The sequence below is a fragment of the Azospirillum ramasamyi genome (assembly GCF_003233655.1).
GTDB lineage: Bacteria > Pseudomonadota > Alphaproteobacteria > Azospirillales > Azospirillaceae > Azospirillum > Azospirillum ramasamyi.
In genome coordinates this window covers 1006042-1060458 of the sequence record NZ_CP029829.1, presented here as the reverse complement: position 1 = coordinate 1060458, position 54417 = coordinate 1006042, and the positions used below count along the sequence as shown (strand labels likewise).

General features: G+C 67.4%; 59 protein-coding genes (2 of these 59 cut by a window edge). 40 read left to right on the top strand and 19 right to left on the bottom strand.

Going from position 1 to position 54417, the window contains the following annotated elements:
• Positions 1 to 241, bottom strand: partial view of a hypothetical protein gene (locus DM194_RS04880; RefSeq protein WP_111066188.1) — the 5' portion only. It extends 197 nt beyond the left edge of the window; the window shows 241 of its 438 coding nt (coding positions 1-241); it begins with the start codon at positions 239 to 241; the stop codon falls past the left edge of the window.
• 39 nt (positions 242 to 280) lie between these two features.
• Positions 281 to 1096: a hypothetical protein gene (locus DM194_RS04875; RefSeq protein ID WP_111066187.1), complete on the bottom strand. Its 816-nt coding sequence runs from the start codon at positions 1094 to 1096 to the stop codon at positions 281 to 283.
• A gap of 55 nt (positions 1097 to 1151) precedes the next feature.
• On the opposite strand from DM194_RS04875, the gene DM194_RS04870 reads away from it, so the two are divergent.
• From DM194_RS04870 to moaE, 8 genes are all read left to right on the top strand, one after another.
• Positions 1152 to 1922 (top strand): SDR family oxidoreductase, encoded by a 771-nt coding sequence (locus DM194_RS04870; RefSeq protein WP_111066186.1) that lies wholly within the window; start codon positions 1152 to 1154, stop codon positions 1920 to 1922.
• A 496-nt stretch (positions 1923 to 2418) separates the two neighbouring features.
• Complete coding sequence (gene uvrC, locus DM194_RS04865) at positions 2419 to 4329, top strand: excinuclease ABC subunit UvrC (protein WP_342792449.1); 1911 nt, start codon at positions 2419 to 2421, stop codon at positions 4327 to 4329.
• 78 nt (positions 4330 to 4407) lie between these two features.
• Positions 4408 to 5010: a CDP-diacylglycerol--glycerol-3-phosphate 3-phosphatidyltransferase gene (gene pgsA, locus DM194_RS04860; RefSeq protein WP_111066184.1), complete on the top strand. Its 603-nt coding sequence runs from the start codon at positions 4408 to 4410 to the stop codon at positions 5008 to 5010.
• 11 nt (positions 5011 to 5021) lie between these two features.
• The gene (gene mobB / locus DM194_RS04855) at positions 5022 to 5522 is read left to right on the top strand and encodes a molybdopterin-guanine dinucleotide biosynthesis protein B (RefSeq protein ID WP_111066183.1); all 501 of its coding nucleotides are present in this window, start codon (positions 5022 to 5024) and stop codon (positions 5520 to 5522) included.
• Positions 5523 to 5563: 41 nt separating this feature from the next.
• The gene (locus tag DM194_RS04850) at positions 5564 to 6235 is read left to right on the top strand and encodes an HAD hydrolase-like protein (RefSeq protein WP_111067762.1); all 672 of its coding nucleotides are present in this window, start codon (positions 5564 to 5566) and stop codon (positions 6233 to 6235) included.
• A 70-nt stretch (positions 6236 to 6305) separates the two neighbouring features.
• Positions 6306 to 7571 (top strand): molybdopterin molybdotransferase MoeA, encoded by a 1266-nt coding sequence (moeA, locus tag DM194_RS04845; protein WP_111066182.1) that lies wholly within the window; start codon positions 6306 to 6308, stop codon positions 7569 to 7571.
• Positions 7572 to 7581: 10 nt separating this feature from the next.
• Positions 7582 to 7833, top strand: coding sequence for a molybdopterin converting factor subunit 1 (gene moaD, locus DM194_RS04840; RefSeq protein ID WP_111066181.1), 252 nt, complete (start codon positions 7582 to 7584; stop codon positions 7831 to 7833).
• Between the two features lie 4 nt (positions 7834 to 7837).
• Positions 7838 to 8290, top strand: a complete 453-nt coding sequence (moaE, locus tag DM194_RS04835) for a molybdopterin synthase catalytic subunit MoaE (protein ID WP_111066180.1) — start codon at positions 7838 to 7840, stop codon at positions 8288 to 8290.
• Positions 8291 to 8323: 33 nt separating this feature from the next.
• Here the strand turns inward: moaE and DM194_RS04830 are convergent, their stop codons facing one another.
• On the bottom strand, positions 8324 to 8914 hold the full coding sequence (locus DM194_RS04830; RefSeq protein ID WP_111066179.1) for a YqgE/AlgH family protein: 591 nt from the start codon (positions 8912 to 8914) through the stop codon (positions 8324 to 8326).
• 194 nt (positions 8915 to 9108) lie between these two features.
• On the opposite strand from DM194_RS04830, the gene DM194_RS04825 reads away from it, so the two are divergent.
• The 3 genes from DM194_RS04825 to DM194_RS04815 all read left to right on the top strand — a co-directional run bounded on the left by DM194_RS04825 (position 9109) and on the right by DM194_RS04815 (position 12279).
• A complete protein-coding gene (locus DM194_RS04825) occupies positions 9109 to 11193 on the top strand; it encodes a protein-disulfide reductase DsbD family protein (protein WP_111066178.1) in 2085 nt (694 codons plus the stop codon).
• Between the two features lie 93 nt (positions 11194 to 11286).
• On the top strand, positions 11287 to 11640 hold the full coding sequence (locus tag DM194_RS04820) for a zinc ribbon domain-containing protein YjdM (RefSeq protein ID WP_111066177.1): 354 nt from the start codon (positions 11287 to 11289) through the stop codon (positions 11638 to 11640).
• Positions 11641 to 11796: 156 nt separating this feature from the next.
• On the top strand, positions 11797 to 12279 hold the full coding sequence (locus DM194_RS04815) for a peroxiredoxin (protein WP_111066176.1): 483 nt from the start codon (positions 11797 to 11799) through the stop codon (positions 12277 to 12279).
• 40 nt (positions 12280 to 12319) lie between these two features.
• On the opposite strand, the gene rnhA is transcribed toward DM194_RS04815, so the two are convergent.
• Genes rnhA through cysQ form a run of 4 tightly spaced genes read right to left on the bottom strand, consistent with a single transcriptional unit; the run spans position 12320 to position 15404 of the window.
• Positions 12320 to 12796: a ribonuclease HI gene (gene rnhA / locus DM194_RS04810; RefSeq protein ID WP_111066175.1), complete on the bottom strand. Its 477-nt coding sequence runs from the start codon at positions 12794 to 12796 to the stop codon at positions 12320 to 12322.
• 4 nt (positions 12797 to 12800) lie between these two features.
• Complete coding sequence (locus tag DM194_RS04805) at positions 12801 to 13784, bottom strand: homoserine kinase (protein WP_111066174.1); 984 nt, start codon at positions 13782 to 13784, stop codon at positions 12801 to 12803.
• 13 nt (positions 13785 to 13797) lie between these two features.
• On the bottom strand, positions 13798 to 14631 hold the full coding sequence (locus DM194_RS04800) for a ferritin-like domain-containing protein (protein WP_111066173.1): 834 nt from the start codon (positions 14629 to 14631) through the stop codon (positions 13798 to 13800).
• Positions 14628 to 15404, bottom strand: coding sequence for a 3'(2'),5'-bisphosphate nucleotidase CysQ (cysQ, locus tag DM194_RS04795; RefSeq protein ID WP_111066172.1), 777 nt, complete (start codon positions 15402 to 15404; stop codon positions 14628 to 14630). Before cysQ ends, DM194_RS04800 begins: the two co-directional genes overlap by 4 nt.
• A gap of 159 nt (positions 15405 to 15563) precedes the next feature.
• Between cysQ and DM194_RS04790 the strand changes: the two genes are divergently transcribed.
• Positions 15564 to 16049, top strand: a complete 486-nt coding sequence (locus DM194_RS04790) for a GNAT family N-acetyltransferase (RefSeq protein WP_246024292.1) — start codon at positions 15564 to 15566, stop codon at positions 16047 to 16049.
• Here DM194_RS04790 and DM194_RS04785 read toward each other — a convergent pair whose 3' ends face one another.
• Entirely contained in the window at positions 16050 to 16748 is a 699-nt protein-coding gene (locus DM194_RS04785; protein WP_211110607.1) for an EAL domain-containing protein, read from the bottom strand.
• 204 nt (positions 16749 to 16952) lie between these two features.
• On the bottom strand, positions 16953 to 19289 hold the full coding sequence (locus DM194_RS04780; RefSeq protein WP_111066169.1) for a xanthine dehydrogenase family protein molybdopterin-binding subunit: 2337 nt from the start codon (positions 19287 to 19289) through the stop codon (positions 16953 to 16955).
• Between the two features lie 160 nt (positions 19290 to 19449).
• On the opposite strand from DM194_RS04780, the gene DM194_RS04775 reads away from it, so the two are divergent.
• The 3 genes from DM194_RS04775 to DM194_RS04765 all read left to right on the top strand — a co-directional run bounded on the left by DM194_RS04775 (position 19450) and on the right by DM194_RS04765 (position 21836).
• The gene (locus DM194_RS04775; RefSeq protein WP_111066168.1) at positions 19450 to 20208 is read left to right on the top strand and encodes an SOS response-associated peptidase; all 759 of its coding nucleotides are present in this window, start codon (positions 19450 to 19452) and stop codon (positions 20206 to 20208) included.
• A gap of 4 nt (positions 20209 to 20212) precedes the next feature.
• Positions 20213 to 20773 (top strand): thermonuclease family protein, encoded by a 561-nt coding sequence (locus DM194_RS04770; protein WP_246024291.1) that lies wholly within the window; start codon positions 20213 to 20215, stop codon positions 20771 to 20773.
• 259 nt (positions 20774 to 21032) lie between these two features.
• Complete coding sequence (locus DM194_RS04765; protein WP_111066166.1) at positions 21033 to 21836, top strand: PhyR family response regulator anti-anti-sigma factor; 804 nt, start codon at positions 21033 to 21035, stop codon at positions 21834 to 21836.
• Positions 21837 to 21943: 107 nt separating this feature from the next.
• Here the strand turns inward: DM194_RS04765 and DM194_RS04760 are convergent, their stop codons facing one another.
• The gene (locus tag DM194_RS04760) at positions 21944 to 22201 is read right to left on the bottom strand and encodes a GlsB/YeaQ/YmgE family stress response membrane protein (protein WP_111066165.1); all 258 of its coding nucleotides are present in this window, start codon (positions 22199 to 22201) and stop codon (positions 21944 to 21946) included.
• A 213-nt stretch (positions 22202 to 22414) separates the two neighbouring features.
• Here DM194_RS04760 and DM194_RS04755 point away from each other — a divergent pair, with 213 nt between their 5' ends.
• Positions 22415 to 22822, top strand: a complete 408-nt coding sequence (locus tag DM194_RS04755) for a hypothetical protein (protein ID WP_111066164.1) — start codon at positions 22415 to 22417, stop codon at positions 22820 to 22822.
• Between the two features lie 130 nt (positions 22823 to 22952).
• On the opposite strand, the gene rpe is transcribed toward DM194_RS04755, so the two are convergent.
• Positions 22953 to 23606 carry a ribulose-phosphate 3-epimerase gene (gene rpe / locus DM194_RS04750; protein WP_111066163.1) on the bottom strand — a complete coding sequence of 218 codons (654 nt, stop codon included), beginning with the start codon at positions 23604 to 23606 and terminating at the stop codon, positions 22953 to 22955.
• Between the two features lie 245 nt (positions 23607 to 23851).
• Here rpe and modA point away from each other — a divergent pair, with 245 nt between their 5' ends.
• The 3 genes from modA to modC are packed head-to-tail and all read left to right on the top strand — an operon-like array spanning position 23852 to position 26492.
• On the top strand, positions 23852 to 24661 hold the full coding sequence (modA, locus tag DM194_RS04745) for a molybdate ABC transporter substrate-binding protein (RefSeq protein ID WP_111066162.1): 810 nt from the start codon (positions 23852 to 23854) through the stop codon (positions 24659 to 24661).
• 10 nt (positions 24662 to 24671) lie between these two features.
• Positions 24672 to 25367, top strand: coding sequence for a molybdate ABC transporter permease subunit (modB, locus tag DM194_RS04740; protein ID WP_111066161.1), 696 nt, complete (start codon positions 24672 to 24674; stop codon positions 25365 to 25367).
• A 6-nt stretch (positions 25368 to 25373) separates the two neighbouring features.
• On the top strand, positions 25374 to 26492 hold the full coding sequence (modC, locus tag DM194_RS04735) for a molybdenum ABC transporter ATP-binding protein (RefSeq protein ID WP_111066160.1): 1119 nt from the start codon (positions 25374 to 25376) through the stop codon (positions 26490 to 26492).
• Positions 26493 to 26629: 137 nt separating this feature from the next.
• Here the strand turns inward: modC and DM194_RS28005 are convergent, their stop codons facing one another.
• Positions 26630 to 26941 (bottom strand): hypothetical protein, encoded by a 312-nt coding sequence (locus DM194_RS28005; protein ID WP_162629962.1) that lies wholly within the window; start codon positions 26939 to 26941, stop codon positions 26630 to 26632.
• Between the two features lie 395 nt (positions 26942 to 27336).
• Between DM194_RS28005 and DM194_RS04725 the strand changes: the two genes are divergently transcribed.
• The 9 genes from DM194_RS04725 to DM194_RS04685 all read left to right on the top strand — a co-directional run bounded on the left by DM194_RS04725 (position 27337) and on the right by DM194_RS04685 (position 35605).
• Entirely contained in the window at positions 27337 to 27708 is a 372-nt protein-coding gene (locus DM194_RS04725) for an FtsB family cell division protein (RefSeq protein ID WP_176581368.1), read from the top strand.
• A gap of 192 nt (positions 27709 to 27900) precedes the next feature.
• Positions 27901 to 28920, top strand: a complete 1020-nt coding sequence (gene pdhA / locus DM194_RS04720) for a pyruvate dehydrogenase (acetyl-transferring) E1 component subunit alpha (protein WP_111066159.1) — start codon at positions 27901 to 27903, stop codon at positions 28918 to 28920.
• A 120-nt stretch (positions 28921 to 29040) separates the two neighbouring features.
• Positions 29041 to 30456, top strand: a complete 1416-nt coding sequence (locus tag DM194_RS04715; protein WP_111066158.1) for a pyruvate dehydrogenase complex E1 component subunit beta — start codon at positions 29041 to 29043, stop codon at positions 30454 to 30456.
• A 16-nt stretch (positions 30457 to 30472) separates the two neighbouring features.
• Positions 30473 to 31828 carry a pyruvate dehydrogenase complex dihydrolipoamide acetyltransferase gene (locus DM194_RS04710; protein WP_111066157.1) on the top strand — a complete coding sequence of 452 codons (1356 nt, stop codon included), beginning with the start codon at positions 30473 to 30475 and terminating at the stop codon, positions 31826 to 31828.
• 20 nt (positions 31829 to 31848) lie between these two features.
• Complete coding sequence (locus DM194_RS04705) at positions 31849 to 32151, top strand: chorismate mutase (protein WP_111066156.1); 303 nt, start codon at positions 31849 to 31851, stop codon at positions 32149 to 32151.
• A 15-nt stretch (positions 32152 to 32166) separates the two neighbouring features.
• Positions 32167 to 33564: a dihydrolipoyl dehydrogenase gene (gene lpdA / locus DM194_RS04700; RefSeq protein ID WP_111066155.1), complete on the top strand. Its 1398-nt coding sequence runs from the start codon at positions 32167 to 32169 to the stop codon at positions 33562 to 33564.
• Between the two features lie 43 nt (positions 33565 to 33607).
• Positions 33608 to 34093 (top strand): DUF29 domain-containing protein, encoded by a 486-nt coding sequence (locus DM194_RS04695; protein WP_111066154.1) that lies wholly within the window; start codon positions 33608 to 33610, stop codon positions 34091 to 34093.
• A gap of 63 nt (positions 34094 to 34156) precedes the next feature.
• The gene (gene lipA, locus DM194_RS04690) at positions 34157 to 35113 is read left to right on the top strand and encodes a lipoyl synthase (RefSeq protein ID WP_111066153.1); all 957 of its coding nucleotides are present in this window, start codon (positions 34157 to 34159) and stop codon (positions 35111 to 35113) included.
• 36 nt (positions 35114 to 35149) lie between these two features.
• Positions 35150 to 35605 (top strand): type II toxin-antitoxin system RatA family toxin, encoded by a 456-nt coding sequence (locus DM194_RS04685; protein ID WP_111066152.1) that lies wholly within the window; start codon positions 35150 to 35152, stop codon positions 35603 to 35605.
• Between the two features lie 30 nt (positions 35606 to 35635).
• On the opposite strand, the gene DM194_RS04680 is transcribed toward DM194_RS04685, so the two are convergent.
• The 3 genes from DM194_RS04680 to DM194_RS04670 are packed head-to-tail and all read right to left on the bottom strand — an operon-like array spanning position 35636 to position 37582.
• A complete protein-coding gene (locus tag DM194_RS04680) occupies positions 35636 to 35824 on the bottom strand; it encodes a 4-oxalocrotonate tautomerase (protein ID WP_111066151.1) in 189 nt (62 codons plus the stop codon).
• 41 nt (positions 35825 to 35865) lie between these two features.
• Complete coding sequence (locus tag DM194_RS04675) at positions 35866 to 36369, bottom strand: CinA family protein (protein WP_111066150.1); 504 nt, start codon at positions 36367 to 36369, stop codon at positions 35866 to 35868.
• 40 nt (positions 36370 to 36409) lie between these two features.
• Positions 36410 to 37582 (bottom strand): bifunctional 2-C-methyl-D-erythritol 4-phosphate cytidylyltransferase/2-C-methyl-D-erythritol 2,4-cyclodiphosphate synthase, encoded by a 1173-nt coding sequence (locus DM194_RS04670; protein ID WP_111066149.1) that lies wholly within the window; start codon positions 37580 to 37582, stop codon positions 36410 to 36412.
• A gap of 192 nt (positions 37583 to 37774) precedes the next feature.
• On the opposite strand from DM194_RS04670, the gene DM194_RS04665 reads away from it, so the two are divergent.
• The 6 genes from DM194_RS04665 (at position 37775) to ntrX (ending at position 46275) form a co-directional block, all read left to right on the top strand.
• Complete coding sequence (locus DM194_RS04665; protein WP_111066148.1) at positions 37775 to 38602, top strand: cytochrome C assembly family protein; 828 nt, start codon at positions 37775 to 37777, stop codon at positions 38600 to 38602.
• 113 nt (positions 38603 to 38715) lie between these two features.
• Positions 38716 to 39702: a tRNA dihydrouridine synthase DusB gene (gene dusB, locus DM194_RS04660; protein ID WP_111066147.1), complete on the top strand. Its 987-nt coding sequence runs from the start codon at positions 38716 to 38718 to the stop codon at positions 39700 to 39702.
• A 14-nt stretch (positions 39703 to 39716) separates the two neighbouring features.
• A complete protein-coding gene (locus tag DM194_RS04655) occupies positions 39717 to 40916 on the top strand; it encodes a two-component system sensor histidine kinase NtrB (protein WP_111066146.1) in 1200 nt (399 codons plus the stop codon).
• Entirely contained in the window at positions 40916 to 42361 is a 1446-nt protein-coding gene (gene ntrC / locus DM194_RS04650) for a nitrogen regulation protein NR(I) (protein WP_111066145.1), read from the top strand. Before DM194_RS04655 ends, ntrC begins: the two co-directional genes overlap by 1 nt.
• Before the next feature lie 205 nt (positions 42362 to 42566).
• Positions 42567 to 44885 (top strand): sensor histidine kinase NtrY-like, encoded by a 2319-nt coding sequence (locus tag DM194_RS04645; protein WP_111066144.1) that lies wholly within the window; start codon positions 42567 to 42569, stop codon positions 44883 to 44885.
• The gene (ntrX, locus tag DM194_RS04640) at positions 44875 to 46275 is read left to right on the top strand and encodes a nitrogen assimilation response regulator NtrX (protein ID WP_111066143.1); all 1401 of its coding nucleotides are present in this window, start codon (positions 44875 to 44877) and stop codon (positions 46273 to 46275) included. The genes DM194_RS04645 and ntrX overlap by 11 nt, the downstream gene beginning before the upstream one ends.
• Before the next feature lie 89 nt (positions 46276 to 46364).
• Here ntrX and DM194_RS28000 read toward each other — a convergent pair whose 3' ends face one another.
• Positions 46365 to 47042 carry a hypothetical protein gene (locus tag DM194_RS28000; protein WP_162629961.1) on the bottom strand — a complete coding sequence of 226 codons (678 nt, stop codon included), beginning with the start codon at positions 47040 to 47042 and terminating at the stop codon, positions 46365 to 46367.
• A 205-nt stretch (positions 47043 to 47247) separates the two neighbouring features.
• Between DM194_RS28000 and DM194_RS04635 the strand changes: the two genes are divergently transcribed.
• The 6 genes from DM194_RS04635 to DM194_RS04610 all read left to right on the top strand — a co-directional run bounded on the left by DM194_RS04635 (position 47248) and on the right by DM194_RS04610 (position 51721).
• Positions 47248 to 47979 (top strand): HAD family hydrolase, encoded by a 732-nt coding sequence (locus tag DM194_RS04635; protein ID WP_342792446.1) that lies wholly within the window; start codon positions 47248 to 47250, stop codon positions 47977 to 47979.
• 63 nt (positions 47980 to 48042) lie between these two features.
• Complete coding sequence (hfq, locus tag DM194_RS04630; protein WP_012974114.1) at positions 48043 to 48291, top strand: RNA chaperone Hfq; 249 nt, start codon at positions 48043 to 48045, stop codon at positions 48289 to 48291.
• Positions 48292 to 48295: 4 nt separating this feature from the next.
• On the top strand, positions 48296 to 49612 hold the full coding sequence (hflX, locus tag DM194_RS04625; RefSeq protein WP_483960772.1) for a GTPase HflX: 1317 nt from the start codon (positions 48296 to 48298) through the stop codon (positions 49610 to 49612).
• A 211-nt stretch (positions 49613 to 49823) separates the two neighbouring features.
• On the top strand, positions 49824 to 50129 hold the full coding sequence (locus tag DM194_RS04620; protein WP_111066141.1) for a hypothetical protein: 306 nt from the start codon (positions 49824 to 49826) through the stop codon (positions 50127 to 50129).
• A gap of 84 nt (positions 50130 to 50213) precedes the next feature.
• Positions 50214 to 50816: a hypothetical protein gene (locus DM194_RS04615; protein WP_111066140.1), complete on the top strand. Its 603-nt coding sequence runs from the start codon at positions 50214 to 50216 to the stop codon at positions 50814 to 50816.
• A gap of 92 nt (positions 50817 to 50908) precedes the next feature.
• Positions 50909 to 51721: an inositol monophosphatase family protein gene (locus tag DM194_RS04610; RefSeq protein ID WP_111066139.1), complete on the top strand. Its 813-nt coding sequence runs from the start codon at positions 50909 to 50911 to the stop codon at positions 51719 to 51721.
• Positions 51722 to 51773: 52 nt separating this feature from the next.
• On the opposite strand, the gene DM194_RS04605 is transcribed toward DM194_RS04610, so the two are convergent.
• The 3 genes from DM194_RS04605 to DM194_RS04595 form a co-directional block, all read right to left on the bottom strand.
• Positions 51774 to 52601 (bottom strand): universal stress protein, encoded by an 828-nt coding sequence (locus DM194_RS04605; protein ID WP_111066138.1) that lies wholly within the window; start codon positions 52599 to 52601, stop codon positions 51774 to 51776.
• A gap of 108 nt (positions 52602 to 52709) precedes the next feature.
• Positions 52710 to 53651 (bottom strand): ABC transporter substrate-binding protein, encoded by a 942-nt coding sequence (locus tag DM194_RS04600; protein ID WP_111066137.1) that lies wholly within the window; start codon positions 53649 to 53651, stop codon positions 52710 to 52712.
• A gap of 16 nt (positions 53652 to 53667) precedes the next feature.
• Positions 53668 to 54417: the 3' portion of an ABC transporter permease gene (locus DM194_RS04595; protein ID WP_111066136.1), read on the bottom strand. The gene runs 18 nt beyond the window's last position; the window shows 750 of its 768 coding nt (coding positions 19-768); its start codon lies beyond the right edge, outside the window; the stop codon is at positions 53668 to 53670.

Sequence of the window (54417 nt, the reverse complement as noted above, 5' to 3'; positions counted from 1 at the left end):
GGTCGAGGGGGCCGCCAGCGCCGGGGCCGATGATGTGCTGGAAGCCCTCGATCTCCTCGTCCACGCCCAGATGGTCGCGCGTTTCGCGGATGTCGAGCGGAATGGGACGTTCGTCGATGCCGCCGTTGTCGCTGGGTCCGGTGGCGTTGCCGGCGTCACGCGGCTGGCCCGTACCGGTGCGGTTGGCGCCGATGTGGCTGGCGGCGTTGCGGCTGTCGATGTCGCGGTCGTTGGAGGCCATAAGCGCTCTCCCGTCTGCTGTGTGGGGTCTCGGTCTTCCTCAACAGGGCGGAAGCGCGCTCGTCACCTCTTGCAAGTCGAACCAGCCGCCGACGCTGTGGCGCAGGTCATGCCGACGGTGCTGTTCCGGCGCCGGGGCGATGTCCCACAGCCAGGACACGTCGGGCGCGGGCAGGGGAAGGCCCCAGGTCGAATCCTCCACCTCCGTGACGGTGCCGCGGTGCAGCCAGGAACTGTCGATGTCGGTGAACAGTGCCGCCCGCTCGGCGATATCGGACAACCAGCGGAGATGCCCCTGCACCATGCACAGGGCGAAGGACAGTCGTTCGGCATCCGGCGTGTGCGGGGCGCGGCGCTCAACCGCCTCCAGCGGCAGAAGCGGCAATTGAGACAACAGGTTGCAGGACAGGGCGAAGCGGAAGGGCTCGCCGTCGATCGGCGGCGGCTCGAAGCCGGTGGGCAGGGGGGCGCCGTTGTCGAGCGCGGCGGCGAGCGGGGCGAGGGCGCCGCTGACATCGAGTTCGAGCAGCCGGACATTCGGCAGGCCGGCGGCGCGGCGGCGGACCGCCCGGCTGTGCAGCATGTCCGCCAGCACCACCTCATCGAAACGCGCGGTCAGTGTTTCCAGGGGGACTTCTATCAGCAGCCCCGATCCGGCGACCAGGATCCGGCCGCCCGGCTCCACCCGCTGGATCGCCTGCTCGACGAAGCGGTGGCAGGCGGCGACATGCGGCGCCCAGCCCCGCTTCTGGCGCCGATAACGGGCGCCGAGCGCCACCATCTCCCCCAGATAGCCGAAGCGGCGGGCCAGCGGCGGGCAGGGCGTGGTCAGGTATTCGATCGCTTCGCGCAGCATGGCCGGTCGCTTCTCCCCCCTTGACCCGCGGCGGTGGCAAGGTACCTATGGCGGCATGGTCGAGATCAAGAGGAAAGCGGCCCTCGTCACCGGGGCCGGCAAGCGCATCGGACGGGCCATCGCGCTCGATCTGGCGGGGCAGGGATGGGACGTCGCCGTCCATTACCGAAGCTCCCGCGAGGAGGCCGACGCCGTCGTCGCGGAGATCGGACGGGCGGGCGGGCGGGCCATGGCCTTCGCCGCCGACCTCGACCGCGAGGCGGAGGTGAAGGCGCTGGTGCCGGCAGTCACCGAGCAGCTCGGTCCGCTGACCCTGCTGGTCAACAACGCCTCCCGGTTCGAGCGCGACGAGGTCGCCGACGTGACCCGCGAATCGTGGGATGCCCACATGGAGGCGAACCTGCGGGCGCCCTTCGTGCTGTCGCAGGATTTCGCGTCACGGTTGCCGGAGGACGAACGGGGGTTGATCGTCAACGTGATCGACCAGCGGGTGTGGAATCCCACTCCGCATTTCGTTTCCTACACCCTGTCCAAGATGGGATTGTGGGCGCTGACCCGCACGATGGCGCTGGCGCTCGCCCCGCGCATCCGCGTCAACGGCATCGGTCCCGGCCCGACCCTGCGCAACGACCGGCAGACCGAGGACGAGTTTGCCGCCCAGTGGGACTCCACCCCGCTGAACCGCGGCACCACGCCGGAGGAAATCTGCGCCGCCATCCGCTTCCTGATCGCCGCCCCGGCGGTGACCGGCCAGATGATCGCGCTGGACGGTGGGGAGCATCTGGGATGGGCGCAGCCGGCGCATGGCTTCGTCCCCACCGAATAGAGGCCCGTTACAGGTCGGAAACAGCGCCGGGTCAAATCGAGCGGGGGGCGGGCTGGGCCGGATCATGGACCCCGGCCTCCCTGCCGCCTGGGTGCCGCCGGGAAAATGACCGCGCGTTTTACACAGGTGCCCAACCCCGCGCAAGAGGCGCCTGCGCCCCCGCGACAATTTTACGGCTGCGTGCCAATTCCCTGCCTTGACTTGGGGCAGACCTAAGGAAATCAATGGGTTGGCAAAAATGCCCAAAAAATAGGCGGATGCATGAGACCCCTTGCGGCGCCTAGCTTCGGACGTGCTACCCCCTCCGTTATCGACAAACTTATCCACAGGTTCGGTGGATATTCTTTCGGAGCAGTGAGTCGCTCCATCTGTTCCCGCCTTGTGCCCAACGGTTGACCGGCGACGGCCGCTCGACGACATTCTCGTCATGTCCGAAACGCATTCCTCCGACCCCCTGGCTCCTGTCGCCACAGAGCCGGCAGACGCCGCCGACGCCATGCCCTCCGCCGATGCGGCGGCCGGCGAAAGCGCTGCCGCAAGGCCGAAGCGGCGCCCGGCCGACATCACCCGGGGCGTCGAGATCATTCGTGAGCATCTGAAGACGCTGCCGCAGACGCCGGGCGTCTACCGCATGCTGGCGGGCGACGGGGCGGTCCTGTATGTGGGCAAGGCGCGCAACCTGAAGCGCCGGGTGACCAACTACACCCAGGTGGCAAAGCTGCCGGTCAGGCTCCAGCGCATGGTCGCGGAGACCGAGACGATGGAGTTCGTCAACACCCACACCGAGGTGGAGGCGCTGCTTCTCGAATCGAACCTGATCAAGAAGCTGATGCCCCGGTACAACGTGCTGTTGCGGGACGACAAGACGTTTCCGCACATCATGATAACCAGGGACCACGACTATCCGCAGCTGACCAAGCATCGCGGCGCCCGCGGGCGCGACGCCGACTATTTCGGTCCCTTCGCCTCGGCAGGGGCGGTGAACCGGACGATCACGGCGCTGCAGCGCGCCTTCCTGCTGCGCAACTGCGCCGACACCGTGTTCGCCAGCCGCACGCGGCCCTGCCTGCAATACCAGATCAAGCGCTGCACGGCGCCCTGCGTCGGCCGGGTCACGCCGGCGGAATACCAGGCGCAGGTGAATCAGGCGCGCGCCTTCCTGTCGGGCAAGAGCCGCGACATCCAGACGGAATTCGCCGACCGGATGATGGCCGCCTCCGACGCCATGGATTTCGAGACGGCGGCGCGCTACCGCGACCGTATCCGCGCGCTGACCGCCATCCAGGCCCACCAGGACATCAATGTCGAGGGGGTGGTGGAGGATGCCGACGTCATCGCGGCCTATGCCGAAGGCGGCGTGACCTGCATCCAGGTGTTCTTCTTCCGCGGCGGGCGCAACTACGGCAACCGCGCCTATTTCCCCAGCCACGACAAGGCCGCGGAGACCGAAGAGGTGCTGGCCGCCTTCATCGCCCAGTTCTACGAGAACAAAGCCGCGCCGCCGCTGGTACTGGTCAGCCACGCCCTGCCGGAACTGGACCTGCTGAGCGAGGCGATGGCGGTGCGCGCCGGCCACAAGGTCGAACTGGCGGAGCCCAAGCGCGGCGAGAAGCGCCGGATCGTCGAGCACGCCCTGACCAACGCGCGCGAGGCGCATGGGCGGCGTCTGGCCGAAAGCTCCAGCCAGGCGCGTCTGCTGGAAGGGGTGGCCGCCGCCTTCGGCATGGATGCGCCGCCGGAGCGGGTCGAGGTCTACGACAACTCCCACATCCAGGGGGCGCACGCCATCGGCGCGATGATCGTCGCCGGACCGGACGGATTCATCAAGAACGCCTACCGCAAGTTCAACATCCGGGAGCAGGGCGCGGCCGGCGACGACTTCGCCATGATGCGCGAGGTGCTGACCCGCCGATTCGGCCGGGCGGTGAAGGAAGACCCGGAGCGCAGCCAGGGAAGCTGGCCCGATCTGGTGCTGATCGACGGCGGGCTGGGCCAGCTGAACGTGGCGCTGGAGGTGTTCGCGGAGTTGGGAATCGACGACGTGACGCTGGTCGGCATCGCCAAGGGGCCGGACCGCGACGCCGGGCGGGAGCATTTCTTCATGGAGAATCGTCCGCCCTTCCAGATGGAACCGCGCGACCCGGTGTTGTATTTCCTGCAGCGGCTGCGCGACGAGGCGCACCGCTTCGCCATCGGCACCCACCGGGCGAAGCGGACGAAAGCCATCGGCAAGTCGCCGATCGACGAAATCGCGGGAATCGGCCCCGCCCGGAAGAAGGCCCTGCTGCACCATTTCGGCAGCGGAGCGGCGGTTGCGCGGGCCGGATTGGCCGATCTTGAAGAGGTGGAAGGGATCAATCGTGCCGTTGCGAAAAAGATATACGATCACTTCCATCCCGATGGTTAGAATGCGGGCACCTTCAAACGGCCGGCTTCCTCACGGGCGCCGTGCGGCGACATCCTCCAGCGGTTCGAGTTTTCCGTCATGCTGACCAGCCTGCCCAACCTGCTGACCCTGTCGCGCATCGCGGTGATCCCGGTGGTGGTCGGGCTGTTCTATGTGCCGGAGGCCTGGGCCGCCTATACCGCCTGCTCGCTCTATGCCGCCGCCTGCATCACCGACTGGTTCGACGGCTATCTCGCGCGCGCCTGGGCGCAGGAAAGCGTGATCGGCAAGTTCCTGGACCCCATCGCCGACAAGCTGCTGGTCGCGGCGACGCTGATCATGCTGGCGGGGTTCCACCGGCTGACCGGCCTGTCGATCCTGCCGGCCGTGGTGATTCTGCTGCGCGAGGTGCTGGTTTCGGGCCTGCGCGAGTATCTGGCCGGCCTGCATGTCGGCGTGCCGGTGACATGGCTGGCGAAATGGAAGACGACGATCCAGATGATCGCGCTGGGCTTCCTGATCGTCGGCGATTATGGTCCGGCCGAAGTGCCGGTGACCATCATCGGCACGGTGGGTCTGTGGATCGCCGCGGCCCTGACCTTCTACACCGGGTGGGATTACATGCGTGCCGGACTGACTCACATGATGGCCCAACAGCCGGCGAAGCCCGGCTCCGCCCGTTCCGCCCGCAGCGCCGGTTGAGAGTTTCCAAGATGAAGATTTTCGGGCTGACCGGCTGGAGCGGCAGCGGCAAGACCTCGCTCATGGTTCGTCTGATCCCGGCGCTGACCGGGCGGGGACTGCGGGTTTCGACGGTCAAGCATGCCCATAAGGGCTTCGACATCGACCATCCCGGCAAGGACAGCCACAACCACCGCGTCGCCGGCGCGACGGAGGTGCTGGTCAGCTCCCCCCGCCGCTGGGCCCTGATGCACGAACTGCGCGACGGCGAGCCGGAACTGACGCTGGACCAGCTGATCGGCAAGGTCACCCCGGTGGACCTGCTGCTGATCGAGGGATTCAAGCGCGACCGGCACGAGAAGATCGAGATCTGGCGGGCGGAAGTGGACAAGCCGCTGATCGCGCCGGACGACCCCACCATCGTCGCCGTGGCGAGCGACGGCCCTGTCCCCGGCTGTCCGGTGCCGGTCCTCGACCTGAACGACGCGGAGGCGGTCGCCGCCTTTGTGGTGAAGCGTTGCGGGCTGGGGTGATCTGAAGCGGCTTTCCGCGATTGCCGCATTTGCAGGACGACATGGACGACGCACCTTCCAACCGGCCGCAGGCGCTCGATCGCCGCGGCTACGAACTCGCGATCTTCGATTTCGACGGCACGCTGGCCGATTCCTTTCCCTGGTTCATCGGCGTTCTGAACGGTGTCGCCGACCGCTACGGCTTCAACCGGGTACGGCCGGACGAGGTCGAACAGCTGCGCGGATACGACGCGCGGCAGATCATGCGGCACCTGCGCGTGCCGTCCTGGAAGCTGCCCTTCATCGCCAACCACATGCGCCGCCTGATGGCGCGCGATATCCACGGCATCCGGCTGTTCGACGGGGTGCCGGACATGCTGCGCGCGCTGGACGGCCGGGGCGTGACCGTCGCCATCGTCAGTTCCAACTCGGCCGCGAACATCCGCGCCATCCTGGGACCGGACGCGGCGGGACAGGTGGCCCATTACGGCTGCGGCGCCTCGCTGTTCGGCAAGGCGGCGAAGTTCCGCAGGATGCTACAGGTGACGGGCGTTCCGGCCGACCGGGCGATCGCCATCGGTGACGAGGTGCGGGACATCGACGCGGCGCGGAAGGCGGGAATCGGCTGTGCCGCGGTGACCTGGGGCTATGCCCGCGGCGATGCGCTGGCGGCGCGGCGGCCGGATCGGCTGCTGAGCCGGGTGGAGGAGATTGCCGGGCTTTTCGGCGGCTGAGTGCCATGTCCTGGAAAGCACGCCTTTTCCCTCTTCGCAGCCGGCGTCGCGACGGACTAGAGTGGCGGCCATGGTGCAACTCGACAATGACTGCTTCGCCTTCGGCGGGCCGATGATGGCGGTGGAGCCGGCGCTGGCGCTGCTGGCCGGACGGGTCGGGCCGGTGACGGCGACCGAGACGGTTCCGCTGACCGACGCGCTGGGCCGGGTGCTGGCCGCCGATGTGGTGGCGCCCTTCAGCGTGCCGCCGCACGACAACGCGGCGGTGGACGGCTATGCCGTGTTCTTCGACGACCTGTCCGCCGATGGGCCGACGGTCCTGCCGGTCACCGCGCGTGTCGCCGCCGGGCAATGGCTCGGCCGGCCGGCGGTGCGGGGGGAGGCGGTGCGCATCTTCACCGGCGCGCCGATGCCGGCGGGGATGGACACCGTCTTCATGCAGGAGGATTGCCGCAGCAGTGACGGCGAAGGCGGCTCCACCGTCACGCTGCCGGCCGGCAGCCGCCGCGGCCTGAACCGCCGGCTGGCCGGCGAGGATGTGCGCGAGGGATCGGTCGTGCTGTCCGCCGGGCGCCGCCTGCGGCCGGAGGACATCGCGCTCGCCGCGTCGCTCGGCCATGCGGCGCTTCCGGTGCGCTGCCGCCTGCGGGTGGCGGTCTTTTCCACCGGCGACGAGCTGCGGCAGCCGGGACAGCCGCTGGAGCCGGGCGCCGTCTATGACGCCAACCGCTACGCGCTGATCGCGCTGCTGACCCGGCTGGGCTGCGCCGTCACCGATCTCGGCATCCTGCCCGACCGTTTCGAGGCGATCCGCGACGCGCTGGCGGAGGCCGCGGCCGGCCATGACGCGCTGATCACCTCCGGCGGCATGTCCACCGGCGAGGAGGATCACGTCAAGCCGGCGGTGGAGGCGAACGGGCGGCTGGATTTCTGGCGGCTGGCGATAAAGCCGGGGCGCCCGGTGGCACTCGGCCGGGTCCGCGACGCCGTCTTCGTCGGGCTGCCCGGCAATCCGGTCGCGGTGGTGGTCACCTTCCTGCGCATCGCCCGGCCCATCCTGCTGCGGCTGATGGGGGCGATGGACGAGACGCCGCGGCCGATCCCGGTGCGCGCCGCCTTCGCCCACAAGAAAAAGCCGGGCCGGCGCGAGTTCCTGCGCGGGACGCTGGCGCGGGAGCAGGATGGCGCGCTCTCCGCCACCAAATACCCGCGTGACGGGGCGGGCGTCCTGTCGTCGCTGGTCGAGTCCGAAGGTCTGATCGAACTGCCGGAGGATCTTGCCCGGGTCGAACCCGGCATGATCGTCAACTTCGTGCCTTTCAAAGAATTCCTCTAGGGGACGCGTGATGAAGATTCTCTATTTCGCCTGGCTGCGCAGCAAGATCGGCGTGCCGACGGAGACGGTGGAGCTGCCGGCGGAGGTCGCCACCGCAGGCGAACTCGTCGAGTGGCTGAAGACCCGCAGCCCGCGCCATGCCGAGGCGCTGGCCAACAGCAAGGTGGTCAAGGTGGCGGTGAACCAGGAGCATGTGCCCTACGACCACCCGATCTCGGCGACCGACGAGGTGGCCCTGTTCCCGCCGGTGACGGGGGGCTGACGCCATGGCTATCCGCGTCCAGGCCGAGGATTTCGACGTCGGCGCCGAATATGCCGCCTTCACCGCCGGCCGCACCAGCGTCGGCGGGGTGGCGATGTTCGTCGGGCTGGTGCGCGACATCGCCGGCGGCGAGGCGGTCAGTGCGATGACGCTGGAACACTATCCCGGCATGACCGAAAAGCAGCTGGAAACGATCGAGGAGCAGGCGCGCAGGCGCTGGCCGCTGGACGACGTGCTGGTGATCCACCGCCATGGCCGGCTGGAGCCGGGCGACCGCATCGTGATGGTGGCCACCGCGTCGGCCCACCGCGACGCAGCCTTCGACTCCTGCCGCTTCCTGATGGACTGGCTGAAGACGAAGGCCCCTTTCTGGAAGCTGGAGGCCACTCCCGAGGGCGAACGCTGGGTGGAGGCGAAGGACAGCGACGATGCCGCGGCGGCGCGGTGGGCCGAGTAGGGCTCCGAGCGGTGCGGGGTCGGGCGGGGCCGCTTACGCGTGCCCGGCTTCGCCCGACAGCATGGAGACGCTGACGCCCAGCTTGCCGATGGCGCGTTCCCATTTGGCGTCCAGGTCGGTGTCGAACAGAAGCTGTTCGTCGCAGGGCACGTTCAGCCAGCCGTTGGCCTGGAATTCGGCGTCCAGCTGGCCCGGTCCCCAGCCGGCATAGCCCAGAAGCAGGATGTTGCGGCGCGGGCCGCGGTCTTCGGAGATGGCGCGCAGGATGTCGATGGTGGCGGTCAGCGCCACGTCGTCGTTCACCACCAGCGTGCCGTCACGGACATAGTCGGTGGAGTGCAGGACGAAGCCGCGGCCCGATTCCACCGGCCCGCCGTAATGGACCGGCAGGTTGTTCATGGGCTGCGGGATGTTCATGTCGAGCTGTTCCAAGAGGTCTTCGAACGTGATCGATCCGAACAGCCGGTTCACCACCAGCCCCATCGCGCCATCCTCGTTGTGGGCGCAGACATAGATGACCGTGCGCTGGAAACGCGGATCCTCCATTCCGGGCATGGCGATCAGCAACTGGCCGGTCAGCGATTCCGTGGTCTTGGAGTCCGGAGACTTGGTCAGGCGCGGCATGGTCGATTATCCTTGTCGTCGGTCCGGTGCGGTGAACCGCCTCCGTCCGTACGGTCGGTTGTGGTTGGCGCTCTGGCGACGCTTTCACCGGAGTGTGACAGCACCGGTCGAACTTTGTCACCTGTATATGAGCTATCATATAGGGCGTCGGGGACGCGGTTGCGCCCCTACCCGGGAAGAGAACAGTGCGCGCGATGAAAAGATATGCCTCCCTCCTTCTGCTGCTTGCCGTTCTGGCGGGCGGCGCCTTTCCCGCTGCCGCGCAGGACGGCGTCGGGTCCTGGATCAAGGCCGGGCAGGTCGAGGCGCGTCTCGTCTCCGCCGTGCGCGGCACCGGTGACCTGACGGCGCTGCCCCTGGGTCTGGAATTGCAGCTGGAGCCGGGATGGAAGACCTACTGGCGCTCCCCCGGCGATGCGGGATTCGCCCCGCGGCTGGACTGGAGCGGGTCAGAGAATCTGGCAGAGGCGACGCTGTCCTATCCCGCCCCGCACCGCTTCTCCGTCCTGGGATTCGAGACGGCCGGCTATGACAACGCGGTTCTGTTCCCGATCCAGGGCAAGCCCGTCGAGCCCGGCAAGCCGGTCGATCTGGCGCTGACGGCGGAGCTGCTGGTCTGTTCGGAAATCTGCGTGCCGCAGACGCTGAACCTCGCCCTTGCCCTGCCGGCCGGACCGGCGGATCCGAGCGACGCCGCGAACGACGTGGCCCGTGCCCAGGCGCTGGTGCCGCGGGAGCCGACCGGGTTGCTGCGCATCGATGCGGTGCGCGCGAGCGGCGGGACGCTGGAGGTGGAGGCGACCGCCGCCGACGGCTTCGTCACCCCGGACCTGTTCGTCGAGACCGAGCCGCCGCTGAGCTTCTCCGCGCCCAAGACCGTCTTTTCGGACAATGACCGCCATGTCCGCCTGACCCTGACGGTGACGGACCCGCAGCCGGGCCTGGATCTCGCCGGCCGCGCGATGACCCTGACGCTGGTCGACGGCGAGAAGGCGGTGGAAGCGCCGGCGACGGCATCCGCCGGCGGCGTCCTGTCGGTTCCCGCCGGTGCGGGAATGGCGGCGATGCTGGGCGTGGCGCTGCTCGGCGGGTTGATCCTGAACCTGATGCCCTGCGTGCTGCCGGTGCTGTCGCTGAAGCTGATGTCGGTGGTCAAGCATGGCGGACGGACCCCGGCCGCGGTGCGCGCCGGATTCCTGGCGAGTGCCGCCGGCATCCTGACATCCTTCCTGCTAATGGCGTCGGTTCTGGTCGGCGTGAAGGCGGCGGGCGGGGCGGTCGGCTGGGGCATCCAGTTCCAGCAGCCGCTGTTCCTGGTCTTCATGGTCGTGCTGGTCACCCTGTTCTCGGCCAATCTATGGGGATTGTTCGAGGTGCCGCTGCCGCGCGTCCTGGCCGACCGGCTGGGCGGGGAGGGGTTGGCCGGCCCCTTCGCCACCGGCATGTTCGCCACCCTGCTGGCAACCCCGTGCTCGGCGCCATTCCTGGGCACGGCGGTCGGCTTCGCGCTGTCCAAGGGGCCGGTGGAGGTCTATGCCATCTTCGCGGCGCTGGGCGTCGGGCTGGCCTTGCCCTATCTGGCGGTGGCGGCATGGCCGCGGGTGGCCGGCTGGCTGCCGCGGCCGGGGCGCTGGATGGCGACGCTGAAGACGGTTCTGGGCTTCGCGTTGATGCTGACGGCGGTCTGGCTGCTGTCGGTGCTGACCGTGCAGATCGGCGAGGTCGCCGCCGCCACGGTCGGGCTGCTGATGGCGGGGCTGGTGCTGGCGCTGTGGATCGGGCGCAGCGCCAGAGGTGCGGCGCGGATCGCCGGACCGGCGCTCGCCGGCGTGCTGGCGGTCGCCGCCTTCGCCATGCCTGCGGCGGTCGGCCCCTCCGCAGGCGCCGCGCCGGTGGCCGGCGGCGCCGAGACCCGCTGGGTATCCTTCGCGGAATCCGCGATCCGCGACCATGTGGCGGCCGGCCGCACCGTCTTCGTCGACGTCACGGCGGATTGGTGCATCACCTGCCAGGCCAACAAGAAGCTGGTTCTGGACCGCGGCGAGGTCGCCGAGCGGATGGAGCATCCGTCCCTGGTGGCGATGCGGGCCGACTGGACCCGGCCTGACGCTGCAATCGCCAAGTTCCTGGCCGACCATGGCCGCTACGGCATTCCCTTCAACCTCGTCTACGGTCCCGGCGCACCGGACGGCATCGCCCTGCCGGAACTGTTGAGCGACGGCGCGGTGCTGGACGCGCTGAACCGGGCGGCCGGCGGGGAGCCGGGCAAGGGCGCCTGATACCGGGCACCCGGAAAAGGCCTATGGCCGTTGCGGCTATTCTGCGCTAACAGGGCGCCCCCGGGAGATTCTCCCGCGCCCATGAGGACGAAGATGGACGATCAGATCAATTGCCCGCAGTGCGGCTCCGAAAACGCCTACCATGACGGCAGCCTGTGGAACTGCCCCGATTGCGGTCACGAGTGGAACCCCGACACGGACGCGGCCGTTGCGGACGCCGAGGCCGGGCAGGGCGTGCGGGACGCAAACGGCAACCCGTTGACCGACGGCGACAGCGTGACCGTCATCAAGGATCTGAAGGTCAAGGGATCGTCCCTGGTGGTGAAGGGCGGGACCAAGGTGAAGAACATCCGCCTGGTGGATGGCGCGGATGGACACAACATCGCCTGCAAGATCGACGGCATCGGCGCCATGAACCTGAAATCGGAGTTCGTGAAAAAGGCCTGACGCCACCCGCCTGGAGCGCGAACCGTGCCTTGCGGCCATTCGCCGCGGGGGATAGAAGGGATGCAGGGCCGGACCCCGCCAAGAGGGTCCGGCCCGCCCCAAAGGGCCAAACCCAAAAACGGGAAAGGCCCGGAAAAACGGGAAGGGTTAGAGACGATGAGCATCCAGGTTGGCGATACCATTCCGTCCGTCACGCTGAAGTGGCTGACCGACAACGGCATGCAGGAAGTGACGACGGACGAGCTGTTCAAGGGCAAGAAGGTCGTCCTGTTCTCCGTCCCCGGCGCCTTCACCCCGACCTGCTCGGCCAAGCATCTGCCGGGCTTCGTCCAGCAGGCCGACGCGCTGAAGGCCAAGGGCGTCGACAGCATCATCTGCCTCGCGGTCAACGACCCGTTCGTGATGCGCGCCTGGGGCGAAAAGGGCGGCGTCGGCGACAAGGTGAAGATGCTGCCGGACGGCAACGCCACCTTCACCACGGCTCTCGGCCTGACCATGGACGGCTCGGGCTACGGACTGGGCACCCGCGGGCAGCGCTTCGCCCTGGTGGCTGAAGACGGCAAGGTCACGCATGTCGCCGTCGAGGCCCCCGGCAAGTTCGAGGTGTCTTCGGCCGAAGCGGTGCTGGAGAAGGTTTGATCGGAGGTTCTCCCTCTCCCGCCCCGGGAGAGGGTTTCCGTTACGTCCGTGTCCGCACGTCGGCCACGCCGCGACGGGCCAGTTCGTCGGCGCGTTCGTTCTCCGGGTGACCGGCATGGCCGCGGACCCAGTGGAATTCGATCTGGTGCTGCCTTTTCGCCTCCTCCAGGCGCTGCCACAGGTCGACGTTCTTCACCGGCTTGCGGTCGGCGGTCATCCAGCCCTTGGCCTTCCAGCCATGGATCCACTTGGTGATGCCGTTCTTCACATACTCGCTGTCGGTGAAGAGGCGGACGGTCACCGGCTTCTTCAAGGCCTCAAGCGCCATGATGGCGGCCATCAGCTCCATGCGGTTGTTGGTGGTCGCCGGCTCGCCGCCGTACAGCTCCTTCTCCACCTCGCCATAGCGCAGGATGGCGCCCCAGCCGCCGGGACCGGGGTTGCCGCTGCAGGCGCCGTCGGTGAAGATGTCGACCGTTTTCCCACGGGATTCGGTCTGGGTGGCGTCGTCCGTCATCCGCTCAGTTCCCGCCCGCTTCCGAGTCGTCGAGGAAATAGTCGCCCAGGCCGCGGACGGTCTGGTGGAAGCGCAGCTTGCGCAGATATTCCAGCGGATCCTTCGGCCGCACGAAGGCGCCCGGCGGATGGTTCAGCCAGTCATAGAGACGGGTCAGCAGGAAGCGCACCGCGCTGCCGCGGCACAGCCAGGGCAGGGCGTCCAGCTCCGCCCGCGACAACGGCCGGACCTTGCGGTAGTTGGACAGCAGCAGCCGCGCCTTGGTGGCGTTGAACGAGCCGTCGATCTCGAAGCACCAGGCGTTGATGCAGATCGCCACGTCGTAGGCGAAGAAGTCGTTGCAGGCGAAATAGAAGTCGATCAGCCCGGACAGGCTGTCGCCGCGGAAGAAGACATTGTCCGGGAACAGGTCGGCATGGATGACGCCGGCCGGCAGGCCGGCCGGCCAGTCGGCCTCCAGCGCCGCCAGTTCGGCCTCCAGCGTCGCCCGCAGGCCGGGGGCCACCTCGTCGGCACGCTCGGCCGACTTGGCGAACAGGTCCTTCCAGCCGGGCAGGGCCAGCGCGTTCGGCCGTTCCATGCGGAAATCGCCGACCGCCAGATGCAGGCGGGCGAGAGCCTCGCCAAGCTGGGCGCAATGCTGCGGCATGATCCGGCGCGGCCACATGCCGGCCAGGAAGGTGACGATCACCGCCGGTCGGCCGCACAGCTCGCGCAACGCCACGCCGTCGCGCGCCGGCACCGGCAGCGGACAGGCGATGCCCTTTTCCGCCAGATGCTCCATCAGGCCCAGGAAGAAGGGCAAATCCTCCTTCCGCGTGCGCTTTTCGTAGAGCGTCAGGATGTAGGGGCCGCTTTCGGTCACCAGCAGGAAGTTGGAATTCTCCACCCCCTCCGCGATGCCCTTGCACGACAGCACCGCGCCCAGATCGTACTGGGCGGCGAAGGTGCTGAGATCCTCGTCGGTAACTTCGGTGTATACGGCCATGATGTGCAGCGCCTTACCGGGTTTCCGGCTTCCGGTCAATTTCCGGCGTGATCGGCTCGTAATATTCCGGGCCGAAGCCGGCGAGTTTCCGGCTGCCGACATTGAAGGGGCGCTTCAGCCCGCCGCGGAAATGGCGTCCGACCAGTTCCTGCCAAAGGGCCACCGGCTCCGCTCCCCGCTCGGCGCAGAGATGGACGAACCAGCGGCGGCCGGCGGCGACGTGGCTGATCTCCTCGTCATGGATGGTCTGCAGCAGGTCGGCGCTCTCCGCATCGCCGAAGTCGCGCAGGCGGCGCACGGTTTCGGGCGTGACGTCCAGCCCGCGCGCCTCCAGCACCATCGGCACCACGGCCAGCCGGGCGGCAAGGTCGTGGGCGGTCTCGGTCGCCGCCTGCCACAGCCCGTCATGGGCCGGCAGGTCGCCGTAGGAGGAGCCGAGCGCGTTCAGCCGCGTCTCCAGCATCTGGAAGTGCCGCGCCTCGTCGTCGGCCACCTGGACCCAATCGTCGGTGAAGCCCTTGGGCAGGCCGAGAGGGGCGAATCGGGCGACGATGTCCCAGGCGAGGTCGATGGCGTTCAGTTCGATATGCGCCAGCGCGTGCAGCAGGGCGATGCGGTTCTGCGCGCTGCCGCCGCGCCCGCGCTTGGGCATGTCGCGCGGCAGCTTCAATTCGGGCCGGTCGGGGCGGGCAGGGCGGTCGGGCGGCGGGACCGGCACGTCGGTGGACAGCAGGCCGTCGCGCCAGGCGGCGGCGTAGTCACGGGTGAGGCGCACTTTCTCCAGCGGCGCCGCGGTGGTCAGAACCGCGGTCGCCGCTTCGCCCAGGCAGGTAACGGAAGATGTCATTTCCAGCCGTAAGCGACGAAGTTCGGGTTGAGGATGTCGTCCTTGCCGTAGACGAGCGGCGAGCCGTCCGGCTGCTCCACCCGGCCGCCGGCGCCGATCAGCACGGCATGGCCGGCGGCGGTGTCCCACTCGCTGGTCGGGCCGAAGCGCGGGTAGAGGTCGGCCTTGCCGCTGGCCACCGTGCAGAACTTCAGCGAGCTGCCGCAGGATACCCGGTCCTTGACGGTGAACCGGCCGAGGAAATCCTCGAGGACCGAGCCGCTGCCATGCGAGCGGCTGGCGACGACGGTCAGCCCGTCGGGCGGCGGGTTGCGGACGACGATCGCATGGTCGTGCCGCCCCTCGGCGCAGTGCACCGCGGTGCCGGGACCGGCCGCCGTGTACATGTCGCCGGTGGCCGGAGCATAGACCACGCCGAGCACCGGCACGCCATGCTCGATCAGGGCAATGTTCACCGTGAACTCGCCGTTGCGGGAAATGAACTCCTTGGTGCCGTCGAGCGGATCGACCAGCCAGAACCGGCCGCCGGAGATGTCGGGCCGGTGGCCGGCCGACACCGCTTCCTCCGCGACCACAGGCACGCCGGGCAGAAGATGGTGCAGGGCCGGGATGATCACCGCCTCCGCCGCCTGATCGGCCTGCGTGACAGGGCTGCCGTCGACCTTGGTGGCGACGTCGATGCCGTCGTTGTAAAAGCGCAGGATGACCTGACCAGCCTCATGGGCGATGGTGCGGACCGTCGGCAGCAGGCTCGCCACAGCGGCATCGGGCATGGGGTGAACTCCCTTTGGTATGAATGACCAGCATACCGCGCCCGCCAGCGGGCCGGAAGCTCTTGAACGGGTGTGGAACGGAGAAGGCGGATGACGATGGATGAGCGGTCGGAGGGTGGGCGTGTGGTCGGTGCGGACGCATCGGCCCTATGGCGTGCTATGACCGCGGCCGATCTGGACCGGCTGCTTGCCATTGCGGACATCGTGCATCCGGACTACCCGGAAGACCGCAGCGTGTTCGAGGAGAGGCTCGCGCTCTACCCGGACGGCTGCCGCGTGGCGGAATGCCGCGGCGAGGTCATCGGCTACGGCGTCATGCATCCCGGCAAGCTGGGCTTTCCGCCGCCGCTCGACGCGCCGCTGGGGGCGCTGCCGCCGGATCCGGATTGTCTCTACCTGCACGACATCGCGCTGCTGCCGGAAGCCCGCGGCACGGGGCTGGGCGCGGCGGTGCTGGACTACGCCCATGGGCTGGCGGCGCGCGAGGGATGGCGGTGGCTCGCCCTGACCTCGACGCCGGGCGCGCGGAGCTATTGGGACCGGGTCGGCTTCACGCCCTACCGGGACGGCGGACCGGCATTGGCCGCCAAGCTGGAGAGCTACGGCGGCGGGATGAGCTACATGACGGCGCCGGTGCGGTCCTGATCAGGGCGCCAGCATCGCCAAATTCGGTTCCGTCACCACCGCCTCGAAGGCCGGCTTGGCGAACAGGTAGCCCTGCATCAGCGTGACGCCGAGATCGCGCAGGGCCTTCGCTTCGTCCGCCGTCTCGATGCCTTCGGCGATGGGGGTGATGGCGAGATCCTCGCACACCGCGAGGATCGCCTTGACGATGCTGCGCCGCGCCCGCTCGGTGTCGATGCTGCGGGTCAGCTCCATGTCCAGCTTGATGATGTCCGGCTGGAATTCCGCCAGCAGGTTCAGGCCGGAATAGCCGGAGCCGAAATCGTCGATGGCGGTCAGGAAGCCCTGGCGCTTGTATTCGTTGAAGATGCTCTTCAGGTGGTCGTGGTCCACCACCCGCTCGTTCTCCGTCACCTCGAAGATGATGCGGTCGGTGGGGAAGCCGGTGCGGCGCGCGGCGGCCAGAGTCGCGCGGATGCAGGCCTCCGCCTTGTAGACGGCGTTCGGCAGGAAGTTGATCGACAGCCGGGCGCCGTTCATCGGCAGGGTCGAGGCCAGCTCGATCGCCTTGATGCGGCAGGACTGGTCGAAGGCATAGCGGGTGGCATCGGTCACCTGCCCGAGAACCCAGCCGGCACCCTGGCCGGCGGTGCCGCGAACCAATGCCTCATGTGCCCAGACAGACCCGGCGGCGACATCGACGATGGGCTGGAACGCCATCGTGAAATCCAGATCGAGCCTGTCCGCGCATTGCCCGCCGCAACCGCCTTCGCCAAACGCCATCGTCCTACCCCCGCCAGACCAGAGAACACCACTTTCAGGTAAGGAACAATGCCATGGATTCCATCAGACTGAGGTGCGGCAAGTGCCGCACCTTCCGACTAGGACTTTCCCTTATGACCGCGGCAAGACGGTGGTGACCGCCTATTCCGCGGCCATGCGGGTCTCGGCGGCGCGGATCGCCGCCCACACGGCTTCCGGCGTCGCCGGCATGTCGATGTGGGTGATGCCGAGATCGGACAGCGCGTCGACCACCGCATTGATGATCGCCGGCGGCGCGCCGATGGCCCCGGCCTCGCCGGCACCCTTCATGCCCAGCATGTTGGTGGTGCTGGGAACGCTGTTCAGCTTCACCTCGATCGGCGGCATGTCGACCGCCCGCGGCATCTGGTAGTCCATGAAGGACCCGGACAGCAGCTGCCCGCTGTCGGGATCGAACACCACCCGCTCCTGCAACGCCTGTCCCAGCCCCTGCGCGACGCCGCCGTGGATCTGGCCGATCACAAGCATCGGGTTGATGACCGTGCCGAAATCGTCGACGACGCTGTAGCGCACCACCTCGATCACGCCGGTGGCGGGGTCGATCTCCACCTCCGCGACGTGGCAGCCATTGGGGAAGGTGCTGGCCGGCGGGGTCCAGCGCGCCATCTCGGAGAAGGCGATGCCGCCGGCGCCGCCCTCCGCCGCCTTGGCCGCCACCTCCTTCAGCGACACCGCGCGGTCGGTGCCGACGACGGCGAAGCGGCCGTCGACGAACTCGACATCGACCTCGGCGGTTTCCAGCAGGTCGGCGGCGACCGCCGTGGCCGCCTTCACCACCTTGGCCGCCCCCTCCGCCAGCGCCGAGCCGCCGACCGGCACGGAGCGGGAGCCGCCGGTGCCGGCGCCCCAGGTGACGCAGTCGGTGTCGCCCTGGACCACCTCGACATCCTCCGGCGGCACGCCCAGCCGGTCGGCGAGGATCTGCTTGTAGGCGGTCTCGTGGCCCTGGCCGTTGGTCTGGGTGCCGATCAGCAGAACCACCTTGCCGTCGCCGTTGACCTGGACGGTCGCCTGCTCCGGCCCGCCGCCCGAACAGGCCTCGATATAGGTGGACAGGCCGGCGCCGCGCAGCCTGCCGCGCGCCTTGGCCTCCGCCTTGCGGGCGGGCAGGCAGGCCATGTCGGCGAGGATCAGCCCGTCCTCCAGATTCTGCGCGAAGTCGCCGGTGTCGTAGACCTGCCCCATCGGCGTGGCATAGGGCATGGCGCCGGGCGGGATGAAGTTGCGCCGCCGGATCTCCGCCGGGCCGAGGCCGGTGACGCGGCCGGCATGGTCGATCAGCCGTTCCAGCAGATAGGCGGCTTCCGGCCGTCCGGCGCCGCGATAGGCGTCCACAGGCTGGGTGTTGGTGAAGACGCCCTTCACCCGCACATAGACCGCCGGAGTGCGGTAGGAGCCGACCAGCATCGCCGATCCGGCGTCGGTCGGGATGAAGGGACCGTAGTTGGACAGATAGGCGCCGAGATTGGCGACGGTGTCCACCCGCAGCCCCAGGAAGCGGCCGTCGGCGTCGAGCGCGAGGCGCGCCTTGCTGACATGGTCGCGGCCATGGTCGTCGCTGATGAAGCCCTCGATCCGGTCGGCGGCCCATTTCACCGCGCGGTTCAGCCGGCGGGCGGCGAACAGGCAGGCGACATATTCCGGGTAGTTGAACAGCTTCATGCCGAAGCCGCCGCCGACATCGGTGGTCAGCACGCGGATGCGCTCATCCGGCTCGTTCAGGATCTTGGCGAACTGCTTCTGCAGGGCGTGGACGCCCTGGCTGGTGACGTAGATCAGCAGGCGGCCGGGCCCGCCGTCGGCGCCGGATTCGACACCGGCGACGCAGGCGCGGCCTTCCATCGGGTTGGCGACGACGCGGTTGTTGATCAGTTCCAGTTCCACCACGCGGTGGGCGCCGGCCAGCGCCGCCTCCACCGCCGCCTCGTCGCCGGTGTCCCAGTCGAAGCAGAGGTTGTTCGGCGCCGCGTCCCAGACCTGCGGACGGCCGGGCTCCAGCGCCTCCAGCGTTCCGGTGACGGAGTCGCGATCCTCGTAATCGACCATCACCAGTTCGGCCGCCTCGCGCGCGGCCTCCAGCGTCTCCGCCACCACCATGGCGACCGGATCGCCGACATGGCGGACGACGCCGCGGGCCAGCGCCGGACGCGGGGTGCGGACATAATTCGATCCGTCCCGCTGCTTCAGCACCGCCTGGCAGGGGATCATGCCGATATTCTCGGCGTCCAGATCGGCGACGGTGTAGACCGCCAGCACACCCGGCTGCGCCAGCGCGTCCGAGGCGTCGACCGAGCCGATCGCCGCAAAGGCATGGGGGGAGCGGACGAAGGCCGCATAGGCCTGGCCGGAAAGGGACACGTCGTCGGTGTAGCGGCCGCCGCCGGTCAGCAGCCGGGCGTCCTCGGTGCGCGGAACCGCCTGTCCGATGCCGAACTTCATGGGTGAACTCCCGACTTCCGGTTCGATGCGATTGTTGTGCTCCGCGAAGATAGGCCGGCTGAAGCGTCAGGGAAACCCCTGGTGACGCCAGGCGGCGCGCACCATTGCGGACTGGCGCCTGCAAGCCGCAGGGACCATATTCAGGGGCATGTGTGGACGCATGCTACTCACCACCCCGGTCAGCGAGGTCCAGCGCCTGTTCGGCGTGCCCGAACGGCCGAACCTGATGCCGCGCTGGAACATCGCCCCGACGCAGGACATCCCCGTGATCCGGCGCGATGAGGACGGCCGCCATCTGGCGATGGTCCGTTGGGGGCTGGTGCCGCCCTGGGCCGACGATCCGTCCATCGGCGGGCGGATGATCAACGCGCGCGGCGAATCGGTGGCGGACAAGCCGGCCTTCCGCGACGCCTTCCGCAAGCGCCGCTGCCTGATCCCGCTCGACGGGTTCTATGAATGGACCAGCGTGGAGGAGGGGGCGAAGCCGCGCAAGCAGGGGCACGTCATCCGCCGCCGCGACCGCGGCCTGTTCGCGCTGGCCGGGCTGTGGGAGCGCTGGCGCGGACCGAAGGGCGCCGCACCGCTGGACCCGCCGCTGGAAACCGCGACGGTGGTGACGACGGCGACCAACGCCACCCTGTCCTTCCTGCACGACCGCATGCCGGTGGTGCTCGATCCCGCCGACTGGGACGCATGGCTCGACCCGGCGACCCCGCTGCCGGTGGTGGAAGGGCTGATCCGCTCGGCGCCCGACGACTGGCTGGACGTGGTTCCGGTGGGGCCGCGGGTGAACAGCGTGCGCAACGACGATTGCTCCTGCCTGGATCCGCCGGAAGTGGCGGCGGCCGATACGGAAAAGCCCGCCACGGGGAAGCCGGCCAAGGCGAAGCCCGACGATAAACAGCCCAGCCTGTTCTGAGCCGATGAGGGGGAGGAAACTCGCACCGGCCGCGCTCGGCTGTCTGGTTCTCGGCAGTCTGGTCTTCTGCGGTCCCGCCGCGGCGCAGACCAATCAGGCCGCCAAGGGGCGCGGCCCTATCGCGAACACGCCGGACCAGACCATCAAGGGCGCCGCCATGGCGGTGGAGGGGGATCTGCTGACCGTCAACGGCACGGCCGTGCGGCTGATGGGCATCGACGCGCCGGATCCGGGACAGAAGTGCAAGAACCGCTACGGACATGAACTCGACTGCTTCAAGGTCGCCACCGCCGTCCTCGCCAACATGGTGAAGGGTGAGGAGGTGACCTGCACGATCACCGAACAGGATCGCACCGGTGAGAAGAAGGGCGAATGCCGGGTGCGCGGAGTCGATCTGGGGGCGGCGATGGTGTCGCGCGGCTGGGCTTTCCAGTATGCCAGCCTGTCGCCCGCCTACCAGAAGAGCGAGGCCTATGCCCAGAGCAAGCGGATGGGGCTGTGGGCCGGGCAGGTGGAGAAGCCTTGGCAGTGGCGCTCGCGCCAATTGCGCGAACGGGCAAAGTGAGCGGACCGCCTTTCGGACAGCCGGAGTTCTTCGTTCGGTTCCGGCCCTTCGGCAGTGGCCGACGTTGGAGGTGACCGACGGGCTGTGGTCCTTCGTTGGCGTTCCACACCCCCATTTCCCATTCGACCGCTCGGGATGGCATGCTAAGATTCCGCAAAGTTGAATAATGATCTCCACAGGCCGGCAGATTTGCCCGGTGAACGATCGGAGAGGTTGAATCCCAGAGCGTCAACTCCCGGAGGGGAGCGGAGTCACGGGTATGCTGGTTTACGAATGTGAACTTTTCGAAGTGGTGCCGATCCTGCGCCGCTATGCGCGGGCACTGACGGGCGCCACCGACCGTGGCGACGCGCTGGTGACCCGTTGCGTCGAGGCGGCGGTGATGGCGCCGTCCCGCTTCGGACTCGACCGCGGCGGCGAAGGGACGCGGCTGTCGATGTATGCGCTGCTGAACCTGCTGTTCGACCGTTCTCCGGAGGAGTTCGGCCCGCCCGGCCGGCCGCTGCCGTCGCCCCATCCCATCGAGCGCGCCCTGGCCGAACTGCCTGAGGCAGACCGCCGCCTGTATCTGCTGACCGCGCTGGAAGGGCTGAGCATCCGGCAGGCGGCGAAGGTGCTGCAGCTGACGGCGGGGGACTCCATCGACCGGCTGAAGGCCGCCCGCGCCCGCGTGCGCGCCGCGATGGTGCAGCGGGTGATGGTGGTCGAGGACAACGCCCTGCTGGCGATGGAGTTGGGCGAGCTGGTGGAAGACATGGGCCATGTCGTCTGCGGCACCGCCGGCAACGAGACGGAAGCGCTGGCCCTTCTGAAGTCGGAAAAGCCGACGCTGGCTCTGCTGGACGTAAGGCTGGCGGATGGCGGCAGCGGGATCGAGATCGCCCGCCGGCTGAAGCGCGTGCGCGACCTGCGCACCATCTTCGTCACCGCCTTCGACGACGACATCCGCGCGTTGGACGCCCGCCATCTCGGGCAGATCGTGCGCAAGCCCTTCACCAACGCCGGCATCCAGGCCGCCATCTCCCGCGCCATCTTCATGCCGCAGCCGGTGGCGCTGGCTTGACCGGTCCCGTCCGGCCAACCTCATGAAAAAAGGGACCTCCGCCGGTGCGTTGGCCCCTTTTTCCGTAGGCCGGCTTTTCAGCCAAGCCGCCTCGCAAGCCGTGTTCGTCACACAGTGTGCCGGCGGCCGGCGATCATGCGGTAGATGGCCAGGATGATGACCGCGCCGACGATGGCGCCGATGAAGCCCGCGCCTTCACCCGGCCGGTACCAGCCGACGGCGGCGCCCAGATATGTCGCCACGAAGGCGCCGGCGATGCCCAGCAGCGTGGTGATGATGAAGCCACCCGGATCGCGACCCGGCATCAGGAACTTGGCGACGATGCCGGCGAGAAAGCCGATGATGATCGTCCAGAGAATGCCCATGGTGATTTCCCTTCCGTTGCGGGACCGTCTTCCCATGCCCAATAACGGGTAAATCGGCGAATGGTTCTCTGCGCTGTGCGATCTTTTCGGGTAGGACGGTTTCGGATGCCTACATCCATTCGGGAACCTTTCGGGTGTCCGCGATGTTCTCCGCATCACGTTTCAGGCGCCGCACTTCGGTGCCGCCACGGACGATTGCTTGGGAGAACCGATATGAACAAGACTTTCGTTTTCACCGCTGTGGGTGCCGTTCTGCTGTCGACCGGCGCGATGGCCCAGGTGGCCGGTTCCGCGACGACGCCGCAGGCCGGTTCCAGCTATACCATGGGCTCGACGGCCGGCACGCCGCCGATGACCGCGCCGGCCCGCGGCCTGCCGGTGACCGACACGCCGCAGGGCGGCAAGGTCGTGGTGCTGGGCGAGGGAATCGGCGAGCGCCAGCTTGCCGAGCAGCAGCGGATGGAGCAGATGCGCTCCGGCGGATACTCTGGTTCCAGCACCGGGACCTATGGCTATGACAGCACCGGGTCCAGCTATTCGCGATCCGGTTCCCAGACCGACGGCAACATGAGCACCCGCGGTATGGACGGCGGTGCGCCCTACACTCCGCCCACCCGCTGATTTGAGCGGCGCTGATTGGACCGGCCGGCCGGCGTGACCGATCCGGCCTGAAGCGAAGCGGCCCCGCAACGCCTTCGAGGAGGAGGCGCTGCGGGGCCGCTGTCGTTTGGCCGCTGCCGGTTGGGGCGTATCAGCGCAGCGCGCGGATGTTGGCGGCGTACTGCTCCGGTCCGCCGGTGAAGGTGGCGGTGCCGGCGACCAGAACGTCGGCGCCGGCCTCGATCGCAAGACGGGCGGTCTCCGGGTTGATGCCGCCGTCGACCTCAAGGTCGATCTGCTTGCCCAGCGCGTCGATGCGGGCGCGCAGGTCGCGGATCTTCGGCAGCTGGCTCTTGATGAAGCTCTGACCGCCGAAGCCGGGGTTGACCGTCATCACCAGGACGAGGTCGATGTCCTCAAGCACATGCTGGATGGCGTCCACCGGCGTCGCCGGGTTCAGCGACACGCCGGCCTTCTTGCCCAGCGACTTGATCAGCTGGATCGTCCGGTGCAGGTGCGGCCCGGCTTCGGGATGGACGGTGATGATGTCGGCGCCGGCCTTGGCGAATTCCGGAACGAACAGGTCCACCGGCGAGATCATCAGATGGACGTCGAAGACTTTGGCCGAATGCGGCCGCAGCGCCTTCACCACGCCCGGCCCGATGGTGAGGTTCGGGACGAAATGCCCGTCCATCACGTCGATGTGGATGTAGTCGGCGCCGGCGGCGTCGACCGCGCGGACCTCCTCGCCCAGCCGGGCGAAGTCGGCGGAGAGAATAGAGGGGGAAATCTTCACGGCGCGCATGGGAGGTTCCTGAAGCAGATGGGGGGCTGGGACCGGGTCCGAGTCGCCGCACTTCCTATCACGGCGCGGCGCGGCAAGTCATGACATGATGTGAAACCCCCTTTGCAGTCCGGAAATGGCGGCCGCGAAAGGCCCCCCGGCACGGAACCGGCAGCGCGAACCCGGCCGTTTGCCCTTTACCGCAACCGCGAAGCGTTGTATTCATTTGGATATAGCTTGAGCGTCAAGCACGGCAGGAGGTGGCGATGGTTGATATGCGTTCGATCCTGGGGCGGAGCAGGGTCAGGCAGGCGGTTTCGGCGGCGGTTCTGGGCTTCGGCCTCACCCTCGCGGCCCCGGCGGCGATGGCGCAGGATGTGCTGGTCCTGGCCGCCGCCTCCACCAAGAATGCGGTGGACAAGCTTGCGGCCCAGTTCAAGGCGAAGTCCGGCCTTTCGGTCACCTCGTCCTTCGCCGCATCCTCCGCCCTCGCCAAGCAGATCGAGAACGATGCGCCGGCCGACATCTTCATCTCGGCCGATCTCGACTGGATGGATTATTTGCAGAAGCGCGATCTGATCAAGACCGGCAGCCGGACGAACCTGCTGGGGAACGAACTGGTTGTGGTGGTGCCGAAGGGGACGGCGCTGAAGCCGGATCTGTCCAAGGGCGGCAAGCTCGCGGAACAGCTGGGCGACGGGCGGCTCGCCACCGGCGACCCGTCGAACGTTCCGGTCGGGAAGTACGCCAAGGCGGCGTTGGAGTCTCTCGGCCAGTGGCAGGCGGTCGAGCCGAGGCTGGCGCGGGCAGACAGCGTGCGGGCGGCGCTGATGCTGGTCAGCCGGGGTGAGGTGCCTATGGGCATCGTCTATCGCACCGATGCCGCCATCGATCCGGGGGTGGAGGTGGCGGCCGTGTTCCCGCCGGACAGTTATCCGCCCATCACCTATCCGGCAGCGCTGGTGGCGGCATCCAAAAGCTCCGCCGCCGCCGCCTTCCTCGACTACATGAAATCGCCGGAGGGCATGGCGGTGTGGAAGGAATTCGGCTTCGTTCCGGCCCCCAAAGCACCGTAAGCTCCGCGGCATGGATATCCTGACGCCGATGGAGACCACCGCGTTGCTGCTGAGCCTGCGTGTCGCGGGCGTCGCCATCGCATTGGGGTTGCCTGCTGCCGTGCTCGCCGCCTGGGTTCTCGGGCGCTATAACTTTCCAGGCAAGACGCTGGTCGATGGGCTGGTCCATCTTCCGCTGGTCCTGCCGCCGGTGGTCACCGGCTATATCCTGCTGGTGACCATGGGAACCAAGGGGGTGGTCGGCGGCTGGCTGTACCAGACCTTCGGCATCAAGCTGATCTTCACGGCGGAAGGCGCGTCGCTGGCGGTCGCCGTGACGTCATTCCCGCTGATGGTGCGCGCCATCCGCCTGTCGGTGGAGGCGATCGACGGCGGGCTGGAGGCGGCGGCGCGCACGCTGGGCGCCGGGCCGGTCGACCGCTTCTTCACCATCCTGCTGCCGCTGATGGCTCCCGGCCTGCTGTCCGGCGCCATCGTCGCCTTCGCCGCGGCGATGGGCGAGTTCGGGGCGGTCATCACCTTCGTGTCCAACATCCCCGGCCAGACGCAGACCCTGCCGCTGGCGATCTATGCCGCGACCCAGGAGCCGGGCGGCGACGCGGTGGCGGCGCGGCTGGCGGCCATCTCCTTCGGTGTCGCCCTGATCGCGCTGATGCTGTCGGAATTCCTGGCGCACCGCGTCCGCCGGCTGATCGGGCAGACGTGACCGACCATGCTTGACCTTTCGATCCGCCAGACGCTCGGCGCCTTCACGCTCGACATCGCCTTCACCGCCGAGGAGCGCGGGGTGACCGCCCTGTTCGGCCGCTCCGGCTCCGGCAAGACATCCGTCATCAACGCCATCGCCGGTCTGACGCGGCCCGATGCCGGACACATCCGCATCGGCGGCACCGTCTTCTTCGACAGCGCGCGGCGCATCGACGTGCCGGTGGAAAAGCGGCGCATCGGCTATGTCTTCCAGGATGCGCGGCTGTTCCCGCACATGACCGTGCGCAGCAATCTGGAGTTCGGCCTGCGCCGGGTTCCGGCGGCGGAGCGGCGCATCGCCTTCGATCCGGTGGTGGAACTGCTGGGGCTGGGCCATCTGCTGGACCGCCGTCCGCGCGGGCTGTCGGGCGGGGAGAAGCAGCGTGTCGCCTTCGGCCGCGCCCTGCTGGCACAGCCGCGCCTGCTGCTGATGGACGAGCCGATGGCGTCGCTCGACGCCGCCCGCAAGGGGGAGATCATGCCCTATATCGAGCGGCTGCGCGACGAGATGAACATCCCCATCGTCATGGTCAGCCACGCGCTGGACGAGGTGGTGCGGCTCGCCACCACGATGGTGCTGATCGGGGAGGGCAGGGTGCGCGCCGTAGGGCCGGTGGGCACGGTGATGGGCCGGCTCGACCTGTCGGCGTCGACCGGTGCGCAGGATGCCGGCGCGGTGCTGGACCTGACGGTGGAGCGTCACATTCCCGACGACGGGCTGAGCGTGCTGGCCTTCGACGGCGGGCATCTGACCGTCCCGCGGGTGGAACGTGCGCCGGGCGCACCGGTGCGCCTGCACATCCATGCCCGCGACGTCATCGTCGCCCTGCAGCAGCCGTCCGGCATGAGCGTGCGCAACGCGCTGGCGGCGACCGTGGTGGAGGTCGCCGAGTCGGGACCGTCCTCCGCAGACGTGCGGCTGGCGGTTGGCGGTTCATTCCTGATCGCGCGCATTACCCGTGCGGCCGTCCGGGAGCTGGATTTGAGTCCCGGACGGCCCGTGGTGGCGCTGGTGAAGGGCATCGCCTTCGAACCGGGCGGCACCGGCGCGCCCGCGGAAGGGCGGCGGGTGGTGGATGTGTGACCCGGTCCGGCCATTGGAAACATGGCCGTTGGAAGCATGGCCGTTGGAAACACGGCGGTTTTAAGCACGGCGGTTGAAAACGCCCCTCTCCCGGAATGGGAGAGGGGGTGTTCCGCGGGCTTGACGAAGGCCCGACTTTACTGGGTGCCCGACGAGGTGGACGAGCCGCCGGTGCTGGCGCCGCCGCCGGCCGACCCGCCGGCCGTGGAGCCGCCCGGCACCGTGGTGGTGGCGCCGCTCCTCTCGTTCATCGAGTTGCCGGAGGTTCCGCCCTGAACCGGAACTCCGGTGGAGGGCGGCGGGGTCGTGGTGGAGCCGCTGCTGGACCCGCTGCTCGTGGTCGGGCTGCTCTGGTTCGTCGCGTTGGAGTTCTGGGCGTTCTGGTCGTCGCAGGCCGCCAGCCCCAGAAGCAGGGCGGGGAGGGCCGCGATCAGAAACTTGCTGCGCATGGAGTGTATCTCCTCAGCCATTGGGCGGCGCCGCTCTGGAATCCGGCAACCGAAAGCGCATTCGCTAGCCCGGTGCGGCTCCGGCAACGCCGTGCCGGTCCAAACACGCCACCGCCGGTTTCATTCCATTCGTCCTTAGCACTATGTCGAGTGGGTGCCGTGCAGCGACGGCCCCGGGCGCACCGGCCGGGCGGCCGGAATCCTCCACGCATTCCCCCACGCATTCCCCCACCGGCAGGCACGGAAACTTTCACGATACGTTCTGAAAACTTGTGGCGTGGCCGTGGTAGGTACCCATTACTGGGTTGCGCAAAGAACACGACACTTTTGCGACTTGCCTGTTCCATCTTTTTCGTTTGACCGGTGGAAAGCCGCTGTGATTCCATCCTCGGACCATGACGATGTTCGCCGACTTCACCGACACGCTCGCCCGCGCCGCCAAAAGCGCGATTCGCCAAGCAATCATGCCGGCGCTGTGCGCCTGTGTGGTCGCCTACTTCGCCTACTACGCGATCCATGGCGATCGCGGGCTGGTGGCGATGAAGCAGATCCAGGGGGAGATCGCCCAGGCCGAAGAGGTCCTGACCCAACTCCGCACCGAACGGGAGGAGATGGAGAGGCGCGCCCAGCTTCTGCGCAGCGACGGGCTCGATCCCGACATGCTGGAGGAGCGGGCGCGGCTGATGCTGAACTTCTCCAACCCGCGCGACGTCATCGTCAAGCTGCCGAAACTGGTCGAGCCTGAAGGGGGCGCGGCACAGAAGTAGGGGAAATCAGCAGATTAACCGAATTCCGGTTAATCGAAAATAGCGCTGCAAAAACAGATATTTGCGCGAGCTTCAAAGCTCGTGTAGTGTGCGCGCCATATTCGCTTCCGGTGCGGGCTTTCGCACGCCCGCAACGCGCGGCGGCAAGGGCTGTTGTAAGGCCCAATGCCGCTTGAACCCTGGGGAGGAATCATGGCCGCGTCCCGACGCCGTCCGACCAAGGCGCAGACCGACACCGCGCCCGCTCAAGCCGTCTCTTCCGAAGAACTTCTTCATTACTACCGCGAGATGCTGCTGATCCGCCGCTTCGAAGAGAAGGCGGGCCAGCTGTACGGCATGGGCCTGATCGGCGGCTTCTGCCATCTCTACATCGGCCAGGAAGCCGTCGTGGTCGGCGTGCAGGCCGCGCTGAAGCAGGGCGACACCGTCATCACCAGCTACCGCGACCACGGCCACATGCTGGCCTGCGGCATGGAAGCCAAGGGCGTGATGGCCGAGCTGACCGGCCGCATCGGAGGCTACTCCAAGGGCAAGGGCGGCTCGATGCACATGTTCAGCCGCGAGAAGAACTTCTACGGCGGCCACGGCATCGTCGGCGGCCAGGTTCCGCTCGGCACCGGCCTGGCCTTCGCTCACAAGTACCTGAATGACGGCGGCGTCTCCGCGGTCTATTGCGGCGACGGCGCGATCAACCAGGGCCAGGTGTACGAGAGCTTCAACATGGCGGCGCTGTGGAAGCTGCCGGTGCTGTTCGTCATCGAAAACAACAAGTATGCCATGGGCACCTCGCAGGAGCGCGCCTCGGCCGGTGAACTGCACCAGCGCGGCGCCGCCTACGGCATCCCCGGCTATCAGGTCAACGGGATGGACGTGCTCGAGGTCAAGGCCGCCGCCGACCAGTGGGTGAACTACATCCGCGAGGGCAACGGCCCGGTCATCCTGGAGATGAAGACCTACCGCTACCGCGGCCACTCCATGTCCGATCCGGCCAAGTACCGGACGAAGGAGGAGGTCGAGAAGATGCGGTCGGAGTCCGATCCCATCGACCAGCTGAAGGCCAAGCTGCTGGGCGGCGGCCACGCCGACGAGGACAAGCTGAAGGAGATCGATCGCGAGGTGAAGGCGATCGTCATCGAATCGGCCGAGTTCGCGCAGCAGAGCCCCGAGCCCGATCCGTCGGAACTGTGGACCGACATCCTGGTCGAGACCTGATCGTCGAATCCACCGTCTGGTCCTGACGTCAACGAAAAGCAGGAGCGGCGCCGGCCGGAACGGGTTGCCCCCGGATTGGGAGCGGCAACCGGATTCCCCCGCGCCGCCGGAGGTTGAGGAATGCCGATCGAAGTGCTGATGCCGGCCCTGTCGCCCACCATGACCGAGGGCAAGCTGGCGAAATGGCTGAAGAAGGAAGGCGATTCGGTGAAGTCCGGCGACGTGCTCGCCGAGATCGAGACCGACAAGGCCACCATGGAAGTCGAGGCGGTCGATGAAGGCCGCGTCGGCCGCATCCTGGTGCCGGAAGGCACCGACAACGTCGCGGTGAACACCCCCATCGCCATCCTGCTGGAAGAAGGCGAGGACGAGAGCGCGCTGACCAAGGGCGGCAACGCTCCGGCAACGCCCGGCCCGACCAACGCCGTCCCGGCCTCCGAAGAGACCCTGGCCGCCCCGTCGGCGGTGCAGGCTCCGGCGGCCGCCCCGGCTCCGACCGTGCCGGCCGCCCCGGCGTCGGTCCCGGATTCGGACGAGGACAAGTTCTTCGCCAAGACCGTGAAGAAGACGGTCCGCGAGGCGCTGCGCGACGCGATGGCCGAGGAAATGCGCCGCGACGACAAGGTCTTCGTCATGGGCGAGGAGGTCGCGCAGTACCAGGGCGCCTACAAGGTGACCCAGGGCCTGCTGCAGGAGTTCGGCGAGCGTCGCGTCATCGACACGCCCATCACCGAGATCGGCTTCGCCGGTCTGGGCGTCGGCGCCTCCTTCAAGGGGCTGAAGCCGATCGTCGAGTTCATGACCTTCAACTTCGCCATGCAGGCGATCGACCACATCATCAACTCCGCCGCCAAGACGCTGTACATGTCCGGCGGCCAGATGGGCAGCCCGATCGTCTTCCGCGGCCCGAACGGCGCCGCCGCCCGCGTCGCCGCCCAGCACTCGCAGTGCTATGCCTCGTGGTACGCCCACTGCCCGGGCCTGAAGGTCGTCTCGCCCTGGTCGGCGGCCGACGCCAAGGGCCTGCTGAAGGCGGCGATCCGCGATCCGAACCCGGTCGTCTTCCTGGAGAACGAGATTCTCTACGGCCAGAGCTTCGAGGTGCCGGAGGACGAGGAATTCGTCCTGCCGATCGGCAAGGCCAAGATCGAGCGCGCCGGCAAGGACGTGACGATCACCGCCTTCTCGATCATGGTCGGCCATGCGCTGGCCGCCGCCGAGGAACTGGCGAAGGAAGGCATCGACGCGGAGGTCATCAACCTGCGCACGATCCGTCCGCTGGACACCGCCACCATCGTCAACAGCGTCAAGAAGACCAACCGCCTCGTCTCCGTCGAGGAGGGCTGGCCCTTCGCCGGCATCGGTTCGGAAATGTGCGCGCTGATGATGGAGCAGGCGTTCGACTACCTCGACGCGCCGGTGGCCCGCGTGGCCGGCAAGGACGTGCCGATGCCCTACGCCGCCAACCTGGAAAAGCTGGCGCTGCCGCAGGTCGCCGACATCGTCATGGCCGCCAAGCAAGCCTGCTATCGCTGAGAGGAGGGCTGATAGGATGACCGTTCAGATTCTGATGCCCGCCCTCTCGCCCACGATGACCGAGGGCAACCTCGCCAAGTGGCTGAAGAAGGAAGGCGACACGGTGAAGTCCGGCGACGTGCTCGCCGAGATCGAGACCGACAAGGCCACCATGGAAGTCGAAGCGGTCGATGAAGGCCGCATCGGCAAGATCCTGGTCCCGGCCGGCAGCCAGGGCGTGGCGGTGAATACCCCCATCGCCATCCTGCTGGAAGAGGGCGAGGACGAGAGCGCGCTGGCCTCGGCCGGCTCGTCTCCCGCCCCGGCTCCCGCCGCCGCACCGGCTGCGGCTCCCGCTCCGGCGGCCGCCCCGGCCACAGCGGCTCCGGCCCCGGCTCCTGCCGCGGCTCCCGCCGCCGCTCCGGCCCCGGCGGCTTCCGGCCAGCGCGTGTTCGCCAGCCCGCTGGCCCGCCGCATCGCCGAACAGGCCGGCGTGGACCTGAAGACCGTCAAGGGCAGCGGCCCGCACGGCCGCATCGTCAAGGCCGACGTGGAAGCCGCCAAGGCCGCCGGCCCCGCCAAGGCCGCCGCTGCTCCGGCCCAGGCTTCGACGGCTGCTCCGGCCACCGCCGCGCCGGCTCCCGCCGCCGCTCCGGCCCCGGCGAAGGCCGAGGGCGTGGACGCGAAGGCGCTCGCCGACAAGCTGGGCATGGCCTACACCGCCGTGCCGAACAGCGGCATGCGCAAGACCATCGCCAAGCGCCTGAGCGAGGTGACGCGCACGGTCCCCGACTATTACCTGACGGTGGATGTCGAGATCGATGCGCTGATGAAGGTCCGTGCCGAGCTGAACGGCCGGTCGGACGCCTACAAGCTGTCGGTGAACGACTTCATCATCCGCGCCGTGGCGCTGGCGCTGAAGAAGGTCCCGGCGCTGAACGCCGCCTGGACCGACGAGGCGATGCTGCAGTTCCAGCATGCCGACATCTCGGTCGCCGTCGCCACCCCGACCGGGCTGATCACCCCGATCGTCAAGAAGGCGGAGACCAAGGGGCTGGCCGACATCTCCAACGAGATGAAGGCTCTGGCCAAGAAGGCGCGCGACAACGCGCTGAAGCCGGAAGAGTATCAGGGCGGCACCATCTCCATCTCCAACCTGGGCATGATGGGGATCAAGCAGTTCGCGGCGATCATCAACCCGCCGCAGGCCTGCATCCTGGCCGTCGGCGCCAGCGAACAGCGTCCGGTGGTGAAGGACGGCGCCCTGGCCATCGCCACGGTGATGAGCCTGACCGGCACCTTCGACCACCGCGTGGCCGATGGCGCCGTCGGTGCGGAATTCCTTGCGGCAGTGAAGAAGCTGCTCGAGGATCCGCTCTCGATGCTGCTCTGATGGTTTGAGGATCCGGTTCCATGTCGAAAAGCCTTGCCCCGCTCCGCGCCGAGATCGACGCCATCGACGACGAGATCGTCGCCCTGCTGGGCAAGCGCCTGTCCGTCGTCCACCGCGTTGCAGCGGTGAAGATGGCGGAGAACCTGCCGGCCGTCCTGCCCGACCGCGTGGAAGCGGTCAAGCGGCGGGCGGCCGAGGCGGGCCTGGCCTACGGCCTGGATCCGGACTTCATGGCCACCCTGTACCAGACGATCATCGACGAGGCGGGCCGGGTCGAGGAAGGCATCTTTGCCGCCGGCCCCGAGGATGCGCCTCGCTCCTGAATGGGGAGAACACCCTTGGCCGACATGAATTACGACGTCATCGTCATCGGCGGCGGGCCGGGCGGTTACGTGGCGGCGATCCGCGCCGCGCAGCTGGGCCTGCACACCGCGGTCATCGAGCGTGAGAACCTGGGCGGCATCTGCCTGAACTGGGGCTGCATCCCGACCAAGGCGCTGCTGCGCTCGGCCGAGGTGCTGCATCTCGCCAAGCACGCCGCCGACTACGGTCTGGTGATCCAGAACCCGTCCTTCGACCTGGACAAGGTCGTCGCCCGCTCGCGCAAGGTCGCCGGGCAATTGAACAGCGGCGTCAAGCACCTGCTGAAGAAGAACAAGGTCGCGGTGATCGAAGGCACGGCCAAGCTGATCGGCAAGGGTCAGGTCGCGGTCACCAAGGGCGAGGCCCCGGTCGGCACCTTCGGCGCCAAGCACATCATCATCGCCACCGGGGCCCGCGCCCGCACGCTGCCGGGGCTGGAGGATGACGGCAAGCTGGTCTGGACCTATCGCAAGGCGATGACCCCGGATTCCATGCCGAAGTCGCTGCTGGTCATCGGCTCCGGCGCCATCGGCATCGAATTCGCCAGCTTCTACAACGCTTTGGGCGCCAAGGTCACCGTGGTCGAGGTGATGGACCGCATCCTTCCGGTGGAGGATGAGGAAATCTCCGCAATGGCCCGTAAAGCCTTCGAAAAGCAGGGCATGCGCATCATCACCGGCGGCAAGGCCGGCAACCTGCGCAAGGCCGCCGACAGCGTGACCGTGGCCGTCGAGGCCGGCGGCAAGACCGAGGACATCACGGTCGACCGCGTCATCGTCGCCGTCGGCATCAGCCCGAACACCGAGGGGCTGGGGCTGGAGAACACCAAGGTCAAGACCGACCGCGGCCACATCCAGACCAACGCCATGTGCGAGACCGACGAGCCGGGCGTGTACGCCATCGGCGACGTGACCGGCGCCCCCTGGCTCGCCCACAAGGCCAGCCACGAAGGCGTGATCGTGGCCGAACACATTGCCGGCAAGCATCCGCATGCGCTGAACGTCCGCAACATCCCGGGCTGCACCTACTCGCACCCGCAGATCGCGTCGGTCGGCCTGACGGAGAAGAAGGCTCGGGAAGCCGGCTACGAGATCAAGGTCGGCCGCTTCCCCTTCATCGGCAACGGCAAGGCCATCGCGCTCGGCGAGCCGGAAGGCATGATCAAGACCATCTTCGACGCCAAGACCGGCGAGATGCTGGGCGCCCACATGATCGGCGCGGAAGTGACCGAGCTGATCCAGGGCTACGGCATCGCCAAGTCTTCGGAGCTGACCGAGGCCGAACTGATGCATACGGTGTTCCCGCACCCGACCCTGTCGGAAATGATGCATGAGTCGGTCCTTGATGCCTATGGCCGTGCGATCCACTTTTAAATAAGATTTTCCGAGGTGACGTTTTTCCCCTTTGGACGGAGCCATGGACCGCAGCAGCGCCGCTTATGACGAGGATTTCTACGCCTGGACCCAAGCCCAGGCGCAGGAGCTTCGCCGTGCCGGCGCCGAGCGGAACAATGCCCCGGTCGATTGGGAGAACGTCGCCGAGGAGATCGAGAGCATGGGCCGCAGCCAGAAATCCGAGATCGACAGCCGTTTGCGGGTTCTCCTGACCCATCTGTTGAAATGGCTGTTCTGCCCGGACCTGCGCGAGCGGTGCGAGCGCGGCTGGCGGCGGACGATCCGCGAGCAGCGTGACCGGCTGGTGGATGAGATCGCCGCCAGTCCCAGCTTGCGGCCCCACATCGCCTCGATGTTCGACAAGACCTACCGAAAGGCCCGGCTGGATGCCGCCGACGAGGCGGATACCCCGGACGGCCATTTCCCGGTCAAGTCGCCTTTCACGCTTGACCAGGCGCTCGATCCGGCCTATCCGGCCGAACTGTTTCCGCCGGAATGGCGGGTTTGACACCCTCATCGCATCTATTTGTCGGGGCCGGGGCATCGCGTCGGCCGTCGGGAGCTTTAGACCATGACCCTCGTCGACCAGACCGAGAAGCTGCGCCACCCCGAAAAGGCCCATAAGCCCGACAACCCGATCCAGCGCAAACCGGCCTGGATCCGGGTCAAAGCGCCGATGAGCCAGGAATACAACGAAACCCGCCAACTGATGCGCGGGCTGAAGCTGAACACCGTGTGCGAAGAGGCCGCCTGCCCGAACATCGGGGAGTGCTGGAAGCACAAGCACGCCACCTTCATGATCCTGGGCTCGATCTGCACGCGCGGCTGCGCCTTCTGCAATGTCGAGACCGGGCGGCCGGACCTGCTGGACCCGCATGAGCCGGACAATGTGGCCGAGGCGGTCGGCAAGCTCAAGCTCAGCCATGTGGTCATCACCTCGGTCGACCGCGACGATCTGGCCGACGGCGGCGCCGAGCATTTCGCCCGCACCATCCGCGCCGTCCGCGCCGCCTCGCCGGAAACGACCATCGAGATCCTCACCCCCGACTTCCAGAAGAAGAAGGGTGCGGTCGAGGTGGTGGTGGAGGCCAAGCCCGACGTCTTCAACCACAATCTGGAGACGGTTCCCCGCCTGTACCCCAACATCCGTCCGGGCGCGCGCTATTTCGCCTCGCTGCAGCTGCTGGCGCGGGTGAAGGAACTCGACCCGACCATCTTCACCAAGTCCGGCCTGATGGTCGGGCTGGGCGAGACGAAGGAGGAGATCGGGCAGGTGATGGATGATCTGCGCTCCGCCGATGTGGACTTTCTGACGATTGGGCAGTATCTCCAGCCGACGCCCAAGCATGCGGCGGTGGATCGCTTCGTGACTCCCGAGGAGTTCGACGGTTATTCCACTGTCGGCCGCGGCAAGGGCTTCCTGCTGGTGGCCTCGTCGCCACTGACGCGCTCGTCCTATCATGCGGGCGCCGATTTCGAGAAGCTGCGCGAAGCCCGGCTGCGCAAGCTGGGGGTCGCGGCCGCCTGATGCAGGCGGCTCAATAAGAAAGGATATGGTACGGGCATGCCCACGCACGCGGAAAAGAAGGTTCTTCCCTACACGCCCCGGCAGATGTACGACCTTGTCGCCGACGTGGAGAAGTATCCGGAGTTTCTGCCCTGGTGCCTGGCGGCCCGAATCCGCAAGCGCGAAGACAACGTCATGTTCGCGGACCTGATCATCGGCTTCAAGATGGTCCGCGAACGCTTCACCTCGCGGGTGGAGCTGAACGAATCCGCCTGCCGCATCGACGTGCAGTACACCGACGGGCCGTTCCAGTACCTGAACAACCACTGGATCTTCAACGACCATCCCGGCGGCTGCTGCGTCGACTTCTTCGTCGATTTCGAGTTCCGCTCGAAGATGCTGCAGAAGATCATGGGCCTGCTGTTCAACGAAGCGGTGCGCCGCATGGTGCAGGCCTTCGAGACGCGGGCGGCGCAGCTGTATGGGCCGGGCAGGGCGACGCAACCGGCGTGACGCCCTGCGGGCCTGATGAAAGCGGCCGGGTCAGGTCTTGTCCGACCACAGCTCCCCGCCGCTGGCCCAGTCGCTCTTCTTCACATCCTGGAAGATGATGTCCACCGCCGCGGGCGAGCAGCCGAGCACCTTCACGGTCGCCTCGGTCAGCGCCTTGGCGTATTCGCGCTTCTGCTCGGTCGTGCGGCCTTCGAAAAGCTGGATATTGATGGTCGGCATCCAAATTTTTCCTTATTCATGAAGAGTTTGTACGTGATTCTTCAGCGCAGGCTTTCAGCCGGACGGGCCGACCGCAGCCGCTCCAACGCCGACTGGACGGTCGCCATCCGCACGGCGTCACGGTCGCCGGGGAAGGTGTATTCCTTGGCCTTGGCCGCACCGCCGCGCACCGCGGTGGCGATATAGACGCGGCCGACCGGCTTGGTCTCGGTGGCGCCGCCGGGGCCGGCGATTCCCGTCACCGCCACGGTCACGTCCGCCCGCGACTTCGCCAGCGCGCCCACCGCCATCGCGACCGCGACCTCCGGGCTGACGGCGCCATGGGCATGCAGCAGGCTGGCCGGAACGCCGAGCATCTCGGTCTTGGCGATGTTGGTGTAGGTGACGAAGCCGCGGTCCACCACCTTGGACGATCCGGCGATGTCGGTCAGCGCACCGGCGATCAGCCCGCCGGTGCAGGACTCGGCGGTGGCGATCATGTGGCCGGCAAGGCCGTATTCGGCCAGAGTCTGGGCTGCAAGCTCGCGGATGGTCTCGGGAAACATGGCGGCCTCTCCCGCTTGGTGGCGTCGTCGGAGTTGGATTTTATCCGGGAAGCCGGATGGTCGCCACCGCCTGCGCGGCGATGCCCTCGCGCCGGCCGGTGAAACCCAGCTCTTCGGTGGTGGTCGCCTTGACGCTGACCCGCCCGAGTTCGATACCCAGGATCTCGGCGATCCGCTCGGCCATCGCGGCGCGGTGGGGACCGATTTTGGGCCGCTCGCAGATGATCGTCACGTCGGCATGGGCGATGACGCCGCCACGCTCCGCCACCAGATCGGCGGCATGGCGCAGGAACTTGGCGCTGTCGGCGCCGCGCCAGCGCGGATCGCTGGGCGGGAAGTGGCTGCCGATATCGCCGGCGGCCAGCGCGCCCAGGATCGCGTCGGTCAGCGCGTGCAGGCCGACATCGGCGTCCGAATGGCCTTCCAGCCCATGGCTGTGCGGCACGCGCAGGCCGCAAAGCGTCACGAAATCGCCGTCGGTGAAGCGATGGACATCGAACCCGCTGCCGGTCCGCACGTCCCACAGGCTGCTCATGATCGCGCGGGTGGCGTGGGTCAGGTCGTCGGGGGTGGTCACCTTGAAATTGTCCTCCTTGGACGGCACCAGGGCGATGGCCAGCCCGGCGCGCTCCGCCACCGCGGCATCGTCGGTCAGCGACAGCCCGGCGGCGGAGCGGTGCGCCTCCAGGATGGCGGGGAAACGGAAGCCCTGCGGGGTCTGCGCCCGCCACAGCCCCTCGCGGTCCACCGTCGCGCAGATGGTGCCGCCGTTGCCGCGCTTCAGCGTGTCGGCCACCGGAACCGCGGCGATGGCGCCGGGTTTGTCGCGCAGGGATTCGATCACCGCGGCGATGGTGGAGTCGTCGATCAGGGGGCGGGCGGCGTCATGGATCAGCACGAGCTCGGGGGCACCGTCGGCGGCCAGCGCCTCCAGCCCGTTGCGCACCGAGTCCTGCCGGCTGGCTCCGCCGGCCACCGGGTCGGGCAGGCCCAGACCCGCGACCGCGGCGTCATAGGCGTCGCGCCAGGCCGGGTCGATGACGACGCGGATGCCGCCGACCTGCGGATGGCGCAGGAAGGCCTCCACCGTCCGGCGCAGCACCGGCTTGCCGGCGAGGTCGAGATATTGCTTCGGCCGTTCGGACCCGAACCGCTGGCCGGATCCTCCGGCGACGATCAGAGCGATGCAGGTGGGCGCGATGCGGGTGGGCATGAGGCAAACCGTAAGATATGATAGCCACTTGACGGAAACGTCGCGGAGCCTAGCCTGTCGCCGTGGTTCCGCCAAGTGCCGAGCCTGCCTGTTTCATCGCCGGACGGTTCCCGGCGGGTCAATGGCCACATGACGGGGCCACATGACGGCGGCGGCATGTCGGGGCGGAAAGACGGGAGTGCGTTCGGGTCCATGTCGCAGAACATCCTCTTGAGCCTGACGGCCCTGGTGACCCTGGTGCCGGCGGCCTTCTATCCCTACCGGCGCATCGCGGGGCAGGGGGTGGAGGGGCGCGGCTGGTCCTTCTGGGGCGCCCTGCTGCTCGCCGCCGCCGGTCCGGGCATCTGGGCGGTCCTGCAGGTCGCGGGGCAGTGGCACACCGGCTTTTCAACCGCGCTGTGGGTGACGACCGCCGCCTGCATGGCGCTGTTCATCGGGCTCTGCCTGTTCCATGGCACGGCCTGGAGGCTGGCGCCGCTGCTGCTGCCCTATCTTCTGGTCGTCTGCCTGTTCGCCACCCTGACCGAGGATGCGCCGGGTCCGGTCATGCGCGGCAACGCTCCCGGCGTGTGGATCGACCTGCACATCGCCGTGTCGGTCTTCACCTATGCCCTGCTGACGCTCAGCGCCGTGGCGTCGCTGGCCGCGGTGCTGCAGACGCGGGCCTTGAAGACCAAGCGGCCGACGCCCCTCAGCCGTTTCCTGCCGCCGGTGGCGGAGAGCGAACGGCTGCAGCTGCGCCTGCTGATCGCGTCGGAGGTGATTCTCGGCGCCGGCCTCGCCACCGGCATGGCGGTGCTGTATTTCGAGCAGGGGCTGCTGTTCCGCACCGACCACAAGAGCCTGCTGTCGCTCGCGACCTTCGTGGTGATCGGCCTGCTGCTGCTGGCGGAATACCGCACCGGCGTGCGCGGGCGGACGGCGGCGCGGACGATGCTGATCGTCTATCTGCTGGCGACGCTCGCCTATCCCGGCGTCAAATTCGTGTCGAATGTGCTGATCCGGCAATGGGCCTGGTAGGGGATGCCTGACCGCCGCCCCGGGCTTCGCACTTGCAGAAAGCCCTGGCCGCGTGATAACTTGCTTAAAATGTTGGCAATTCGTATTTTTGCCCATCAAACGGGCAGGTGAGAATGACCATAAAAATCGGGCCCATCACGCTTGCCGGACCGGTGATCCTGGCGCCCATGTCGGGCGTGTCCGACCTGCCGTTCCGCCGGCTGGTGAAACGGGCGGGCTGCGGTCTCGTGGTGTCGGAGATGATCGCCAGCCAGGCGATGATCCGCGAGAACCGCCAGACCCTGCGCATGGTGGAGACCGAGCCCGAGGAATTCCCGATGGCCGTCCAGCTCGCCGGCTGCGAGCCCGAGGTGATGGCCGAGGCGGCGAAGCTGAACGAGGATCGCGGCGCCGCGGTCGTCGACATCAATTTCGGCTGTCCGGTGAAGAAGGTGGTCAACGGCCATGCCGGCTCCTCCCTGATGCGGGACGAGGCGTTGGCCGGCCGCATCCTGGAGGCGGTGGTGAAGGCCGTCCGCATCCCGGTGACGCTGAAGATGCGGCTGGGCTGGGACGAGACCAACCGCAACGCTCCCAACCTCGCCCGCATCGCCGAACAGTGCGGCATCAGGATGGTGACGGTCCATGGCCGCACCCGCATGCAGTTCTACACCGGCACCGCCGACTGGACCTATGTCCGCCATGTGAAGGACGCGGTGTCGATCCCCGTCGTGGTCAACGGCGACATCAACAGTTTCGAGGCGGTGGACCGCGCCTTGGCTGAAAGCGGCGCCGACGGCGTGATGATCGGCCGCGGCAGCTACGGCCGGCCCTGGTTCCCGTCGCAGGTCATGCATTACCTGCGCACCGGCGAAAGGCTGCCCGACCCGCCGCTGCATGAGCAGATGGAAACGCTGCTGGAGCATTTCGACAGCATGCTGAGCCATTACGGCACGGACGGCGGCATCAAGGTCGCCCGCAAGCATGTGTCCTGGTATTCGACGGGCCTGCGCGAGTCCAACGAGTTCCGGCAGGAGGTCAACCGTCTGGGCGACCCCGCAGCGGTGCGCGACCGCATCCGCGCCTTCTACGAACCGGCAATCGAAAGGATGGCCGCCTGATGGAGCCCGTACCGATGACCGCACCGGGCCAGCGTGGCCGCAACCGGTCGGGCGCCTCGCGGGCGCCGCGGCTGGAATCCCTGGTGGTGCTGAACAGCCTGCCCGATCCGGTGCTGGTGGTGGACGGCAAAGGGGAAATCCGCTTCGTCAACCTGGAAGGGCAGGAGTTCTTCGACCTGTCCGCCAACGCCATGGAGGGCATGCCGCTGCCCGACCTGCTGCCGCCGGACAGCCCGGTGATGGGGCTGATCGAGCAGGTGCGCCGCGGCAGCCGCCGGGTGTCGCAGGACGGCGTCGTCATCGACACGCCCCGCATCGGCCCGCACCATGTGACGGTCCAGGTGGCGGCCATGGGCGATCCGCCCGACCATGTGGTGCTGACCATCCATGAACGGTCGCTGGCCCGCAAGATCGACCATTCGCTGACCCACCGCCATGCCGCGCGCTCCGTCACCGCCATGGCGGCGATGCTGGCGCATGAGGTGAAGAACCCGCTGTCGGGCATCCGCGGCGCCGCCCAGCTGCTGGAGGAGAATGCCGGCGAGCAGGACCGCGTGCTGACCCGCCTGATCTGCGACGAGGCCGACCGCATCGTGGCGCTGGTCAACCGGATGGAGGTGTTCTCCGACGAACGGCCGCTGGAGCGGGCCGCGGTGAACATCCACACCGTGCTGGAGCATGTGCGCAAGGTCGCCCAGAGCGGGTTTGCCCGAAAAATACGCTTTGTCGAGCGTTACGACCCGTCACTGCCTCCCGTTTACGGCAATCGCGATCAACTTGTGCAGGTTTTCCTGAATCTGATTAAAAATGCGGCAGAAGCTGCACCGGAATCAGGCGGCGAGATCACTCTGACCACCTCCTACCAGCATGGTGTCCGCATGGCCCTGCCGGGCGGCGACGTGCGCAGGCATCTGCCGCTGCTGGTGACGGTTCAGGATAATGGCGACGGCATCCCGGAGGACCTGCAGTCGAACCTGTTCGACCCCTTCGTGACCAGCAAGGTGAACGGGACTGGCCTTGGTCTTGCATTGGTGGCGAAACTCATAGGCGACCATGGCGGAACCATCGAGTTCGACAGCCAGCCTCGCCGGACAGTCTTCAAGGTGTCGCTGCCGATGTACGATGATTCGAAACACGAAGGCTCGAAACTGACCGGGAATTCGAAGATTTCTGACGCTGGTTCGCGGTCCAAGGGCGGCCGGGGGAGTCGTTGATGAGCGCGGCGACCATTCTCATCGCGGATGACGACCGCGCCATCCGCACCGTCCTGACGCAGGCCCTCGCCCGGCTGGGCCACGAGGTGAGGACCACCGGCAACGCCGCGACCCTGTGGCGCTGGGTGGCGGACGGGCAGGGGGATCTGGTCATCACCGACGTGGTGATGCCGGACGAGAACGGCCTGGACCTGATCCCGCGCATCAAGAAGCTGAGGCCGGAACTGCGCGTCGTCGTGATGAGCGCGCAGAACACGCTGATCACCGCGGTGAAGGCGGCGGAGCGCGGGGCCTTCGAGTACCTGCCCAAGCCCTTCGACCTGAAGGAACTGGTTTCGGTCGTCGAACGTGCTCTGAACGCCAACAACGCGCCGGTCGCCATGCCCGGCGGCGACCAGGAGAGCGAGGAGCAGCTTCCCCTGATCGGCCGGTCGCCGGCGATGCAGGAAATCTACCGGGTGCTGGCCCGCCTGATGGGCACCGACCTGACGGTGATGATCACCGGCGAGTCCGGCACCGGCAAGGAGCTGGTCGCCCGCGCGCTGCACGATTACGGCAAGCGGCGCAACGGCGCCTTCGTCGCCATCAACATGGCGGCCATCCCGCGCGAACTGATCGAATCCGAGCTGTTCGGCCACGAGAAGGGGGCCTTCACCGGCGCCACCAACCGGTCGACCGGCCGGTTCGAACAGGCGCAGGGCGGCACCCTGTTCCTGGACGAGATCGGCGACATGCCGCTCGACGCCCAGACCCGCCTGCTGCGCGTGCTGCAGGAAGGCGAATACACCACGGTCGGCGGACGCACCTCGATCAAGACCGACGTCCGCATCATCGCCGCCACCCACCGCGACCTGCGCACGCTGATCCGCCAGGGCCTGTTCCGCGAGGATCTGTTCTACCGCCTGTGCGTGGTGCCGATCCGCCTGCCGCCTCTGCGCGAGCGCACCGAAGACATCCCGCTGCTGGTCCGCCATTTCCTGAACATCGGCATCAGCCAGGGGCTCCCGGCCAAGAGCATCGATCAGGCGGCGATGGACCGGCTGAAGCGCTACCGCTGGCCGGGCAATGTCCGTGAACTGGAAAACCTCGTCCGCCGGTTGGCCGCGCTCTATTCGCAGGAGGTCATCGGCCTGGACGTGGTGGAGGCCGAGCTTGCCGACGCCACCCCGGTTGCCCAGCCGGTCGAGGAACCGCAGAGCGAAGGTCTGTCCTCCGCGGTCGAACGCCATCTGAAGGACTATTTCGCCGCGCATAAGGACGGCATGCCGTCCAACGGCCTGTATGACCGCGTCCTGCGCGAGATCGAACGGCCGCTGATCTCGCTGAGCCTGTCGGCGACCCGCGGAAACCAGATCAAGGCGGCCCAATTGCTGGGGCTGAACCGCAACACCCTGCGCAAGAAGATCCGTGACCTCGACATTCAGGTGATGCGCGGGATCAAGTAGCGGTCCCGCCGCGCCGCCACAACCGGTCCGTGCCAAATTTGTGACACAGCCTTGGCACGGACGGATGCCCTTCCAACGGCACACAACTGTCCGCACCGCCCATATCGGCCGGCCTATTGGCGCCCTGTCCGAAAGGCAGAGCCATTGCGTCTTGGCAGGGCCGCAACAGAGGTGTATCTTTCCGGCAACAGATTAGCGCCGGAACATGCCCCTGACAACCGACACCCCTGCGGCCGGCCAGATGCCGGTTTGGCAGAAGTTCCTCCAATGGTCCCGGCGGGTCGGCCTGGGCAAGCGGCTGGCCTTTGCCCTGTCGCTGGCGGCGCTCGCGGCCGGATTCGCCACCTATGCGGCGATGACCGAAAGCGCGCCGTTCGGGCAGGCCAACCCGCGTACGGTCACGCTTCTGCTGACGCTCGATCTTGCGATCCTGCTGACGCTCGGCGTGCTGATCGCGCGGCGGATCGTGGCGATCCTGATCGGCCGGCGGCGCGGGCTGGCGGGGTCACGGCTGCACACCCGGCTGGTCCTGGTGTTCAGCGTGCTGGCGGTGGCGCCCGCCATCATCATGACCGTCTTCTCGACCCTGTTCTTCTATGTCGGGGTGCAGAGCTGGTTCAGCGACCGCGTGCGCACGGCGGTGAACGAATCCCTGGTGGTCGCCAGCGCCTATCTCCACGAGCACCAGCAGAACATCCGCGCCGACGCCCTGGCCATGGCCAACGACCTGTCGCAGGAGGCGCGCTTCTCCAGCGATCCGCAGCGGTTCGAGCAGGTCGTCGCCACCCAGGCGATGCTGCGCGCCCTGTCGGAGGCCATCGTCTTCAACGGCACCACCGGCGCCATCGTCGCCCGCGTCGGCTACACCTTCACCCTGGAATTCGAACCGATCCCGGAAGAGAAGCTCCAGCAGGCCCGCAATGGCGAGGTCGCGCTGATCGTCAAGGAATCCGACGACCGCGTGCGCGCCCTGGTCAGCCTGGACCGGATGTCCGACACCTTCCTCTATGTCGGCCGCATGGTGGAGCCGCGGGTTCTGCAGCATATGGCGGCGGCCGAGGGGGCGGTGAAGGAATACAGCGCGCTGGAAAGCCAGCGCGGCAGCCTGCAGATCACCTTCACCCTGATCTTCCTGGTCGTCGCCATGCTGCTGCTGCTGGCGGCGGTGTGGGCCGGCCTGAACTTCGCCACCCGGCTGGTCCGTCCGATCAGCGCGCTGATCGGCGCCGCCGAGCGGGTGCGCGCCGGCGACCTGACCGTCCGCGTGTCGGAACCGCCGGGCGAGGACGAGTTCGTCCTGCTGTCCCGCGCCTTCAACCGCATGACCACCGAGATCGAGGGGCAGCGGCGGGAGTTGCTGTCGACCAACCGCCTGCTGGACGAGCGCCGCCGCTTCACCGAGACGGTGCTGTCCGGCGTGTCGGCCGGCGTGCTGGGCCTGGATGCCGACGGGGTCATCAATCTGCCGAACCTGTCCGCCGCGCGGCTGCTGGGCGAGGACGATCCGGAGCGGATGGTCGGCCTGCCGCTGGTCGAACTGCTGCCGGACATGGCCGAACTGCTGGAGAACGCGCCGAAGCGGCCCGGCCGCGTCGTGCAGGACCAGATCCATGTCCGCCGACCGGGCAAGCCGATGCTGACCCTGCTGGTCCGCATCGCCGCCGAGGTGCGGGACGGCAACGTGCGCGGCTATGTCGTCACCTTCGACGACATCACCGAACTGGTTTCGGCGCAGCGCAAGGCGGCCTGGGCCGACGTGGCGCGGCGCATCGCCCATGAGATCAAGAATCCGCTGACGCCGATCCAGCTTTCGGCCGAACGTCTGCGCCGCAAATACCTGAAGGAGATCTCCAGCGATACGGAGGTCTTCACCATGTGCACGGACACCATCGTCCGGCAGGTGGACGATATCCGCCGCATGGTGGACGAGTTCTCCGCCTTCGCGCGCATGCCGCAGCCGGTGATGAAGCCGGCCAACATCAACGATCTCGTCCGGCAGGCGGTGTTCCTGCAATCCAGCGCGCACAGCGGCAGGATCCGGTTCGAGACGCGGCTGCCGGCGGGACCGCTGACGGTGGCCTGCGACAACCGGCAGATTTCCCAGGCGCTGACCAACCTGCTGCAGAACGCGGCCGACGCCATCGAAGGCCGCAGCCCGCCCGCCGACGGGTCGGAACTGCCGCCCGGCGAGGTGTCGATCGCGGTGGAGGACGACGGCGAAAAGGTCGTCGTCACCATCGAGGACAATGGCAAGGGCCTTCCCGGCGGCGAGCAGCGCGACCGGTTGACCGAGCCCTATGTGACGACGCGGGCCAAGGGCACCGGGCTGGGGCTCGCGATCGTCAAGAAGATCATGGAGGACCATGGCGGCGTGCTGACCCTGGAGGACCGCGAAGGCGGGACCGGGGCGCGCGTGACCCTGGTCATCCCGCACCCGGTTACGGCCGCGAACGACGCGGACGGCCGTGACGACAGGCCGGCGGAGACCGGCGGAGAGATGAGGCACGAAGCCCATGGCGCATGACATTCTGATCGTCGACGACGAAGCTGATATCCGGATGCTGATCGCCGGCATCCTGAACGACGAAGGCATCAAGACCCGCGAGGCCGCCGACGCCGATCAGGCCTTCGCCCAGGTGGCGGCGCGCCGTCCGAGCCTCGTCGTGCTCGACATCTGGCTGCAGGGCAGCAGGCTGGACGGCCTGCAGATCCTGGAACAGCTGATGCGCGACCATGCGAATCTGCCGGTCATCATGATTTCCGGCCACGGCAACATCGAGACCGCGGTGCAGGCGATCAAGATCGGCGCCTACGACTTCATCGAGAAGCCGTTCAAGGCCGACCGCCTGCTGCTGATGGTGGACCGTGCCATCGAGGCGGCGCGGCTGAAGCGCGAGAACCAGGAACTGAAGCTGCGCGCCGGCGGCGACGCCGAACTGATCGGCCGGTCCTCCGCGGTCAACCAGGTGCGCCAGTCGATCGACAAGGTGGCCCCCACCGGCAGCCGCGTGCTGATCTCCGGCCCGCCCGGCGCCGGCAAGGAGGTGGTCGCGCGCCTGATCCATACCCGGTCGCGCCGGGCGGGCGGCCCCTTCGTCGGGTTGAACTGCGCCACCATGCGGCCGGAACGTCTGGAGATGGAGCTGTTCGGCACCGAGGCCGGCGTCGACGGCCCCGGCCGCAAGATCGGCACCTTCGAGCAGGCCCATGGCGGCACGCTGCTGCTGGACGAGGTCGCCGACATGCCGCTGGAAACCCAGGGCAAGATCGTCCGCGCCCTGCAGGAACAGGTGTTCGAGCGCGTCGGCGGCGGCCAGCGGGTCGAGGTCGACGTGCGCGTCATCGCCACCTCGAACCGCGACCTTCAGGCGGAGATCGAGCAGGGCCGCTTCCGCCAGGACCTGTTCTACCGCCTGTCGGTGGTGCCGATCCGCGTGCCCTCCCTGGCCGAGCGGCGCGAGGACATTCCGGTGCTGGCCCGCCATTTCATGCAGCGCTCCGCCGAGGCGTCGGGCCTGCCGATCCGCGAGTTCGGCGAGGACGCGATGGCGGCGCTCCAGGCCTATGACTGGCCGGGCAACGTGCGCCAGCTGCGCAACGTGGTGGACTGGCTGCTGATCATGGCGCAGGGCGACGCGAAGGAGCCGATCCGCGCCGACACCCTGCCGCCGGAGATCGGCGCCATAACCCCGACCGTCCTGAAATGGGACAAGGGCGGCGAGATCATGGGCCTGCCGCTGCGTGAGGCGCGCGAGGTGTTCGAGCGCGAATACCTGCTGGCCCAGGTCACCCGCTTCGGCGGCAACATCTCCCGCACCGCGTCCTTCGTCGGCATGGAACGCTCGGCCCTTCACCGCAAGCTGAAGTCGCTGGGCGTCCATGGCAGCGAAAAGGGGAAGATGTTCATCGAGTGACGGGCGCCCTCTCCGTCGCCACCTCCCTTACAAGGCACAGCACGCAAGAGCGTTGTTCCATCAACGCTCTTGCGCCGCCATTCAGCCACTCATCCCAAGTGATTGAACCAACCCTTTTCAACACCGAAGCTGTAGGCGGAGCAGATCGTTGAGGCCAACACAATAATCAACCCGATAACTCCCGGCACCTCTGGGAATAGCTCTAGAACGACAAAATAGTCGTCGATGAATAATTTTTCTCCAGAAAAATAACTCGCCAAAAACCCCAGGACATTCGACGCGAGGATTATTTTTGGAAAAACAGAGTGCATTCCAGCAATAAAAACAAAGTACATAAACCCGACTGCAATCGTCAAAATTACTATAAACTGATATCCAAGGAGACCCTTATCAAGATTGGTCAATCCATATATAAATAACCCGTAAAATATTAACGTGAATACTGCAAATTTTATAATGTTAAAATTTCCAGATTTGTTAAAGAATGAAATGGAAATAAATTGAAATGCCATATAAATGCTAGCTGGGTATATTATGTATATAAGCGGAAAACCTCCAAAAATCTCCGCAAAATCCTTCATGGAGAAAAACCACTGCTCAATGAAAACATTTCTGTCTATTAAGGTCGTGTATATGGCAGGAACCGCGAAAATGAATATGTTCTTCTTTATATCTTTTCGCTTGCCCTCATTATACGTAGCCTCCTGAATAATTCCTGCAACGATGGCGTATGGCAATGCAACCAGTACAAAAAGAAGCGCTAGCATTTGCGTTGCCCGTCGATGATTGAAATACCCGGATATGCATTGTAAATTCCGGGAACCACAGATCCTAGACAACGATAAAAAGGGAATAAATAGCGATAATTTCTTTTTTAGGTTGCATTTGCTCCGGTTGCAGACGGTCGCGGCCTGATAAGCTATATACGGATCCCCTGGCGTCGAGAGCTGCGGAAAGGAAATTGGATTGTCCGTGTGTCCACCCCCCATCACCCTGCCACGCGCCGTCATCTATGACTGGGACAACACCCTGGTCAGCAATTGGGACACCGTGCGCGAGGCGTTGAACCATGCGCTGGTATCCTTCGGCCTTGCCCCCTGGAGTGCGGAGGAGGCGCGCGAGCGGATCAAGGCGTCGTTGCGTGACAGCTTTCCGCGAATCTTCGGCGAGCGCTGGACCGAGGCGCGCGACCTCTTCTATGGCTATTTCGAGGCCCACCATCTTGACGGGCTGAAGCCGCTGCCCGGCGCCGAGACGCTGCTGCGCCATTTCCACGAGCGTGGCGTCTATCAGGCCGTCGTCTCCAACAAGAACGGCAAGTTCCTGCGGGCCGAGGCCGAGGTGCTGGGCTGGACGCGCTATTTCGGCAAGCTCGTCGGCGCCCAGGACGCGGAGTTCGACAAGCCGCACCTCGCCCCGGTGCGCATGGCGCTGGAGCCCGCGGGGATCGAACCGGGCCCTGACGTCTGGTTTCTCGGCGACGCCGACATCGACATGGAATGCGCCCATGGCGCCGGTCTCGTTCCGGTGCTAATAGGGCTCGGCGAGGGAAGCGGCTTCGACCGTTTTCCCCCCGCCCATCGCCACTCCGACTGCACGGCGCTGCAGAGCGTCCTCTGTGGCTTGGTGGATGGCAATGGTGATACCATATCCCTGCAAACGGCTGTCGAGACGGTACCTGCGCGCACCAAACCTACACCGTGAAACGGGGAGCGGACCGCCTTTAATCAAGGGGTCCCAAGAACATTGAAGAAGGGGGCATAAAAAATGTCTGAAAAAAGCCAGAACGTGCAGGACGTGTTTCTGAACCACGTGCGTAAGAACAAGACTCCCGTAACCGTCTTTCTCGTGAACGGCGTGAAACTCCAGGGCATCATTACTTGGTTCGACAACTTCTCGGTACTGTTGCGGCGCGACGCGCATTCCCAGCTTGTTTACAAGCACGCAATTTCGACGGTCATGCCTGCCCATCCCATTCAACTTTTCGAGCCGCCCAAGGAAGGTGAAAGCGTCTGATCCCTTGACCAATGGTAACGGCGCGGCCCCGGAAGGCGCCGCGCGGGCCATCGTGGTCCACCCCGTCCTCCGCAACGAGGCGGACGGGGACTTGCGCCCTCCCGAATCACGGCTGGAGGAGGCGATCGGTCTTGCCCAGGCGATTCAGCTGGACGTCGTCCATGCCGAATGCGCCAAGGTGAACCGGCCTCAGCCATCGACCCTGCTCGGCTCCGGCACGGTGGAGCATCTGGCACAGGTCGTGGAGGAGAACGAGGCGACGCTGGTCATCCTCGACCACGCCCTGTCGCCGGTACAGCAGCGCAACCTCGAACGGGCGTTGAAGGCGAAGGTCATCGACCGGACCGGCCTGATCCTGGAGATCTTCGGCGCCCGCGCCCGCACGCGCGAGGGCATGCTGCAGGTCGAACTGGCGTCGCTGACCTACCAGAAGTCACGGCTCGTCCGCTCCTGGACCCACCTGGAACGGCAGCGCGGCGGCTTCGGCTTTCTCGGCGGCCCCGGCGAATCCCAGCTTGAGCTTGACCGCCGCCTGATCGGCGACCGGATCATCAAGATCAAGAAGGAACTGGAGGAGGTGCGGCGTACCCGCGGCCTGCACCGCAAGGCGCGCGCCAAGGTGCCCTATCCGGTGGTGGCGCTGGTCGGCTACACCAACGCCGGCAAATCGACGCTGTTCAACCGGCTGGCGAATGCCGACGTCTTCGCCCAGAACCTGCTGTTCGCCACGCTCGATCCGACCATGCGGCAGGTGACTCTGCCGTCGGGGCGCAAGGTGATCCTGTCCGACACCGTCGGCTTCATCTCCGACCTGCCGCACGGCCTCGTCGCCGCCTTCCGCGCCACGCTGGAGGAGGTGGACGCCGCCGACATCATCCTGCATGTCCGCGACATCGCCCACATCGACAGCGACGCCCAGAAGGCCGACGTCAATGAGGTGCTGTCCGACATGGACATCGATCCGGAAACGGACGACCGGGTGATCGAGGTGCTGAACAAGATCGACGCGCTGGACGGCGAAAGCCGCGCGGCGATCCTGGCGCAGACCAGCCGCAATCCGCGTGCGGTCGCCGTGTCGGCGCTGTCCGGCGAGGGGATCGACGACCTCGACCGCCTGCTGGACCAGCGGATGAACGTCAACCGGCGGGTGGTCGACCTGTCGGTCGAGTTGGGCGACGGCGCGGCGCTCGCCTGGCTCTATGCCAAGGGCGAGGTTCTGGAACGCCGGGACGACGAGGAGCGGGCGCATCTGCACGTCTCCCTCGACCCGGCCGACCTCGCCCGGTTCGAGAAGCGGTTCCAGCCGCAATCTCAGGCCTGACGCTGCGGTAAATGCTACGTCGTACGAACAACCCTAAGAGGTGAGTTGCGGCGCTAGCCAAACGGAATGGGTGCAACGGCCGCTATGACCTGTTGCACCCCACTCCGGTCTTACGACCAATGCGGAGTGGCGATTTCCCCATTGGGGTCCGATTATTGGAGTTCCAATTATTGGAACGGAGCAACGCGCTCCCCCAGGTGGAGGACTGCCAATGCGGTTGCAAACCGATCCGTCGTGTTTTTCAATCACGGCTTTCCTCGCCGATCAGGTCGCTCTGGTGGCCCGTGAAGAGAAATTGCCGCCGGGTGCGGCGCTGCTGCGGTTGCAGGAGCTGTCGCGCACCCCGGAAGGACGAGCCAAACTGATCCGCCTGATCGACGCTGCCGCGCAGCGGGAGCCGAATGCCGACGAGGCCGCGAAGATCGCCGCGATCTGCCGCGAGCTTTCGGCCTGGGGTTATGGCGAGGGGCGGCGTCCGGCCGGATTTCCCGAAGGGAACCACCGCGCCGCCGCATGACGGTGATTTGACACACGCTTGATGGATGACTGCGCGGGTGATGGCGGGCCATAATGGAGCGTTCGCCATCGCCGCGGTTTTGTCGTGCTCCGTCGCTCCTTCCGTTCCGTCCCGACCGGTGCCGGTCGCCTGCTGCCGGCCTTGCCGGTGCTTCTGGCGCTCGCCCTCCCGTCGGCAGCGCTGTTCGCGGCGGAGCCCTTGCGGCCCGGAACGCCCCTTCCGCCCGGCTATGTCGAAGAGCCGGACATCCCTCCCGAAGATCCGCTTCCGCCCCCGCCGGAACCCCTTCCGGTGGCTCCCGATGTACCGCTGGTCATCGCACCGGATGCCGTCGAATTGCTGAAGGAGTGCAAGCAGCCGGCCTTCACCGACTGTTTCCGCCTCTGGCAGCCGCCGCCTCCACCGCCGGAGCCCGAGAAGGAAACCGCCGGCCCCCCGCCGCCGCCGCCACGGATCGATCCGAATGCGCCGCGACTGCCGGCACAGGGCGGACCAGTGACTCCGCCGCCGCCCGATCCGGCCAGGGAGGCCGCAGCCATCGCCGCCGACCGCGCCACGCTCGACGCGCTGTCAAAGGCGCTGAAGGACAGCGGGCTGGACGGCAAGGTTCTGCTGACCAATCCCGATGGCGGCGACCCGACGTTGAAGCGGGACAGCAATCCCGCCAAGCCGGCGGCGAAGCCGTGACGGTCCGTCGCCTTTCGAATTTCCGTGCGATTCGCGTTTGGGGCGATTCCGTCCGAGCCGAGCGCACGCCAAGCCAGTGAGAGCGCCCAATCATGACTGGTTTCCCGCTTCCCGACATCGACCGCGTGTCCGACCTGATCCGTTCAGTCGCCCGGACGGAAATCATGCCCTATTTCCAGAAGCTCGACGCCGCAGGCATCCGGCAGAAGACCGGGCCGACCGACCTCGTCACCCTGGCCGATGAAGCAGCGGAACGCGCGCTGACCCCGGCGCTGTCGGCCTTGCTTCCGGGCAGCCGGGTGATCGGCGAGGAAGCGGCGTCCGAGGATGGGCGCGTGCTCGACCGCATCCATGGCGACGATCCGGTCTGGATCATCGATCCGGTGGACGGCACCATCAACTTCGCCCAGGGCCGCCCGTTGTTCGCGGTGATCGTGGCGCTCGCCTGCAAGGGCGAGACGGTCGCGGGCTGGATCCACGATCCGGTGGACGGGCGGACGGCGACGGCGGTGAAAGGGCGGGGGGCATGGCTCGACGGCCGCCGGGTCCATGTCGCGCCCGCCGTGCCGCTGCCGCAGATGGTCGGCGCCCTGTCCACCCGCTTCTGCGGCGAAGAGATGAGACGGCAGTTGGAGGAGCGCAGCGCCGGACTCGGCGAGCGCGTTTGCCTGTCGAGCGCCGCGCAGGAGTATCTGCGGCTGCTGGAGGGGCGGGCGCATTATTCGCTCTACCACCGCCTGATGCCGTGGGACCACGCGGCCGGCGTGCTCCTGCACGCCGAGGCCGGCGGCTATTCGGCGCTGATCGACGGCACGCCCTATCGGCCGGGGCTGCTGAACGGCAGCATCCTGCTGGCGCCCGACCGGGACAGCTGGCAGGCGTTGCACGGGCAGCTGTTCGGGTGAATTTACGGCTACGGGGGACGGTCGCCGCAACGACGTTCCCCCGCCTCCGCCCTCAATGGGTCAGCAACGTCGGCAAGGTCAGCCCTTCCAACACCGTGCGGGTGGCGCCGCCCAGCACCAGTTCGCGCAGGCGGGAGTGGCCATAGGCGCCCATCACCAGCATGTCGGCGCCCTGGTCGGTGCAGCAGGACAGGATCATGTCGCCGACATCGCCGCCCGACGCGATGACCGACTGGGGACGGGCGGCGATGCCGTGGCGGTGCAGCCAGTCCACCAGGGCGGCGGCTTCGTCGCTGCGATGGTCGGGCGACTCCACCGTCAGGATGGTGACGGACTGCGCCGTCTCCAGGAAGGGCATGGCGGCGCGGACGGCGCGGGCCGCTTCGCGGCAGTTCTTCCAGGCGACCAGCACATGCCGGCCGATGGCTGCGGTGGCGGGCTGGCCCGGCGGCAGGACCAGAACCGGGGTGGCGGTTTCCAGGGGCAGGCGGTCGGGGATGTTGTGCAGGGAGATGCGATCGCCCGCCCGAACCGCCGCCGATTGCGCCACCACGACCAGATCGGCGTAGGAGGCCCGTTCGGCCAGCAATTCGACGTGATCGCCTTCCTCGACCGTCCAGTCATAGGACAGGCCGTTCAGCGCCTGCCGCACCTCCCGCTCGATCCGCTCGGCGTTCTCATGGGCGATGGCGGTGGCTTCCGCCATAAAGGCGTATGATGCGGCCCGGCCGGTGGCGCCCGCCGGCATCGACACCGGGGTGGCGACGTAGAGCGCCTGGATATGGGCGGAGAATTGCTTGGCGAGCGTCGCAGCAACGGCCATCCGGCCAGCGTGGGCGTCGTCATTTGCCATGTGCAGCAGGATGGTCTTGATCGGCATAGCCTTGCGTCTCCCAATTCATGCAACCGCCGATCGGTGGTCGGCGTTGTGGTTTTTCTCTAGGTAACGCGCCGCCGGCCCGGAAAGCAAATGTCGTCCGGTAGCGGATTACTTCACCACCACGGCATACCGGTCGACCGGCGCCACTTCCTTGATCAGGCCGCGCGCCTTCAGGAACTCGGCGAAGCGGGTGTAGCGCTCGGCATCCAGGGCGGTCGGGCTGTGGGAGAAGCGCCGCAGCGTATCGGCCCAGGCACGGCGGTTGAGTTCGTCGTTCAGTTCCGGCCGACCCTTGACGAAGGCCGCCTGCGATTCCTCCGGGTGGTTCAGGATGTAGAGCGTCGCACGCTCCACCGCCGCCAGGAATCGCTTGAAACGCGGGTCGTTCGCCTTGTCCTTGTGGGCGACCAGGATCAGCTCGTCATAGGGCGGCACCCCTTCCTCCTCCGGGTAGAAGGCGCGGCCGGGCTGCTTCTCGATATCCAGCTGGTTCAGTTCGAAGTTCCGGAAGGCGCCGACCACCGCATCGACCTGGCCCGACAGCAGCGAAGGCGACAGCGAGTAGTTGACGTTCACCAGTTCCACATCCTTCAGGCTCAGCCCGTGCTTCTCCAGCATGGCGCCCAGCAGCGCATCCTCGAAGCCGGCGATGGAGAAGCCGATCTTGCGGCCCTTCAGGTCCGTCAGCGTCTTCACCGGCCCGTCGCGCAGCACGACGACGGAGTTCAGCGGGGTCGACACCAGCGTGCCGACGCGGACCAGCGGCAGCCCTTCGGACACCTGCAGGATCAGCTGCGGCTGGTAGGACACGGCAAGGTCGGCGCCCCCGGCGGCGACCAGCTTCGGCGGGTCGTTGGGGTCGGCCGGTGCGGTCAGCGTCACCTCCAGCCCGGCATCCTTGAAGAAGCCCTTCTCCTGCGCCACCACCAGCGGGGCGTGGTCCGGGTTGACGAACCAGTCCAGCATCACGGACAGCTTGTCCTGGGCCAATGCCGGAAGCGCGGTCATCAGGCCGGCTGCCATCAGGCCGGCGGCGAACAGGTGCTTCATCGGGTTTTCTCCCCCTTCAAGGATTGGCGTCTTCGGCCGGTTGGGTATCGGGTTGCCAGGGCAGGGCGCGGCGGGCCAGCGCATCGACGGCGGCATAGAGCGTCACCGCGAACAGCCCCAGCACCAGCACGGCGGCGAAGAGAAGGTCGATCTGCATGCGGGCGTTGGCGTGCAGCATCAGATAGCCGAGGCCGGAGGACGACCCCACCCACTCGCCGATCACCGCGCCGATGGGCGCCACCGCAGCTGCAACCCGAACGCCGGACCAGAAGGCGGGCAGGGCGGCCGGCAGGCGGATCCGCCACAGGATGGCGGCGGGCGAGGCGCCCATGGTGCGGGCAAGGTCGAGCCAGCCGGGATCGGTGCGGCGCAGCCCGTCGAACAGGGCGGTCGTGACCGGGAAATAGATGACCAGCACCGCCATGGCGATCTTGGACGCCATGCCGTAGCCCAGCCACAGAACCAGCAGCGGCGCCAGCGCGAAGACCGGAATGGCCTGGCTGACCAGCAGAAGCGGCATCAGCCAGCGCCGCGCCGTGCGGAACCGCGCCAGCAGCAGCGCGCTGACCCCGCCCAGAGCCACGCCGGCCACCAGCCCGACCAGGATCTCGGTCAGGGTGGTCAGCCCATGGCTCCACAGCAGGGGCGCCTGCCGCCGCATTGCGTCGGCCACGGCCAGCGGACCGGGCAGCAGATAGCGCGGCAAGCCGGTGGCCCAGACCAGCGCCTGCCAGCCGGCGACCAGCACGGCGAGCGTGACCAGGGC

Coding starts and splice junctions, on each gene's coding strand:
- DM194_RS04875 (WP_111066187.1), bottom strand. CDS start 1,096: ATGCTGCGCGAAGCGATCGAATACCTGACCACGCCCTGCCCGCCGCTG.
- DM194_RS04870 (WP_111066186.1), top strand. CDS start 1,152: ATGGTCGAGATCAAGAGGAAAGCGGCCCTCGTCACCGGGGCCGGCAAG.
- uvrC (WP_342792449.1), top strand. CDS start 2,419: ATGCCCTCCGCCGATGCGGCGGCCGGCGAAAGCGCTGCCGCAAGGCCG.
- pgsA (WP_111066184.1), top strand. CDS start 4,408: ATGCTGACCAGCCTGCCCAACCTGCTGACCCTGTCGCGCATCGCGGTG.
- mobB (WP_111066183.1), top strand. CDS start 5,022: ATGAAGATTTTCGGGCTGACCGGCTGGAGCGGCAGCGGCAAGACCTCG.
- DM194_RS04850 (WP_111067762.1), top strand. CDS start 5,564: ATGGACGACGCACCTTCCAACCGGCCGCAGGCGCTCGATCGCCGCGGC.
- moeA (WP_111066182.1), top strand. CDS start 6,306: ATGGTGCAACTCGACAATGACTGCTTCGCCTTCGGCGGGCCGATGATG.
- moaD (WP_111066181.1), top strand. CDS start 7,582: ATGAAGATTCTCTATTTCGCCTGGCTGCGCAGCAAGATCGGCGTGCCG.
- moaE (WP_111066180.1), top strand. CDS start 7,838: ATGGCTATCCGCGTCCAGGCCGAGGATTTCGACGTCGGCGCCGAATAT.
- DM194_RS04830 (WP_111066179.1), bottom strand. CDS start 8,914: ATGCCGCGCCTGACCAAGTCTCCGGACTCCAAGACCACGGAATCGCTG.
- DM194_RS04825 (WP_111066178.1), top strand. CDS start 9,109: ATGAAAAGATATGCCTCCCTCCTTCTGCTGCTTGCCGTTCTGGCGGGC.
- DM194_RS04820 (WP_111066177.1), top strand. CDS start 11,287: ATGGACGATCAGATCAATTGCCCGCAGTGCGGCTCCGAAAACGCCTAC.
- DM194_RS04815 (WP_111066176.1), top strand. CDS start 11,797: ATGAGCATCCAGGTTGGCGATACCATTCCGTCCGTCACGCTGAAGTGG.
- rnhA (WP_111066175.1), bottom strand. CDS start 12,796: ATGACGGACGACGCCACCCAGACCGAATCCCGTGGGAAAACGGTCGAC.
- DM194_RS04805 (WP_111066174.1), bottom strand. CDS start 13,784: ATGGCCGTATACACCGAAGTTACCGACGAGGATCTCAGCACCTTCGCC.
- DM194_RS04800 (WP_111066173.1), bottom strand. CDS start 14,631: ATGACATCTTCCGTTACCTGCCTGGGCGAAGCGGCGACCGCGGTTCTG.
- cysQ (WP_111066172.1), bottom strand. CDS start 15,404: ATGCCCGATGCCGCTGTGGCGAGCCTGCTGCCGACGGTCCGCACCATC.
- DM194_RS04790 (WP_246024292.1), top strand. CDS start 15,564: ATGACCGCGGCCGATCTGGACCGGCTGCTTGCCATTGCGGACATCGTG.
- DM194_RS04785 (WP_211110607.1), bottom strand. CDS start 16,748: ATGGCGTTCCAGCCCATCGTCGATGTCGCCGCCGGGTCTGTCTGGGCA.
- DM194_RS04780 (WP_111066169.1), bottom strand. CDS start 19,289: ATGAAGTTCGGCATCGGACAGGCGGTTCCGCGCACCGAGGACGCCCGG.
- DM194_RS04775 (WP_111066168.1), top strand. CDS start 19,450: ATGCTACTCACCACCCCGGTCAGCGAGGTCCAGCGCCTGTTCGGCGTG.
- DM194_RS04770 (WP_246024291.1), top strand. CDS start 20,213: ATGAGGGGGAGGAAACTCGCACCGGCCGCGCTCGGCTGTCTGGTTCTC.
- DM194_RS04765 (WP_111066166.1), top strand. CDS start 21,033: ATGCTGGTTTACGAATGTGAACTTTTCGAAGTGGTGCCGATCCTGCGC.
- DM194_RS04760 (WP_111066165.1), bottom strand. CDS start 22,201: ATGGGCATTCTCTGGACGATCATCATCGGCTTTCTCGCCGGCATCGTC.
- DM194_RS04755 (WP_111066164.1), top strand. CDS start 22,415: ATGAACAAGACTTTCGTTTTCACCGCTGTGGGTGCCGTTCTGCTGTCG.
- rpe (WP_111066163.1), bottom strand. CDS start 23,606: ATGCGCGCCGTGAAGATTTCCCCCTCTATTCTCTCCGCCGACTTCGCC.
- modA (WP_111066162.1), top strand. CDS start 23,852: ATGGTTGATATGCGTTCGATCCTGGGGCGGAGCAGGGTCAGGCAGGCG.
- modB (WP_111066161.1), top strand. CDS start 24,672: ATGGATATCCTGACGCCGATGGAGACCACCGCGTTGCTGCTGAGCCTG.
- modC (WP_111066160.1), top strand. CDS start 25,374: ATGCTTGACCTTTCGATCCGCCAGACGCTCGGCGCCTTCACGCTCGAC.
- DM194_RS28005 (WP_162629962.1), bottom strand. CDS start 26,941: ATGCGCAGCAAGTTTCTGATCGCGGCCCTCCCCGCCCTGCTTCTGGGG.
- DM194_RS04725 (WP_176581368.1), top strand. CDS start 27,337: ATGACGATGTTCGCCGACTTCACCGACACGCTCGCCCGCGCCGCCAAA.
- pdhA (WP_111066159.1), top strand. CDS start 27,901: ATGGCCGCGTCCCGACGCCGTCCGACCAAGGCGCAGACCGACACCGCG.
- DM194_RS04715 (WP_111066158.1), top strand. CDS start 29,041: ATGCCGATCGAAGTGCTGATGCCGGCCCTGTCGCCCACCATGACCGAG.
- DM194_RS04710 (WP_111066157.1), top strand. CDS start 30,473: ATGACCGTTCAGATTCTGATGCCCGCCCTCTCGCCCACGATGACCGAG.
- DM194_RS04705 (WP_111066156.1), top strand. CDS start 31,849: ATGTCGAAAAGCCTTGCCCCGCTCCGCGCCGAGATCGACGCCATCGAC.
- DM194_RS04695 (WP_111066154.1), top strand. CDS start 33,608: ATGGACCGCAGCAGCGCCGCTTATGACGAGGATTTCTACGCCTGGACC.
- lipA (WP_111066153.1), top strand. CDS start 34,157: ATGACCCTCGTCGACCAGACCGAGAAGCTGCGCCACCCCGAAAAGGCC.
- DM194_RS04685 (WP_111066152.1), top strand. CDS start 35,150: ATGCCCACGCACGCGGAAAAGAAGGTTCTTCCCTACACGCCCCGGCAG.
- DM194_RS04680 (WP_111066151.1), bottom strand. CDS start 35,824: ATGCCGACCATCAATATCCAGCTTTTCGAAGGCCGCACGACCGAGCAG.
- DM194_RS04675 (WP_111066150.1), bottom strand. CDS start 36,369: ATGTTTCCCGAGACCATCCGCGAGCTTGCAGCCCAGACTCTGGCCGAA.
- DM194_RS04670 (WP_111066149.1), bottom strand. CDS start 37,582: ATGCCCACCCGCATCGCGCCCACCTGCATCGCTCTGATCGTCGCCGGA.
- DM194_RS04665 (WP_111066148.1), top strand. CDS start 37,775: ATGTCGCAGAACATCCTCTTGAGCCTGACGGCCCTGGTGACCCTGGTG.
- dusB (WP_111066147.1), top strand. CDS start 38,716: ATGACCATAAAAATCGGGCCCATCACGCTTGCCGGACCGGTGATCCTG.
- DM194_RS04655 (WP_111066146.1), top strand. CDS start 39,717: ATGACCGCACCGGGCCAGCGTGGCCGCAACCGGTCGGGCGCCTCGCGG.
- ntrC (WP_111066145.1), top strand. CDS start 40,916: ATGAGCGCGGCGACCATTCTCATCGCGGATGACGACCGCGCCATCCGC.
- DM194_RS04645 (WP_111066144.1), top strand. CDS start 42,567: ATGCCCCTGACAACCGACACCCCTGCGGCCGGCCAGATGCCGGTTTGG.
- ntrX (WP_111066143.1), top strand. CDS start 44,875: ATGGCGCATGACATTCTGATCGTCGACGACGAAGCTGATATCCGGATG.
- DM194_RS28000 (WP_162629961.1), bottom strand. CDS start 47,042: ATGCTAGCGCTTCTTTTTGTACTGGTTGCATTGCCATACGCCATCGTT.
- hfq (WP_012974114.1), top strand. CDS start 48,043: ATGTCTGAAAAAAGCCAGAACGTGCAGGACGTGTTTCTGAACCACGTG.
- DM194_RS04620 (WP_111066141.1), top strand. CDS start 49,824: ATGCGGTTGCAAACCGATCCGTCGTGTTTTTCAATCACGGCTTTCCTC.
- DM194_RS04610 (WP_111066139.1), top strand. CDS start 50,909: ATGACTGGTTTCCCGCTTCCCGACATCGACCGCGTGTCCGACCTGATC.
- DM194_RS04605 (WP_111066138.1), bottom strand. CDS start 52,601: ATGCCGATCAAGACCATCCTGCTGCACATGGCAAATGACGACGCCCAC.
- DM194_RS04600 (WP_111066137.1), bottom strand. CDS start 53,651: ATGAAGCACCTGTTCGCCGCCGGCCTGATGGCAGCCGGCCTGATGACC.